Below are 57,671 nucleotides of genomic sequence, written 5' to 3'. Positions count from 1 at the left end.
GTAACGTCGCTACGGCAAAAGTGCTTAAATAATTCTGGTGAAGAGGATTTGCTTTAAGCTTCGCATGGTGCGAGTGGCAAAATTATGCTGATGCCAAGCTTGATAGAAATCGGGGTAAGGCATATTCTGGGCGCATTTCCACAAGACACTGTAGCGATTATTATTTAATTGCAGATAACCACTAACAGCTTTGACTACCTCAAAGCGATGCTGATTATTTTGTAGTATTCCCCCTAAGCTTTCTGCTGCATCGCTACGGGTGTCCTCATCCACATCTTTTGATAGCAGCAGTTGCACCAAGGTAGAAATCGCAATTTTGTTGCCAGGGTTGATTAACCCTAAGCTAAATGCTGCTTGCACTTGGGTCAAAAAATTTATATGTGGGTTTTGAGTTAACTGGACTAAAGCAGCGATTGCTATTTGACTGCCAAAGGCAATTTGACCTAACCTAACCGCAGCTTGTCCTTTTATAAAGGAACTCAAGGAATCTACTTTTGGGTTACGAATTAAGTTGGCCAAGGTAGTAATTGCCATTTTGTTGCCAATGTCAATTTGACCTAAGCTATCTGCTGCTTCCACTTGGGTCAAATCATGAATTTTTGAATTACCGATTAGATTGACCAAAGCAGTAATCGCTATTTGCTTGCCAATGTCAATTTGACCTAAGCTGAATGCTGCACGCAATTGTATCTCAGCATCAACTTTTGGGTCGTTGATTAACTGTATTAAAGTATCTATTGCTGTGTGACTACCAGGATAAATTTGATTTAAGCTATCTGCTACGAGCCATTTAGTCTCATCATCTATCTGTGAGTCGCAGATTAACTTGCTCAAGCCAATCATTGCCGTTGGGATGCCGAAGGCAATGTTCTTCAAGCTCTGTGCTGCTTGCCATTGGATAGTATAGCCAACTTCATTTGGATTACCAATTATCTCGACCAAGGTAGTAATTGCCGTTGTATTACCAGGGTCAATTAGCCCTAAACTCTCTGCTATTTCCCATTTCAAATCATCACTAAGCTGGGAGTCCCTAATTAATTTTACTAAGATATTAATTGCCATTTTCTTGTCATGGTCAATTAGCCCTAAACACTCTGCTGCTTGCCAGTGAATAGCATAATCAACTTGTAGGTTATGAATTAAATTGACCAAGGTAGTAATTGCTGTTGAGTTGTTGGGTTCAATTTGACATAAGCTATATGCTGTTTGTATTTGTGTAAAAGGATCAACTTGTGGATTATTTATTAACTTGACCAAGCCATCAATTGCTTTTGAATTGCCAGAGCCAATTTTACTCAAGCTGACTACTACTGAAAGTTTAGTATCGTCATCTATATTGATATTAGTAATTGACTCTACCAAGCCATCAATAGCTTTTGTCCGTTCTGTCTCTTGTATTGTTGCTCTAGCTTTCTCTTGAATTGGATAAATAAATGTCACCCACTTTTGCCTTTTTGATAAATAACCAAAGCCCCATTTGATAATTTGCGCTACTATTTCATCTGCTCTAGAATATTCTCTAAACTCTGCAATGCCTACAGCAGCTAAGAAGTAAGCGCGATATTCATAAAAACCTTTATCTATATCTATATCTTTTCTATTCCACTTACCACACCCATCTTTAAAGTTTACTAAAGCATCAATAAACTGTTGCTTTTGCTGTTTGATATTTTCTTCTTCTCGCCCTAACCAAAGTAATATTGTTTGCTTCCACTGCGGTTCAAAGATGCGATATTTTTTATTATTAACAGGCTTATTTTTGTGGTTACGAGGTATGAAAAAATGCCAGTCATCAATTGCCTTAGCTGCAAAGTATTCTTGAAATGAAGCATGAAAAAAAGCGTAAACAGGTTTTCTATTTGTATCTATCCCTACCTGATTTAACCAACCACGATTTAGTGCCAATCTAAACAGCGAATTTTCATCCTCAGCGTCACCCAAAAACTGAGTAACAAAATCCTGACGCAAGCGAAAACGGGTTGCTTCTTTATCTATGGCTGTTTTCGCTAATTCACCTAATTTGATATTGAGTTGCTGCTCTTGGCGATATGTTGTAGGAAATTCATCTTTTTTCCATTTGCAAAAATCATCAACAAATCGCTGATACAGTCCCGCTTGCGTCTCTGGTAACTTGCCATCTCCTGATTGCCAATTAAAACACAATAGCGTCAACCGCAGAGGATTTTTCACTAAATCCTGAATCCGTTCTTTACCTGGTTCTTTCAAAGCAGTGCATAACTGCTTCCCAGCTTCGGGAATAGCCGCAAACCATTTGTGAATAAATTTCTCTACTTGTTGTGGATAAGAAAAATCTAACGTGCGATAGATATCAAAATTATCAAGTGCATTGATGCCACCATCCCACAAATTAACCCGACAAGTTAAGACAATTCGCGCTTGAGAAATAAACCCTGATTCCCGAAATTGGCGTGAAATTTCTGTTAGCGGATTACCTGAAGCTGCGGACATTTCATCTAATCCATCTAGCAGCAACCAGACATTTTTTTGATTAAATAAAGCAACAAAATCATCTTTCTGTTGCTGAGTAGGTTCAGATTTCCCTTTTTTCCTCACAGCAGCAGTTAGCCAAGTCCCTAACAGATATTCCTCTAATTTTTGTTCTTGTAAATCTGCTAAAGATAGCCAAATAACAATCGACTGGGGAATCTCACGAGATACCCAGTTAGCAATCTGCTGTAACAGCGTTGTCTTTCCTGCGCCTGGTTCACCAATAATTGCAATTCGCCTACCCTTACTTTTCGGCGTGTTCTGCTGTTTGAGAACTTCTTTCAGAAAAGCACCATGCTCAAATGTTTTGGTGATTTCTGTCTCCTTATACAGTTCTGAACCCTGTTCTGGAGAAATTTCACCTTGAGGCTTCGGCTGTTTTTTACGCTCAACTAATCCCAGTGGTACGTAAACATCATCAACTTGCAGTGTAACGCCTTCAGTTGATGTCAAAGGGTTTGTTGTCAGCTTGCGCCGTTCTGCAATTATTTCACGACAGACTTCACGCCAGTCATCGGGAGTTAACTTTGTCCCCTCCTCCCCTGGAGACGACTTTGGTCAGTTGTAAGTATTATTCTGTTCCTTAATGTTGATTTGTTGAGCAACCATTGCACCTTTTTCTGCTTTAATTTCTTCTGCTAACTTCGCAAAGTTATTTACAACTGATGGGTGAGACTTGATTTCTGCTGCTTTATTTTTAATTTCCTTAGCAGCCTCAGACTTGTCATTATTAACTGCTGCTTCTACATCCACAACAGCTTGAGCAATTTCGGGATCTTGTGCTGCTTGTGTCAATTCTAATACTGCTTGACCATAATCTAATGGCTGCGGTTCATTACTGGTAAGAGATGGTGCTTTATTCTTTCGGCGTAGCAATTCTATCAACTTACCCGGAGCAGTCCATAAAACATCACCGATATTTTCGCCGGTTTTCTCTTGTGCTTTAGTCCAAAGTACACCAGCTACAGCAATCAAGAAACTCTCAAGTGTCATATATCAACTATAAGTAAGCTAATATATGTATTCTAGGGGTGAAATTACTTATACGCCAACTGTGATGGCGATCGCTCTTGGCGGCCGTTTAGTCAATTGTACAGAACGAGTTTACCCCTAAATTTAGGTAAGATGAAATGCGATCGCCATAACTCATCACGGGTATATCTTATCTGTATTTCTCCACGGATTCCACAGCAACATTGAGTTGTTGAGCAATATCTTCTACACTCATCCCAATTTTCAGTAACAGTGGAACGATAACTGGCAACAGTTCAGCTTCCTGTTCTTTTCGACCTTCTTCTAGGCCCTGTTTTCGACCTTCTTCTAGACCCTGTTTTCGACCCTCAGCTTTGGCTTCCTGATATACTCTCGTTTGTTCTAAAGTTATTCCTAGCATAGCTTCCACTATCTCTACTCAAAGACGAAAACTTGTAAACAGCACACATTTTGTCATAGTGAGCAAAACTTTCGCGTCTGTGGTAGAACGTTCTACCTGTATTTCTCCACAGATTCCACAGCAATATTAAATTGTTGAGCAATCTGTTCTACACTCATCCCAGTTTTTAGTAACAGTGGGACAGCAACTTTCAACAGTTCTTCTCGACCTTCTTCTCGACCTTCAGCTTTGGCTTCCTGATATACTCTTGTTTGCTCTAAAGTTATTCCTAGCATAGCTTCTACTTCCTCTCTACTCAAAGACGAAAACTTGTAAACAGCAATTGTCGTAATGATTTCGATGATTTCGGTTTTCGGCAGTGTACCTGTTTCTTCTAATTTTACCCTTTGAATTAGTTGCTTGGCTTGCTCTGCCATTTTTTCAGAGGATGCAATTGTTAACTGCATTAAGTTGATGCTGATTGGCAGAGTATCAGCAGTCCCTAACTCATCTAAATAAATGCGTTGCACTTGGTCGCTGTTTAAAAATATGCGATGAGTTCTTGTATCACTTGGCTCTAAACTCCGTGATGGAAATATTACTACACAGTACCAATCATCGTATTGAGATTGATTGCGGTACAAATAGGTCAGCGACTCGGTAAAAAAGCGATGATAAAGACTTTCATCTTTCTGAAATTGAACTTCGGCAAAAAAGATAACTCTAGATGTTGCGTTTTCTGGTGGTAAAAAAACACCATCAATGCGAAAGGCGGTTTCTTTTACTTCCACTGATTCAAATCGATAGTTTTGCGCCTGTGCGGGGTGGTTATCAATGATTTCAAATATTAAGGCTGGAAATCGTTTGAAAATTTGGTAATAAATAGAGTCACGTTTCACGAAAATATATAAATATGCTGATTATTTATGATTAATTATATCAGGTTTTGCCTACGTATTAACAAGAAATATTCATGACTTGCTAAATGAATTTATCCAGTTTCATTATGTTAAGCAATGATACTGTTTTGCTCTATCAAAACTTGAAAATTCCTCAAAAATTTTTGCTTTATGTGTTAGTAAGTATAAAATTATGCTTTGATAGCAAGACATAAATAAAGGCGATCGCCAAATTCCACTAAGAAAACAGCGATCGCCATGATCAAAACCCTTCGGGTTCCGCTTGCGGTACAGTCCTAATTTTTCTAAGGACTAAAGTCCTTACTACAAACTTGTTTTTTAGTAGTGGTTTCCGACTTTGCGGTGGTGAACGGCTGTTAGAGCTTCAGGTTTAGAAACTCGTCCGGTGTAAACTGTGCTGTATACTACCCAATGGTCGCCGCAGTCCATTCTGCTTTGCACTTCGCATTCCATGTAAGCTAAGGCATCGGTGAGGATGGGTGTACCGTTTTCGGCGGGTTGGGTTCTGACTCCTTCAAATCTGTCTGCACCAGGGGTAAATCGTTTGAGGAAGTGCCGCATGAGGATTTGATAGTTGCCTTCTTCTAAGACATTGAGGACGAAGCGATCGCCTACTTGCATTAGTGATTCAATCGCTCTATCTTTGGCGACTGCAATGGATAATCCTAATGGTTTGAAGCTGGCTTGACTCACCCACGAAGCTAGCATCGCGCTAGAGACTTCGCCTTTTTTGGCGGTAATAATATATAGTCCACCGCTAATTCTTCCCAGGGCTTTGTCTAAATCAGCACCTAGGGACTTCATGGCTTTAATGCTGCGATCGCGTGTTACCCACTGTCCTAAGTCTGTACCTGCTTCTTCACACTGTTTATAGGTGTTTTCTGTGGGTGTTTGTTTAATCCGAATCTCCGGAAAAACCGTTGTTAAACCCAAATTGCGGAATTTACTTAGTAAAGGATCGATGGGTTCATCATCGCCGCCGCCTGTTTCAAATATGCCTATGGCCTGTTTCTCTTTGGCAGAACCTAAAACTGTACTCAGTGCGGCTTGAATGCTGGCAGCACCGGCAGCAGGAGGCATCCCAATGACTAGCCCAGCGCAACGTCCGACTAGTTCGCGTAGTTCTTGTAAGTCTACGGCTGAACCCAAATCTACTACTTCTACGGCTACGCCTGTTTTGCTAATACCGTTGATTATAGTTTGGGCGAGGCGATCGCTATAGCCATATTCGGAAACGTAAAATACGCCAACGGTTGTTTCTGCTTTGCTTTGGGTTTGACTCCATTTACGGTAACGTCCAATTAGTTCTTCAACGTGATGGGACAGTAATGGCCCGTGACCGGTAGCGACCATTTTCACACTCGGTAATTCTCCCATCCGCTTCAAGGCAGATAACACTGACCGCGCATTTGGCCCCATCAAGCATTCATAATAGTAGTGAAAATCAGCTTCAATGGTTTTCAAGTCTTCGTCAAAGGTGCTATCAGAGCAGTAGTGCATTCCGAAAGCATCGCAAGTGTAAAGGATTTGGGTTTTGTGGTCGAAACTGAATATTGTGTCAGGCCAGTGTAAATTGGGGGCAATCACAAATTCCATTTCGTGACCGTTGCCTAAATCCAAGCGATCGCCATTTTTGACAATCTTCCGCTTAAATGGCCGATGTACCAAATCTTCCAGAAATTGGATTGCCACTTTAGAACCCACAATTGTAATATCTGGAGACATCTGTAACAAATCTTTGACTAAGCCACTATGGTCTGGCTCGGTGTGGCTAATAATCAAATAATCGATATCTGTAGGATTGATTAAGCCTGTGAGAGTATCAAAATATAGTTTACGGAACTTTTCATGGGAGGTATCAACTAAGGCTGTTTGCTCACCGCGTATCAGAAATGAGTTATAGGTAGTACCGTTTTGTAAACCAAACTCAATATCAAAGCGATCGCGATCCCAATCTAGAGAACGAATTGCTGTAGTATTTTCAGCAATTTCTCCAGTCTGTATGGTCAGCCGTTTTTCAGTTTTATCGGTTACTGCTACCATAACTATCTCCTTAACACAATGAGTATTTATTCCTCTAGTCCTATTGTGACACGGGTTGTTTGTTAACTTTTATTAAAAAATCTATAGATAAGTTAAAAAAATCAAAAGTGTGAAACCGTACCAACACCCAACATACACTGAGAATATATGGTTAGCCTTGGAAATTGGCAATTCCCGGCTGCATTGGGCTTTATTCACAGATGAATCCCTTGATTGTACGTGGGATACTGATTATTTACCTGAGTCAGTTATACAGATGTTGGCTCACCGTGAAACATTAAATGGCTCAGCACTGGCTAAACGCCGCGCTACGGCTAACAGCGAGAAGTTGCAAGGAGGGTCTCCCTCTGGGAAAACTTCGGTGACTCAGCACTGGCTAAACGCCGCGCTACGGCTAACAGCACTCCCTATTGTCATCGCCTCTGTAGTACCGAAGCAAACTGCATTTTGGCAAACTTACCCCAATGTTCACGTAACTACTTTAGATCAAATACCCCTCAAAAATATATATCCCACCCTGGGAATTGACCGCGCTTTGGCTTTGTGGGGTGCGGGGATGACTTGGGGTTTTCCGATGTTGGTAATTGATGCGGGAACAGCACTAACTTTTACAGGTGCAGATGCTGAACAGTGTTTAGTTGGTGGTGCGATTTTGCCGGGGGTGGGTTTACAATTGGCGAGCTTAGGTCAAAAAACTGGCCAATTACCCCAATTAAGTATAGAAGCAATTCAATCTTTACCTCAACGTTTTGCGCTAAATACACCAGAGGCAATTCAAAGCGGTGTGATTTATACTTTATTGGCTGGAATTAAAGATTTTCTTACGGATTGGTGGCAATTATTTCCGAATGGAAAAGTGGCGATAAAAGGAGGCGATCGCACTTTACTATTAAACTATCTACAAGCCTTATATCCTGAAATAGCCGCACGTTTAATAGTAGAACCAAATTTAATCTTTTGGGGAATGCAAAAAATAGTAATATAGCGGTTCTCGCTTTAGTTAAGATACAAGAACCCCACCCCTCCTTGAGGGATGCTGCGCAAATGTGGGGGCTGTCTTTAATGCAAGAATTTTGAATTGATTCATTTGCGATTCCCAAAAACAAACTCTCGAATATCTCCAGCCACAACACCAGCACAAGATTTTGGTAAATCATCAGTAGCATGAGAAATCATTTTCAATTCCACTTGAGGAATAAGTTTACTGTAAACTTCACTGCGAACTAAAGCATCAGGAGAATCTTTACTTCCTTGTAAAATCAACACCGGAACTTCTATTTTATGTAATAGACTTTGTAATAATTCCGCCGTAATTTCTGGTGCTTGTCGTTGAAATAATAATTGGCAAGCTGTAGGGTGTTTTATTATCTTTTGGCGTGTTTGCCAATCCTGTTCGATTTTCTCGTGTAGTCCAAAAATCTTAGTGATAAAACGCAGCGATCGCAGTATCTTAAAAAATAGTGGCGATCTTTTAACTAACTTCTGCATCTTTTGCCAATAAGCCTCCTGTCCTGGAATTTTCACACCCTCCGGTGCTATCAAGACTAACTTATCAACTTGCTCTGGATATTTTAGGGCGTAACTAGCCGCAATCCAACCCCCAAGGGAATGCCCTACTAAGTATACTTTTTCTAATTTCAATGCTTCCAGAAACTCAGCAATACATTCCACTTGTAAATCAATTGAGTGATGAATGTTGGGATGTTCAGACTCCCCAAACCCTAATAAATCTGGGGCAAAGCAATGGAAATCTTTAGCAAGTAACTCCATTACAGATACCCATTGGCTACTTTCATGCCAATTGCCATGTAACAAAACGATAGGAATCCCTTCCCCAGCTTCACGCCAGAATAATAGCCCTTGAGATAGCTTTCTCCGGGCGTTACGTAACAGCGTATCCATCTTGATTTAACAACCCAATATAGCGAGTTTTAGGTTTGAAATTAGATTTTTTCGCATAAATCCAAGTTGCTAATTTTAACCTAAAATTCTACATATTTTTATGCAACCCACTGGGAATTGTATTCGCAATGATTCAGAACTCAACACTCATAACTATTTTCAAGCTAGCGTTGTTAAGCCATGCAAATAGTCTCGTAGCTGGCGCGAGTGGTCATGAGACATCGGTTCTGAAGGTAGGGCATCAGGAGGGAAAGCTTGGATTTCCATGACTTCCAATTCATCCTGAATTACCATTTTCCCCTCGACCTCCGCTTCCACTACCACGCAAATTGAATGGATTCTGGGATCACGGTCTGGAGAAGAGTAAACCCCCACTAATCGCTTAATTTGTGATACTTCCAGTCCAGTTTCTTCCATTAATTCCCGGTGGACTGTACTGGGGATATCTTCTCCCCAGTCCACCATGCCCCCAGGCAATGCCCAAAGACCATCGTCGCGCCGCCGGATTAATACAATTCGTCCGTCAGGTAATATCGGGATGATACTAGTTCCTGTAATCGGATGACGGAAAATAATACCTAGTACAGTTTGTCCAATACGCCACAGACTACGTGCGGATTGGATGGGTGCCGCAAAAAGAGCAAGAACGTTCAATCTGAAAATGTTTATATTGTGTTCTTTAATCACCTGTCACCTGCATAACTTCAACTATTTAAAGAGTTGAATTTTGCTGTAAACAAATATGATTGTTGTTTAAGGGTATATTTTAACCATATTTTCCTACAATATCAACTTCACTATTGATTTGCAAACGTTTTCCTTGTATGTATCTTTCCGAGCCAAAATTATTTTTGTCTCGTCTTTTTGGAAATTAATTATCAATGAATATTTTATAATGCTGGATTAATAGCATTTGTTAAATTCTGGTTAATAAAATTTAAAAGTACATATTTAAATCAGAAAAATATTCTATAGGTATCTAATTGAATAACTAAAATTACTTGCATAGTTAGGGCAGAAGTGAGAAGTATAGGTAACTTTAAAGCAGCTTATTGAGATTGTATTTAGTACAGGGCAGTGTAAACAAACCATTCCAAATCATTGAATTTTGAATTTTGCCTTGCGGTACTAGCTTCACAAAAATAAAATATGAGTTTTATATAATTAAAAATACCTGCCATGTATAATATCTATAGCTACACTATATGAATTCACTATAGTTTTTGGAAACCATGATAATTCAAAACCCAATTTTTTTTGATTATTAAGAATGACTGGGAATTGGTATCTTCACAAAGTATATATAGTCTTACCACACACAATATATTGATTTTTGATAAATTTTGAGAATTTATTTTAATTTTTTAGTGTGAAAATTCCCTTGCATTGGGAAATATTGACATTATTCAATTAAATACGGTATCATAGTATGCTGTTTAAAGTATATACAGTTGTAAGCTAGGCTAAAATCGTATCAATAACACCAGTAGCTGATATTGTGTACCAATTGTGTACCAGATGCCTAGCCGCTCTTTTTGTTGTTTATTCATGAGGTGAACATGGCAAAGCGCCGTAACCCGAAAAAAGAAAAGGCGCTACGGAACCAGGCATACGCCAGAAAGTTTCGTAAACGGACTACAACCGGAAAAATGCAGAGAAGATTCCAACAAAGACCACCTAAGAGTGAGGAAGATGAGGGCGCAGCAACAATTGATGCTGAATAAGCTACCTTCTGAACCTGAACTTCTGTGAGTGTTTTAGTTGTGGGGGCGTACTTTTAGTACGTCCTTAATTTTTTGTGGGCATGGGGCAATTCAATGAGTGGATTTTGGATTTTAGATTAAACCCCAATCCCCAATCCCCAGCCTTTCAATGAGTGGATTTTAGATTATTCAATCCAAAATCTAAAATCCGTCTTGAAAAGTTGAGCCACTGCGTTGGAAGGGTTTCCCGGCTTGTAGCAAGTGGCGTTCCTAGGTTGGGAAACCAGCCTACAGAACTTTCCGCAAAATCTAATCTAAAATTCCTAGTCCCTAGTCCCGTTACTCAGATATTTGACTACGAGCAGCTAAAAGTGCTTTATTTACCTGATCAAAACCAGTACCGCCGTAACTGTTGCGAGCTGCTACAACGGTATGAGGAGATATGGCTGTATATATATCTGATGCAAAGGCTGGGTGCAGTTGTTGCCACTCTTCTAGGGTTAAATCTTTTAAGAGTTTACCTGCGGCAATGCTGGTTTTGACCACTTTACCGACAAGATTATAGGCTTCTCGGAAGGGAACTCCTCTTGCTGCCAAATAATCTGCGACATCGGTTGCATTAGAAAAGTCTTCTGTTACAGCTTCAGCTAGGCGTTGAGTACGAAATTCTAAGCCTTCTCGCAGCAAAATAGTCATGGCTTCCAGGCAAGCTTTAATAGTATTAACGCTATCAAATAACCCTTCTTTGTCTTCTTGCAAGTCTTTGTTATATGCCAGGGGTAATCCTTTCATAATTACCAGCATTGCTTGAAGATGACCGAATACCCTGCCGGTTTTGCCCCGCACTAATTCTGGTACATCGGGGTTTTTCTTTTGCGGCATGATACTAGAACCTGTAGCACAGCTATCTTTAAGGGTGACAAAGCGAAATTCCTCAGATGCCCAAAGAATCATTTCCTCAGATAGCCGACTGAGGTGAACCATAATCAGGCTAGCAGCACACAAAAATTCAACGGCAAAATCGCGATCGCTCACTCCATCTAAGCTGTTAGCATAAATACCATCAAAATGCAATAATTCGGCTGTGTAATGACGGTCAATGGGAAATGTCGTCCCCGCTAAAGCCCCACACCCCAAAGGTGAAATATTCACGCGGCGATAAACATCTCCTAGGCGTTCCCAGTCTCGTTGTGCCATCTGAAAGTATGCCAACAAGTGATGAGCTAAACTCAGGGGTTGGGCGCGTTGCAGGTGGGTATAACCAGGAATAAGGGTTTCTACATTCTGTTCAGCGATGTCTAGTAAAACCCGTTGAAAGTCCCGTAAATACTGCTGAATTTGTTGAATTTGGTCACGTAAATATAGCCGAGTATCTGTACCTACTTGGTCATTACGTGATCGCGCAGTGTGTAGTTTTTTTCCCACATCACCGACAATTTCTGTTAACCGCCGTTCTACAGCAAAGTGGACATCTTCCGCATCAATCCCCGGTTGAAATTGCCCTTGGCGGTATTCTTGGCGAATTTGTTCTAAACCTGCAACCAGTTGCTCTCCTTCTTGCGAGGAAATAATCCCCGTATGCGCCAACATTTGGGCATGAGCTTGAGAGCCTGTGAGGTCGTATTCTATTAATTGTATGTCAAAACTTATACTGGCATTAAAAAGAGCGATCGCTGGATGCAACGCTGATTCAAACCTCTGACTCCACGTTTGTTTTCCGGTCATAGAAATATTGAGAATTGGGGATTGGGGCATAAAAAAGTCAAAAGTCAAAAATTCCTTAATTTTGAATTTTGAATTTTGAATTAGTATTACACCCCTACTTCCTACTCCCTACTCATGTCAACCGTACTTAGTTAGGTTTCTAAAGATATAGCCAATTACCAAGCCAATTAACAATGCCCAAATTTGACCTGACTTGACAAAGTGAGTCCAAACTTTCTGCATCTGACCTACAACGTCAGGATCAGTAACATTTTGTGCCAACACAGTTAAATTAATAGGTAGATCCCAAAAATTTTGAGATATTAAATCACTTAAGTAGTTCATCTTGAGTAATTCATTAAGTTAATAATTAGGGATAGAAATTAAAGTTTAGAGATTAAGTAATTCACCCACTCCCCAGTCCCCACTCCCTAATCACTCGCTGTCATAACTCAAGATGTAGCTGATGCCATCCGTAATTTCTCGGCTGTTCGCAAAATCTGCCCCGCCAACACTGCTGCACCAAAACCGTTATCAATATTGACTACCCCCACCCCAGCAGCACAGGAATTGAGCATTGTTAATAGTGGTGCTAACCCGCCAAAACTAGCACCATAACCCACACTGGTAGGCACAGCAATCACAGGACAATTAGCTAAACCCGCAACTACACTGGGTAAAGCACCTTCCATCCCTGCGACTACAACTAATACTGATGCTGACTCCAGGAGATGGCGATTACTTAACAAACGGTGAATCCCAGCCACGCCCACATCCCAAAGACGCTGTACACGAAAACCAGAAAGTTCAGCCGTAACTGCGGCTTCTTCTGCAACGGGTAAGTCAGCAGTACCCGCAGATAGAATACCAATAACTCCCTCAAACTGTGGTTCAATGTCAGGCGGCACAATTGCACAAATTCGTGCTTGTTCGTAGTAGCGTAAACCCCGAATTTTTGGTTGCAATAGCGTATAAACTTTGGGTTCAATACGGGTAGCCATCACTACAGGATTGCGTTGGCGCATGACCTCCATAATTTGGGCAATTTGTTCTGGGGTTTTACCAGGCCCCCAAATTACTTCCGGAAAACCAGTTCTGAGATGACGGTGATGGTCTATTTTGGCAAACTCGCCCACGGGTTCATAGGCTAAGTCTTTGAGAGACTCTAAAGCCATCTCTGGGGTAACTTTGCCATTGGCAACCGCCTCTAAGAGCGATCGCAAAGTTTCAGTTTGAGTCACGGTAAATTTTAGGGGATAGGTGACAGGGGACAGGTGACAGGTGACAGCCTTACTCAACAATTTTTATTTCATAGAGATTCCAGAAAGCACCACCTAGAGCTGAGAATTTAATGCCAGAAAAGCGATCGCGTACTGCTGATAAGGCATAGGGATTTACCAAATAAATAAATGGTAAATTTTCCTGAGTTATTCTTTGTGTTTCTGCATAAATTTCTTTGCGCTTGGCTTCGTCTAACTCTCTTGCGGCTTGAATATATAATTGACCAATTTTCGTTTCCCAAGGTGATACTTCCCAACCTTCAATCGGTTTTTGTCCAACTTGGGGTTTTTGATTAAACATATGTAATCCACCTTCAGGAGACCAAACATTAGCCCCATCATTCGGTTCTAAACCACCAGTCAAACCCAATAAAGAAGCTTCCCAATCTAATGTGTTAGCCAGCTTATCTGTATAAGTATTCCATGCCAAGGGAGTGAAATCGACTTGGATACCAATTTTGCTCAAGTCTTGTTGAATTTGTGATCCCATTGCTTCACGAATTTTGTTCCCAGCATTTGTGAGCAATGTAAAGCGCACCCGATTACCTTGAGCATCTAATAATTGACCTTGGGTATTGTATTTAAACCCAGCTTTTAATAACAGTTGTTTTGCTTTTTCTAAATTGTAATCGTAGACTTTTAATCCCTCTTTTGGTGAAAGATAATAGGGACTCTGCACAGAAATTGGGGAATCTTGTGTTTGACCCAACCCACGAAAAGTATTATTAATCATGGTTTGACGGTCAATTGCATAAGCTACTGCTTGACGGAATTCAACAGTATTAAACCAACGAGATTTAATAGGATCAATTAATGGTTTACCGTTTCTTTTCCCTTTATTCAAATTGAACAGGACAAAGCTAGTACCCGTCGCTGGTCCACCATTATAAATTTTGAATTTACCTTGTTTCTCTTGTCGCTTGAGCAAGGAAAAATAATCTGGTGATACACCCACACTATCTAAACCACCAGAGCGAAATTGCAATAAAGAAGTATCTGTGGATTCTACAATTTGCCATACTATCCGTTCTATATATGGCTGTTGTTCACCTTTAGCCCCTTTGCGCCAGTAGTAAGGATTGCGGCGAAAAACTACACGTTCACTGGTGTCATAGCGTTCTAATGTATAAATACCGTTGCCTACAATTTGATTAGGCGGTGTATCAACGCCCCATTTTTGGAGAAATGTCGGCTTACCTTCTGCATCTTTTTTCTGTACCGATTCTCGCAGGGCATGGGCTGGTAAAATGGGTGCGCTTGTGGAACTCCGCAAAAATGGTGCAAATGGTTCGGGAACAGTAAATTCTACTCGACGACTATCGACTTTACTTACAGTTGGAAGCTTACGACTTTCACCAATTCTCATTACGTCTCTAATATCTGTGGGAATGGCTTCATTAAAGTAAATTTCATTGTAAGTAAATATCACATCGTCTACTGTGAGTGGTTGTCCATCAGACCATTTCAAGCCATCACGTAGAGTAAATACTATTTTCAATTTATCATCAGAAACTTGCCAGGATTCTGCTAATGCTGGCTCAACTTCACCGGTTTCATAGTTTTCGGTAATTAAGCCTTCATAGATATATCCAAAAACATTAGGAGATTCAGAACTTAGGGCAAAATTAAAAGTCTTAGGATCACTAAGAATACTGGTTACTAATTGTGGTATTTGTGCTGCTGAACTTTTAAAATTTGCTGGGTTACAAGCTGCAACTGTAACTGCTGTGAATGCAGCCAGAATTATCAGTATCCAAAAACGTTTAATTAGAGTAATGATATTACTAGTAAATGCCATAATCTTAGATTGTTAATTTAATTATTTTGCTAGGGATGCAAAATCCTTGATTGAAATTAAGTTAATCCGCAGCTAATAGCAGAACTACAGCATAAGCGCATATCCCCTCTTCTCGTCCTACGGGGCCTAATTTTTCGTTGGTGGTAGCTTTAATACCTACTTGATTAGGTTGTAATTTTAAAACATCTGCTATTTTGTCACGCATTGTTTTAATATGGGGCTTCAATTTAGGACGTTCAGCAACTACCACCGAGTCAATATTGCCTATTTGCCAGCCTTGATCCCGAATTAACTGATGGACTTGACTTAACAAAACTAAACTATCTGCCCCTGCCCATTGGGGATCAGTGGGGGGGAAATAATGGCCAATATCCCCTAAAGATAATGCCCCCAGCATAGCGTCCATAATGGCGTGAGTTAGTACATCTGCATCACTATGTCCTAATAAACCGAGTTCATGGGGAATTTGGACTCCTCCCAAAATTAAAGCGCGATCGCTCACCAGTTGATGTATATCGTAGCCATTACCAATTCGGATGTTCATAAGCAGTAGTCAGTAGTGAATGGTGATTGGGCATTGGTTGTGTTTTCCTACTCTCCCTGCCCCTCTGCTCCCCTGCCACCTTGCCTCTTCTCTTGTTGCCATTTTGAGAGCAAATCGGGACGGCGATCGCTAGTTTTTTTAATTTGTTGTTCGTAACGCCATTTTGCGATCGCGGCGTGATTTCCAGATAGTAAAACATCAGGGACTTTCCAGCCACGAAAGTTGGCAGGACGCGTATATTGGGGATAATCTAACAATCCCTCTTCAAAACTTTCGGCTGTTAAAGACTCTGTTTTCGCCACAGTCCCCGGTAAGAGACGCACCACACCATTAATCAACGCCATCGCCGGGATTTCGCCCCCGGTAAGGATGAAATCCCCCAAGGACACCTCACGGGTGACAAGATGCAGTACCCGCTCATCTACCCCTTCGTAATGCCCGCAGATTACTACTAATTGGTCATAATTGCTTGACAATTCTCGCAACAGAGGTTGATTGATGGTTTGACCTTGCGGACTCATTAAAATAATCTCGCGGCGCGGTAGAACTGGTAAAGATTCTACCGCCCTAAAAATTGGGTCTGGCTTCATCAGCATCCCTACACCACCACCATAGGGTTCGTCATCTACCTTCCGGTGCTTGTCAGTAGTGAAGTCCCTAGGATTAGCTAAATTCACCAGGGCAATTTGTTTGGCGAGGGCTTTACCTAGCAGACCAGAATTTAGCACTGAGGTAAAACAGTCAGGAAAAAGTGTAACTATATCAAAACGCACAGTAATTCGTATTCAAGAACACTAATCTTAAATTTGAATGTCTATCAAACACAAGCTGCAATTGTAGGGTAAAACTACATATAGGCTTTATCAATAGTATCTAAAAGTCTTAGAACTCTTGGTTTTTGCTAGACTCAAAAGTTTTTCTAGTTACTTAATTTATGTTTAAATGTTGTCACAACTAGATTTAAATAAATAATCTGACTAAGTTAACAACTTCCAGGATGCATCAGGCCAGCCTCAGAAAATGTGTGTAAAGACCTGCTCACCCCAAACCCAGAGGAGAAACCTAATCCCTAACGCCAGGGGTGAACACAGCCCTGAAGCACAATTAAGCCAGTCTGGAAAAAGTGGACAGGTGAAAAACAAGGCACTGGCTTTGAGGAACGGCAAAGAACACCAGAATAATAAGGCTTCTTGTGGGTCGAATGCAGTGTCCTTAGTAAAAAACAAAGTGCAGGAACTATCAGGCTCATCAACCTTGTTAAATTCACACGCCATTCGCCACAAGCCGGGAAACCTGTCCAAGGCGATGGCTTCTGAAGTTGTTGACAGGAGAAACACAATGCCGGAATTAAAAGCTAAATCGCTGGAAATGAGGACACCCCAAGCTACAAAAACCGCCGTTCTGGTAATCGGAGGCGCAGAAGATAAAGTTCATGGACGAGACATCCTGAGAACTTTTTTTGGACGTTCTGGTGCAAGTAAGGCCTATATTACAATTATTCCATCCGCTTCCCGCGAACCCGCGATTATCGGTGGTCGGTACATCCGCATTTTTGAAGAAATGGGGGCTGAAAAGGTCGAGATTTTAGACATTCGTGAACGGGAACAGTGTGAATCTTCCCATGTGAAAGAATCCCTAGAAGCCTGTAGCGGGGTATTTTTGACCGGGGGCGACCAACTGCGACTGTGTGGTGTATTGTCAGATACGCCAGCTATGGAAATTATCCGTAAGCGGGTGCGAGGCGGACAACTGACTCTAGCAGGCACAAGTGCTGGAGCAGCCGTTATGGGGCATCACATGATTGCTGGTGGTGGGAGTGGTGAAACACCAAATCGTTCCCTAGTTGATATGGCGACCGGTTTGGGATTAATTCCTGAAGTCATTGTTGACCAACACTTTCACAATCGCAATCGCATGGGTCGCCTCATTAGCGCGGTGGCGGCTCATCCCGATAGACTAGGAATTGGCATCGATGAAGATACTTGTGCTGTATTTGAACGTGATGGTTGGCTACAGGTAATGGGCAAAGGCAGTGTCACTATTGTCGATCCCACAGAACTTACCCACACCAACGAACCCCACGTTGGTGCTAATGAACCGTTAACAGTGCATAATTTACGTCTGCATATCCTCAGCTATGGCGATCGCTTTCACCTGTACCAAAGGACTGTATTGCCTGCGGTACATCGCATCTCCAGCTGACGGAATAGAGTACCTGAGGTTAGACTGAATTGATCGCCTATTATTCTTTGTCGTAGAAAAATCATTGAAATACTATGTAAGAAGAAAATACTGTTTATAACGAACAGTTTAGCGGTCAATTCCAGTAAGAAACTAGAATTTTGGTTCCGAATCTCCATCTACCTATTCCCATGAGAATCCTCAAGATCCAGACCTTACGCGGCCCAAATTACTGGAGCATTCGACGCCACAAGCTGATCGTCATGCGCCTCGACTTAGAGAACCTTGCCGAGACACCCTCAAATGAAATCCCCGGTTTTTACGAAGGATTGGTAGAGGCGCTGCCAAGTCTAGAGGGTCACTACTGCTCACCTGGCTGTCGTGGTGGCTTTCTAATGAGAGTGCGAGAAGGCACGATGATGGGTCACATTGTCGAACACGTAGCCCTAGAACTCCAGGAATTAGCAGGAATGCACGTTGGCTTCGGCCGCACCCGTGAAACCGCCACACCTGGAATCTACCAGGTAGTAATTGAGTATTTAAACGAGGAAGCGGGACGCTATGCTGGCAGAGCAGCCGTCAGGTTGTGCCAAAGCATTGTAGATCGCGGTCGATACCCCAAGGCAGAACTAGAGCAAGATATCCAAGACCTCAAAGACCTATGGCGTGATGCTTCCCTAGGCCCTTCAACCGAAGCCATTGTCAAAGAAGCGGAAAAACGTGGTATCCCCTGGATGCAACTCAGCGCACGCTTTTTGATTCAACTTGGCTACGGCGTGAATCAAAAGCGGATGCAAGCCACAATGACCCAAAGAACTGGGATCTTAGGCGTAGAATTAGCCTGCGATAAAGAAGCCACCAAACGCATCTTAGCTGCGTGTGGTGTACCAGTACCTAGGGGTACAGTCATTAATTTCTTGGATGATTTAGAAGAAGCCATTGAACAGGTTGGTAGTTATCCCATTGTGATTAAGCCCCTAGATGGCAATCATGGGCGTGGTATCACCATTGATATTAGAACCTGGGAAGAAGCGGAGGCAGCCTACGAAGCAGCCAGACAAGTTTCCAGATCAATCATTGTAGAGAGGTATTATGTTGGGCGCGACCACAGGGTACTAGTGGTAGATGGTAAGGTCGTGGCAGTCGCCGAACGTGTGCCAGCTCATGTAATTGGTAATGGCAGATCCACAATTGCCCAACTAATCGAAGAAACCAACCAAGACCCTAACCGTGGCGATGGACATGATAACGTCCTTACCAAAATAGAACTAGACCGCACCAGTTACCAGCTACTTGAAAGGCAAGGTTACACCCTCAACAGCGTGCCACCCAAAGGCACGATTTGTTATTTAAAGGCAACCGCCAATTTAAGTACAGGTGGTGTTGCAGTAGACCGTACAGATGAAATTCACCCGGAAAACATTTGGTTAGCGCAAAGGGTAGTCAAGATTATTGGCTTGGATATCGGTGGACTAGATATCGTTACCTCTGACATTAGCCGCCCCTTACGAGAACTAGATGGCGTAGTTGTGGAAGTTAACGCTGCACCTGGTTTTAGGATGCACGTAGCCCCCAGTCAAGGCATTCCCCGCAATGTTGCCGGCGCAGTTATGGATATGCTGTTCCCCAATGAACAATCCAGCCGCATTCCCATTCTCAGTGTTACAGGCACTAACGGTAAAACTACAACTACCCGCCTGCTAGCTCATATCTATAAGCAGACAGGTAAAGTAGTAGGCTATACAACTACTGATGGTACTTATATCGGGGATTACTTGGTAGAATCTGGCGATAACACAGGCCCTCAAAGCGCACAGGTCATCTTGCAAGATCCCACAGTAGAAGTAGCAGTATTAGAAACAGCTCGCGGAGGTCTTCTCCGTTCTGGCTTGGGATTTGAATCAAGCAATGTGGGTGTCGTGTTAAATGTTGCGGCCGATCATTTAGGTATAGGCGACATAGACACCATTGACCAGCTAGCCAACCTCAAGAGTGTAGTGGCAGAAGCGGTATTTCCTGATGGTTACGTGGTACTTAACGCCGACGATCGCCGCGTGGCTGCAATGGCAGAAAAAACCAAAGCCAATATTGCTTACTTCACCATGAATCCCGACTCAGAACTAGTGCGCCAGCACATCCAGAAGGGAGGAGTAGCCGCAGTTTATGAAAATAGCTACCTGTCGATTGTTAAAGGCGACTGGACACATCGCATCGAAAGGGCAGAAAATATCCCCTTAACAATGGGAGGACGTGCGCCGTTTATGATTGCCAATGCCTTAGCTGCAAGTTTGGCAGCTTTTGTGCAGAACGTATCTATTGAACAAATTCGCGCCGGGTTAAAAACCTTTCGTGCTTCGGTGAGTCAAACACCAGGACGGATGAATTTATTTAATTTAGGCAACTATCACGCCTTGATAGACTATGCCCATAACCCAGCCAGTTATGAAGCCTTGGGTTCTTTTGTCCGCAACTGGACGACAGGACAACGGATTGGCATAGTCGGTGGGCCAGGCGATCGCCGTGACGAAGATTTTGTCACATTAGGCAAACTAGCAGCCGAGATTTTTGACTACATCATTGTTAAAGAAGACGACGATACCAGGGGACGAGCAAGGGGATCAGCCGCCGATTTGATTACCAAAGGCATTACCCAAGTTAAACCAGATGCCCGTTATGAATCAATTTTGGATGAAACCCAAGCAATTAACAAAGGCTTGGATATGGCCCCGGAAAAAGGTTTAGTAGTAATTCTGCCAGAGAGTGTCACCCGTGCTATTAAACTCATCAAGCTACGCGGTGTAGTCACAGAAGAGATTCAACAACAAAATACTCACACCACCATGATCGATAACCAAAATGGGATAGCATCAAATTCTGTTATTAATACTTTGCTGTAGTTAATAGTAGAGATGTGAACAGTCGCATCTCCACTATTGACTGTTGCTGAGTTGCCAATTTGAAATTTCTATTTTTCTTCGTATTCTGGGTTGGTATCTTCGTTAGGAGTTTTTAGCTCCTCCTTAAAACCTCGTAGGGTTTTACCGAGTGCGTTTCCCAATTCGGGAATTTTCTTGGGGCCAAAAATTACAATAGCTACAACAGCGATGATAACTACTTCCGGCCATCCTAGTCCAAACATATATAGTACCTCTAAACTATGTTTAATTAACTAATTTGTATCAAGACTAATCTTTATAAACATGACTACGATGTTTTACTTTAATCACAGTCACTAATAAGATAGTATCAAGTATTTGATAAATTACTCTATAATCACCCACTCGAATACGATATAAATAGTCTTCATCCGCCAATTTTTTAACCCCGTGGGAACTTGGGTCTATGGCTAATTCTTGAATTCTTAAGTCGATGCGTTCTTTAATATCGCTGGGTAATTTCTTTAATTGTTTATTAGCACCCTCGGTAAATTCAATTTGGTAAGTCACGCTATTTCTTTTTTGTATTCATCCCAAGATATAGTACCGTGAATTCTTGCATCTGCTATTTCAACACGAGCATCTCTAATATCTTCTTCATCCTCTAGCAGTTCTAAAACTTTTTCTAGTGTGCTTTCAGATGTGATATTTAGATGCTTTTGAATTAAATTAATTAGGGCTTGCCTTGTGGTTGTGGTTTCCATTTTTATACCTATATAATATTTTTGATTTCCTACTTATTTAATGGTAAATATATCATCTAAATTGAAATAAATATTTGAAATGGACAAAAGTTTAATTGCATGAGCAAAAATTGGTTCTTGTTTAGTCTCGCTGAATAGGGATACCAAGCCAATCACTTAATTCATGGGCTAACCATTCTAGTTCTGCTTCTGATTGAATGACGGTAGTATCACCAAGTTGATATTTTTGGACTCCAGCCCAAATCTCTAATTGTGGAGATACTTGAGTTTTATCGCCGCTAGAATCTCTAGTTAAATGCTTTGGTATGTAAACTAGCTTGGTAATACTTTCTCTTGGCGAAGGTCGGGGACGATGGAATTTAAAGCCAAACAATTCATAGGTCAAGTTAATTTGTTTACTATTTAAACGTAGTTGAATATTGCCAAATAAAGTGAAGAGAAAAATATAAACCATAAAGCCGCCAGCACCCCAAAAAGGCAATGAAAATAAGGCAAAGGGGAGATTGATGGGAAAAGGGGCTGAGAGTGCGCCAATTGTCCAAAATAGAATAAAAGAATTCCAGGCGATCGCAAATAATCCTGTAAACACCATTGATGGCTGAAAACCCAAGGGAGGAATGAGAATTTCTAACGTCTCCCAATTCTTAGTCAGCCGAATTTTACTACCAGCTGGTTGAGTAATAACTAAACTATTAATATTTGTAGGTGCTTGTGACTCGTCTAAAGCTTGCAGGGCAACACTCGCTGAACTGAACCGCCGTTCTAAGTTAGGTTCAGTCATCAACTTCAACCAGCGTGTTAAACCTGGACTGAGATGAGCTACAGATTCAAACTGAATCCGAAAATCCTTTTGGGGTAAATCAGCAGGATGACTACCTGTGACTAGGTAAATTAACGTTGCACCTAAGCTATAAAGGTCAGATGAAGTAACAGTGCGTCCGCCAAATTGCTCAGGTGGCATATAGCCATAAGTGCCAACTACAGTTCTTGTACCGCCTTCTGTAGCTAAGACAGTCTGTACTGAGCCAAAATCTACCAGATAAACCTGACCAACACTATTACCAGAACGCTCCCCTAATAAAATATTGCTAGGCTTAATATCACGATGGATCACTGGGGGATGCAATCGATGTAGATATATAAGTATTTCTAAAACTGCCTTAGCTACTTGTTTAACTTCTGTTTCGTTAAACGTTCTGCCACTTTGTAAGTATTGCTCTAAAGTGAGGGCTGGGATATAACTCTGTACTAGGGCAAAACCTTTGATGTTTGGCGAATTAACCTCAAAATAGTCAACATATCTTGGAATCAAGGGATGTGACAAAGATTTGAGAGTTTCCGCCTCACGCTCAAAGAGTTTGAGATCATCCCATTCAAAATCACTGCTAAAAGCTAGCAATTTGACAACTACTAATTCACTAGTAACTAAATCCCTAGCTAGTAGCGTCCGTCGCCCGGCTTTTTTGCCTAGCTGTTGTTGAATCTCGTAGCGAGCGTTGAATGTTTCCCCAATCATATGAGTGCTGAGTGCTGAGTGCTGAGTAATGAGTGGTGAGTAATGAGTAATAAATGCTGAGTAATGAGTGGGAATCGGGGGTTGGACATTAGGTAAAAACTTTTCCCTTGTGTCTCTTGTGTCCCTTGTGTCTCTTGTGTCCCTTATCTTCCTTGTCCTAGTATAATTGTGTATTCCTATGCCCTCCCAACTTTGGCCTTATGTTACTCCTGGCATTCCTGATGAACTGTTCGAGCATTTACCAGGAATCCCCTTTAGTCAGCGAGAAATTAGGTTGTTGATAATTTCGCAGTTGCGGCTAGAACCTGATTCTATATTGTGGGATATTGGTGCGGGTACAGGAACAATTCCCGTAGAAGTGGGACTATTGTGTCCAAAGGGGCAGATTATTGCTGTAGAACGGGATGAAGAAGTTGCCAACTTAATTAAGCGTAACTGCGATCGCTTTGGGGTCAAAAATGTAGAAGTGATTGAAGGTAGTGCGCCAGAATGTTTACATGAGATCAAAGTTACTCCCCACCGTGTTTGTATTGAGGGAGGGCGAGCAATCCAAGATATTTTGCAAGCTGTGTGGAATTATTTACCATCATCCGGAAGAGTGATAGCCACAGCTGCTAATCTGGAAAGTTTATATGCGATTTCTCAGAGTTTCTCGCAGTTACAAGCCAGAAACATTGAAGTTGTGCAGTCTGCGGTTAACCGTTTAGAGAGGCGAGGCTTTTCTCAAACCTTTGCCGCAGTTGATCCCATTTTTATCCTCAGTGGTGAGAAACTAGACTAGAGATTGGGGATCGGGGATTGGGTATTGGGTATTGTATTTTTCTCCCCCTATTTCCCCTGCTTTCTTGTACTCTGTCCTCTGTCACCTGTCCCCTGTCCCCTGTCCCCCAATCCCAATATTAAATACTTCTATGCCTTGGTCTCGGATTATTAGTGGAATTGTTGCGATCGCTCTTGCTTTGGGTGCTGTCCTGTTGGGGGGTTGGTACTTTACTATCATGCTCGCTGTTGTGGTTTTTTTGGGACAACAGGAATATTTTGATTTAGTGCGAACCAGAGGTATTTTACCAGCTGCTAAAACTACTCTATTTCTGAGTCTAGTTTTGCTAGTAGTTTCTAAAATTGATGGTACTTTAGCTGATGCTGTCATGCCCATCGCTGGCACATTTATTTGTTTTTACTTGCTGTTTCAGCCAAAAATGGCCACAATCGCAGATGTTTCGGCTTCGATTATGGGGCTATTTTATGTAGGGTATTTACCTAGCTATTGGGTGCGTTTACGTACAATTGACAGCGCAGCTATCAGTAATTTACCTCTAGATGGTTATTGGCCAGGAACATGGACAGATATTTTCGGAGAGAACAATTTTGCTTCTCTACCAAAAGGGCTAACAATCACGGTGTTAACTTTCTTGTGTATTTGGGCTGCGGATATTGGCGCATACACTATCGGTAGATTTTTTGGTAAAACTCGTCTGTCTGATATCAGCCCTAAGAAAACCGTTGAAGGTGCTGTCTTTGGGATCAGTGCTAGTCTGGGTGTAGCCCTCACTGGGTCTTATTATTTACAATTACCGCAATTTTTCGTCACAGGTATTACCCTAGGTTTACTGATTGGCCTTGCTAGCCTTTTAGGCGATCTTACGGAATCCATGCTCAAGCGTGATGCTGGTGTGAAAGATTCAGGACAATTAATCCCCGGACATGGGGGGATTTTAGACCGTACTGATAGCTATATCTTCACAGCTCCTTTGGTCTACTATTTTGTCACCCTCATTTTGCCACTGCTGGGTAATTCGTAATTAAGATATACTGAAAATACTTACTTAGTTGGACTTTTTGTTACCTAATCCCCTGCTCTCTTGTCCTCTGTCACCTGTCACCTGTCACCTGTCACCTGTCACCTGTCACCTGTCACCTGTCACCTGTCACGGATTAACGTTAACTTGTCCGTGACAAACTAATTTACCGGGGATCAGAGTAAGTTCTTGAAGATTGACATCTGAGCCAAGATGAAAATTGTAATTATCGTTACTTTCTAAGAGAGTGATGACCGACGGTCGGTCGTAGACCATCGCGTCTTGTGTGACTTGAATGTGAGATAGTTGCAACTCTTGTCCACTCAGCAATTTTAAGGAGAAGCTAATTTTGAGGGGTATAGGTTCACCTGTAGATGCTAGGATTGCATTGAGTGTGAGTTGTTGATTGTCTAGAATAATCTTTTGCCACACAATAGACTTGGATTTTGGACAAAATTCTGGTAAAAGTTTAACCAGTAAATCATTTAAAGCAGTTGATAATAGTTCAGATGAGAGGGAAGCATTTAGATCCTTCTCCTCTATGATCAATTCGCCAACTACTGGTACTACGTGTAGCAGTTGCAAAGGCTGGCCTTTCAGTATTTGGCCTATGTTGATTTGAATATTCTCTGCTGCTAGTTTAATGTGGGTAATATGGAGACCTTGATATACAGAATGATTGGCCAATATGGAAACCCAAGGGATGCAGCCGGAAAGCAGCTGGCGATCGCTTGCTTTGATTTCCACTTCTAGCTGAGAGACTTGGCTAACTTGCGCCCTTAACCATAGCTTCAGTGCTGTCTTGAGGACGTTCGTAATAATGTGGATTTTGTGGAAGTGTCTGGTTTGGGGATTTGGTTCTGGCATTTAACCACTCTCATAAATGGGTATTTGCTTAGTATCAACTCAACTGAAACAAGCATTAACTGTACCATTTATGGCTACATCATACAAAATGCCAATATGATGATTATTTATTATCTAAAACATTAAATTGTTACCCGTAATTTCTACATGGAAACCAGGTTACAAAAGGTTCTTGCTGAATTGGGTGTAGCCTCACGCCGAGAAGCCGAAGAAATGATTCGGCGATCGCGGGTGCGGATCAATGGTGTATTTGCACAAATAGGACAAAAAGTTGACCCCCAAAAGGATAGGATTACAGTTGACGGTCAGCTAATATCGGCGCAGTATCGTCCACCGCTAGTTTATGTCCTACTCAACAAACCCCTAGGAGTCGTTTCCACCTGTCACGATCCCCAAGGTAGAAAGACAGTCATCGATTTATTACCTGAAAAATTACGACAGGGTACTGGTATTCATCCCGTTGGCCGCCTAGATGTATATTCTTCAGGAGCATTAATACTCACTAATGATGGAGAATTGACATTTAAGCTAACCCATCCCCGTCACAGTATTCCTAAGACCTATCAAGTTGTAGTTAAAGGTCATCCCTCGGAAGCGGTACTGGAAAAGTGGCGTAGGGGTGTGCTGTTAGACGGGAAAATTACCCGCCCAGCCGAGGTAAATTTCCTAGAAAAGCTGGCTGATAACAGTCATTTAGAAGTTGTTCTCAAGGAGGGACGAAACCGCCAAATTCGCCGTGTAGCAGAACAATTGGGCTATCCAGTAGTAAAGCTACATCGAAGCGCGATCGGTCATATTCAATTACAAACGTCAAAAGCACCCCTGGTAAAAGAAGGTCAATATCGTGTTCTCCAAGATGACGAAATTCGCTGTCTGCAAAATCAGATAAAGCACATACCTATTAAAGATTCAGCTGAGGTAAGGAGCGTAAAAAGACATGAAATGGCTAAAGAGAAAAAATAATGAGCAACCACAACTCTCTATAGAACAACAAAGAGTCGAAAAACTCACAGAAATGGGGGCGCAGTTGTGGGCTTCGCGTCAAGAAAAGGGTCTATCTTTAGAGGAAATGGTAGGATTAACTAAAATTCCTCGGCGACTTCTACAGGCGATTGAAGAAGGTAATATAGATGATTTGCCAGAACCCATCTATATTCAAGGCTTAATTAGACAATTTGCGGATGCGCTGGGTTTTAAAGGCGGGGAATTCGCCAGTCAATTTCCTGTGAATTTTCAAACTGTGAATACTCCGCAGGTGAATCCAAACCAATCAATATCGATGGGCTTATTGCGCCCCATACATCTTTATTTACTCTATATATTCCTGATTATCTCCTCTGTTAGCAGCTTGTCTCATGTATTAAATAATGCTGCCTTGAGAGCAAATGGTAGAGATCCTAAACAAAACAATCAAGAAACTCTCGTCACAACACCCCAGACTCAATCTCAACAGTCTAAAACTCTACCAGTCAGCGATCGCCTAACAGTTAACAAAGATAGTCAATCAGTCCAGATTGGCGTAACCTTACAAGCATCCTCGTGGATTCGGGTAATAGCTGATGGCAAAACCGAGTTTGAAGGAGTGTTACCAGAGGGCGCACATCGTGTTTGGAAGGCTCAAGAACAGTTGACAGTAAGAACTAATAATGCTGGTGGTGTACTGATGAGTGTGAATCAGCAAGCTGCCAAGCAAATGGGGGAATTTGGCAAGGAGGAAGAAATTAAAATTGCTGCGGTTAAACCTGAATCATGAAACCCAGAGGAAGAAGCGGGAAAATCTCCCCGACTTCCTCTTTTCCTCTTTTCCTTTATTTCCCTTGAGGGGCGCGTCCGTAGAGTTTAGTAAGATTTTTGAGGCGATCGCCTAATTCTGATCTTAAAGCTGCCGATTGATAACGCCACTGCCAATTACCCTCAGCCGTGCTGGGAAAATTCATTCGCGCTTCAGTTCCCAAACCCAAAATATCCTGCAACGGCATAATGGCTTGATTGGCGATGGAACTTAAAGCCAATCTAATTAAATCCCAGTGAATCCCTTCAGGACTGACACAACCTAAATAAAGCAACAGGTTTTCTTTTTCGTAGTCATTGGCTGCATTAAACCAGCCGACAGTTGTGTCATTGTCGTGAGTGCCGGTATAAACGACGAAATTACGCCCATAATTAAAAGGTAAAAACGGATTGCCGGGATCAGAACCAAAGGCAAAATGTAACACCTTCATACCGGGAAACTCATATTTATCCCGCAACGCCTCAACTTCTGGTGTAATGACACCCAAATCTTCAGCTAACACAGGTAATTTACCCAAGTTCTGTTTAATCACATCAAACAACTCTTCACCTGGTGCTTTCATCCACTCACCATTCATAGCTGTTTCTTCCCCTTGCGGGACAGCCCAAAAAGCTTCAAAGCCTCGGAAGTGGTCAATGCGAATCACATCTATATAATCCAGCATCGCCTCAAAGCGACCCAACCACCATTTAAAGTTTTGTTTTTGCAACTCCTCCCAGTTATAAACCGGGTTGCCCCATAATTGACCAGTTGCACTAAAGTAATCGGGTGGAACTCCCGCCATTAGTGCAGGTTGCATAGTTTCCTCATCCAAACAAAAGATATCGGGATGCGCCCACACATCAGCACTATCTTGAGCTACATAGATGGGAATATCGCCAATAATTTGAATTCCGCTCATATTGGCGTAATTTTTTAGTTCTGACCACTGGCGGAAAAATTCAAATTGGACAAACTTATAGTAAAAAATCTCAGATTTTAGCTGTTGTCTAGCCATCTCCATCATTGCTGGTTCGCGCTTCACCAGTTCCGGCTTCCAAGTATGCCAACTTGTGCCGTTGTGGGCATCCTTGAGGGACATGAAGAGAGCATAATCATCCAACCAATAAGCCTTACTATCGCAGAACCCGGCAAATTCTTTTTTTTGTAAAGGTGTGGCTTTGGCTTGAAAATTGTTGCAGGCTGTTTTTAGTAACCTAACTTTGATGGGGATAACTCGGTCGTAATCTACTTGATTAGGATCAAATTCTGGTAGATTAGCAAAGTCCTCCTCAGCTAATAAACCCTGTTCTTGTAATTGTTCTGGGTTAATCAGTAAGTGATTACCCGCCATTGCCGAATAGGAAGCATAAGGAGAATTGCCATACCCAGTAGGCCCCAAAGGTAAAACTTGCCAGTATTGCTGGTAACTTTCTCTAAGAAAATCAATAAACTTATAGGCTTCTAAGCCCAAATCCCCCATGCCAAATCGACTAGGGAAAGAGGTAGGATGCAACAAAATGCCACTGGATCTAGGAAAAGGCATATTTAACGTGAAATATAGGAGGAAGCGATCCCATCGAATTTATCACGCTGAGGTCAGCTTGGAAAGCTATCTTTTGGTTGGGATTTCAATTCAAAATTCAAAATTCAAAATGAAAGAACTCCTGGGAATGGTGCTTGGGTAGTAGAGAAGAAAAACTAATGACTATTGACTATTGATTATGACTTACAAAAATCCTGCGCCTACGGTAGATATCATTATTGAATTAATAGACAGACCTCATCGACCAATTATTTTAATTGAGCGACACAACGAGCCTTTGGGTTGGGCAATTCCTGGGGGATTTGTAGATTATGGCGAACCTGTAGAAGTGGCGGCGCGGCGGGAAGCTGAGGAAGAAATAGGGTTACAGATAGAATTAATTGAGCAATTTTTGGTGTATTCTGACCCCAAGCGTGACCCGCGTCAGCATACGATTAGCATTGTGTTTTTAGCAACCGCCACAGGAGAACCCAAAGCTGGGGATGATGCGAAGAATGTGGGGATTTTTGAGCCTTGGCGTGTACCAAGTAACTTATGTTTTGACCACGATCGCATTTTGCGGGATTATTGGCGTTATCGACATCATGGGATTCGTCCCCGATTGAGTTTTGAGTAACGCACCGCAGAGGAAATATGACTAAACAAGTTATTCGTACTGAGCAAGCACCTGCACCAGTAGGGCCTTATAATCAAGCGATCGCAGTTTCTGGTCAAATGCTATTTGTGGCTGGACAAATTCCCCTCAACCCTAGCAGTGGGGAAATTGTGGGTGCAGGGGATGTCAAACAACAAACACAACAAGTAATGGCAAATTTGCAAGCCATCTTAACAGCAGGTGGCGCAAGCTTTGCTGATGTTGTTAAGACATCGGTATTTTTAGCTGATATGAATGATTTTGCTACTGTGAATGCAGTTTATGCCCAGTATTTTGATGAAGCCACAGCTCCCGCTCGCGCTTGTGTAGAAGTATCGCGCTTACCAAAGGATGTGTTAGTCGAAATTGACTGTATCGCAGTCATACCCCAAAAATAGAGTTTAGCTTTAGATACTGGGGAATAAGTTACAGGTGTAAGAATGTAGATTAAGAGGTTGGGGGAGTTTTCGCTTTTGTCTCCTACACCCTCTACTTCTCACTCCCCATTCCCTACTTCCCATATATCATGAACATCCAACTTAAACCAGAACACGAAAAATTTATCCAAGCTCAAATTGCTAGTGGTAAATTTACAAATGCAGATGAGGTGATTGATATAGCCTTTCATTTGCTAGCAAAATTAAATTCCGAGTATGCTTTGTGGCTGGAAGATACTCGGCAAAAAGTTGATGTGGCGATCGCAGAAATTGAAAGAGGGGAAGGTTTGGATGGGGAAACTGTAGTAATGCAGATACTCGAAAGATTCCAAAAAGCCCGTGAGTCTGAGAAATGAGCCACTATATTATTGCCCCATCAGCCAGTCGTGACTTAAATGAAATTGCTGACTACTTTCTCCCTAGAAATGTGGACTTAGGGGAAAAACTATTTCAAGAATTTAGTAATAAATGCCAAAAATTAACACAATTCCCCAATATGGGGCGTAGTTATGCTCATATTAGACCAAAATTGCGTGGCTTGCCCCTAGATGGATATATAATTTTCTACCAAGTCATTGATAATGGGGTCAAAATTCTTCGAGTTGTTAGCGGTCGTCAAGATTTAGAGTCTTTATTTGTACAATCAGATGAAGATTAAAACTGTCAATGGTTGATGATTTAGGGCGGAGATTTGCCCGTAAATCTAAAAAAGTGCAACCGCAAGCCTCATAAGTTGAGAAATTAACTGGAAGTTTTTACCAAAAACTTAAAAATTTGAGCTTCTGAGCTTGGGTGTTTCTGTTTCAAGTGAAAAACTCCAAGTTCAGAGCTTTAATTTTGGTGTTTTAAGTGAGAATATTTCTATTTCAAAGGAGAACCTTTTCGTTTTAAGTGAGGATGTTTCTATTTCGTCCGAGAATGTTTTTATTTCCAGTGAAAAATGCCGTGTTCAGAACTACATAGTTGTGGGTGAAAAGCGATCGCTGGAGATAATATCGGTTATTACGTAGCTGAGGAACAAAAGCAAACTTGAATTTTCTAAACAGTCGAGTTTCTAAGTCTTTCATTTTAGTAAAGACTTAGAATTATAGCGGTTTGCAGTTGAGTCTAATACAGACCTAACCCCCAACCCCTTCCCTACAAGGGAAGGGGAGTAAAGCTCAAAGCCTCTCTCCTTGTAGGCTACGGTGTACACACATCTTTGTGCTGGGTGCAAAATGTGGTTTGATCCCCCCTAACCCCCCTTAAAAAAGGGGGGAATAGATTCAAAGTCCCCCTTTTTAAGGGGGATTTAGGGGTATCAAAACGTTGTAGGGCTAGGTTATTAGACTTGTGTGTACACGGTAGCCTTGTAGGAGAGAGGTTAGAGTGTATTGCATACAAACGAGAAGTGCTATAAATCTTTCTAAATCCGAAACGATTAACGCGTAGTTAATAGTTATTTTATCAAAGATAGAGATAAAACTTATCTACTAATGCAGCGTTATGAAGAAGTAATCCAAGATTTTAATATCGCTATAAATTTAGATTTAAACAACGATTGGTATTTATATATCCGTGCTTTAGCATATACGGCTCTTCACCAAAAAGATCAAGCACACGCTGACTTAGCACTTGCCATTAAGCTTGCTAAACAGGGTTACGAACAAGATGCTAAAAACTGGTGTAATACATTTAATTTAGCCATCTACTATTTAGCTGTTGAATATACTAACCCAGCAGAAGAGTTGTATCGTTACGCGTTATCTCATAGTGCTTCCTTAAAGAGTAAACGTGACGCAATTCAAGACCTCAACGAATTTTTGATAATTTTCCCTAATCATTTACAAGCTCAAGCTATGCGTCAGTTATTACAATCTTCCCTAGCAAATTAATAGTCATCTTGAATTATCGCGAAAAACCCTGGGCTGCTAAATATTCCTTCGCTGGTTCTAAAATCTCTTTCCTAATAATTATCTTAACTTTAGGCTCACATAAATACAACCGAAAACGGTCTACAAACAAACCATTAGCAGACTCAATTTTCTGAATCGCACTCCAAGGAATTAACAACGGTGGAGATCCAAAACTAAATAAGGGAAACACACTCAAATAAATCCCTTTAGAAGTGACACCAACATTTAAAGTGCTTTTGTAGTACACCCAACCGACAGAACCGCGTTCCATCCGAGAAAAGTTTGGTGGTTCATGGGTGCGGTAGAGTTTGGCTAGACGATTCCAGTTATGACGAAACAGAAAAATCATGACAACCATACTCACCGCGAAAAAGGCTATGTAAGGCCAATCTAGATTCTTTGACATTTGAAAATTCAGAATTATGTAAAATTCAATAAATAACTCAAGTTGGTAAAATGCGATCGCTCCAGCAATATCTTGTAATTAATCTGACACCTAACTAGATTATTGGTATGTTACTAACTGCGTGATTCATTTTTATATGTGTACACTCTATAACTATTGACTTTTATTTCTAAAACCTCTAGATTCTTTAATCGGGATAGTTGATATTAATTTGCAGTATTTTTGCAAATAGTTATTAATGGAGAGTTAGAGATGAGTGTGAGCAAAAAGGGCTTGTTGGGTGCTGGGGCGGTATTTATGGCGTTGACAGGTTTAGCCGTCAGCACTTTTGGAGTAATGCAGGCGACTACTGCTAATTCAATTTCTAATCAACCAGTACCAAACTTACTAGCACTGAAGCAAAAGCAATTAACAGTAGTTTTTCCTAGCCGTTCTGATTCTACAGACTTGCAAAGTAAAGCTAATGCTGTAGCCTCATTCTTATCCAAAGAATTGGGAATTCCTGTCAAAGCACAGATAGGTGATGATACGGCGGCGGTAGAAGCTTTGAGAGCAAATCGCGCTGATGTAGCTTTCCTCAGTAGCCGTCCAGCACTGAAAGCAGAACAATTAGCGAATGCTCGGTTATACTTAGCCGAAGTCCGCGAAAACTATTCAGGCAGATACACCTATAATTCAATATTTGTAGTTCCCAATAATAGCCCTCTAAAAAGTAAAAATACCCCTAAAGCGACCTTGGAACAATTGCGGGGTAAGAAGATGGCGTTTACGTCTCCTACCTCTGGCTCAGGGTTTATTTTCCCCGTAAGTGAGTTGGTGAAACAAGGATTTGTCCCCAACCGCGATCGCATGGATGGTTTCTTTAGCCAAATTTCTTACGGTGGTAATTACAGCAGAGCTTTACAAGCCGTTGTACGTGGTCAGGCTGATGTGGCTGTAGTATCAGAATATGCTCTCTTCCCTCCCTACATAAACGCCGAAGAAAAAAGCAAGTTACGGGTACTACACAAAATTTCTGGTGTACCTGCTCACGGTATCGCTATCGATGATGATGTCAATGCAGTCGATAGAGAAAGAATCATCAATGCTCTATTGAAGTTAAATCAGACCCAAAATAATCAATTGCTACGCAACTTATACAACTCTACAGAACTAGTTAGAGTTGATCATAATCGCCATTTAGCACCAGTGCGTGATGCTCTGACGCGTATTGGTATTGCTCCGTAATTATGTGGAATATATGTTTGTAGAGGCGCGATGAATCGCATCTCTACAAAGATTGTTAAGTGAAACTGCGTGAGGGTGAGGATGAGTGATTGTGTAATAGATTGTTACAACCTAGAGACGGCTTATGCTGCATCTCTCAATCGTCCTATCCTGAATGGGGTTAACTGCCAAATTAAGCAGGGTGAGTTTGTTGTTTTATTAGGACTCAATGGTGCTGGTAAGTCTACCTTACTGCGATCTCTGGTCGGGTTAGTACCATTAGCACAAGGTGGTATTCGTATCAATGGAATGGAGGTAATACCCCTTACATTGTCCAAAGTTCGCCGTGATGTGGGGATGTTGTTTCAAGGCGGCGGATTAATTCCCCAGTTATCAGCGATGGAAAATGTGGTGAGTGGAAGACTTGGTGTCAGAACAACTTGGCAAACTTTGTTTGGTTTTCCGAAACGCGATCGCTTATTAGCACTAGAGTTACTAGAACAATTGGGTTTAAGAGAGCTAGCCTACCAAAAAACTAGCAACCTGAGTGGGGGACAGCAACAAAGAGTGGCGATTGCTCGTGCTTTGATTCAATCACCGCAAATTCTCTTAGCTGATGAACCCATCACTGGATTAGATGTGATTGCCTGTCAGCAGGTGATGGATACTTTATCAGAACTGCATACCCAGCAAGGAATGACAATTGTGACAGTTTTGCATGATTTGGGTATAGCAGCGAAATATGCCCAGCGTGCGATCGTTTTAGATGCAGGGCGCATCGTCTATGACGGAATGTGCGATAATTTACAAGAAAAATTTGCTCAAGTTTCTCAGTGAGTAAGGGCAATCACCACAAATTGCTCGTCTGCCGATTACTTTCTCGTGAGTTTTGAGTTATTTGAGAGCGTAAACAGTTAAGTATCAACCATGAGTTACTTGTTAAATTCAAAACTCCTTCGTCGCTACCCTTGGGTGAAACCATTACTCATTTTATTAATTCTGGTGATAGTCTATGGTTGGGCGTTGCAGGGTCTGAAGGTTGATTTTGAATTGTTGCGTTCTAGTTGGCCTTACATTACCGATTTCATCTCCCGATTATTTCCCCCCGATCCCGCAGTTATTGATATAGCAGTTAAAGCATTGATTGAAACTGTGCAGATGTCTCTATGGGGAACTACCATTGGTGCAATTATTTCTGTACCTATTGCTATAGCTAGTGCCAATAATGTCGCACCTCGTTGGTTACAGTGGTTGGCGAATTTGCTGCAAAATGCCGTCCGTTCTGTCCCTTCAATTATTTTGGGCTTAATTTTTGTAGCTGCTACAGGCTTAGGCGCACCCGCAGGTACATTAGCTTTGGGAATCTATACTATCGGCTACCTAGCTAAGTTTTACCAACAAGCAATTGAAGCGGTTGATCATCGCTCCTTAGAATCTTTGCAAGTGATGGGAGCATCCAGAGTGCAAATTGCCCAGTATGGGATTTTACCGCAAGTCTTACCCCTGGGTTTAGGCTACACATTATGGATGTTTGAGTACAATATTCGTGCTGCTTCAGTGTTGGGTGTAGTCGGTGCAGGTGGTATCGGGTTTCAGTTGAAAAGTTATATTGATGGCTTCGAGTATAACAAAGCCACAACCATGATGCTGGTGCTGTTGGTGGTTGTGACGGTAATTGATAGTTTCAGTAGTCAACTGCGTCGCTACCTTGATTCTATATAGCTTAGTACAGTATTTCATTGATTCGTAGCGAACTCTCTGCCTACTTCTTTTACCCTCTGCGTTTAAATTTCCACCCGCAAAGCGGTACTTAGTTTTATCGGTTCTACTTCCAAGATTTTTAATTATTTCACTAGTAGAGACGTTGCATTGCAACGTCTCTACAAATGATCTTGGGGGTAATGGTCACACTGCTACAAATAGCAAATTATACCTATTACTAATTTTTTGCAAAAATTAAAGCCAAGTATTAAGAGAACACACTAAATACCTCTTAAAAGAATTTATCATTAAATTGCTGATACTTTAGCAAAAGCTTCATTTAAATTTGGTTGAGATATTGCTGGGTGCTGTTCTTCTCGATTATGACGAGCAAAGTGCTTATCCATTAATAATGGGACTTGATCGGCTTGAATGCGGCTGTAGCGAGTTTTATCTGGCATGACTATGTTCGGCCCAGCTTTGCAGTTTTTCATACAACCAGTTGCTTTAATAGTAACTTGGTCTTCGAGTCCGCGATCGCTCAACGCTGCTTCTAGGGCTTGGCAAAGAGTTTTACCACCACGTTTCATGCAATCAGACTTTTGACACATCAAAATTGTGGCTTTTGTCTTAGGCGGTTGTGGCTGGGTTGTTGCAGAGGTGTTACCTGTAGCGGCCATAACACGTTCAGCTTTGAATGCAACTTTACCACCTTTGCGATCGCACTTTTTTTCCCCAACTACTTGTAACCAAGTCCCTGGCTGCAAACGCAAGTCAAAAGCATACCTTAAATTTTTAGCGAGTTTAATATAATATTCACCGTCATAAGTACCTAGTAACAAGCCTTTGAGCTTATAACCATCCTTAATTACAAATTCAATAAATTTACCTTCAAGACAAAATTGTGATACTTCTTTGCTTTGACATACACTCATATTCTTTTACCCTTTTTTAACTAACTTTAAACTTGATCCATTTGGTAGAGTCGGTCACAACAGCCATTACGGGCTTTAGCAACTTCGTTTTAGAGTCGAAATTAAATCTTGGCGAGAAGCTGTGAACTGTCTAATTACACTCCAAAGCTGAATAGCAGCGACAGGAGAGCTAATTTTAACTTTCAATGGTTGGCTAGCCTCACACCAACAGGGAATATCTAGCTCTTGCAAACGTTGATAAATCTGCCAACGGTCTAGCCAATTCACTTCTACAACGTAAGTTTGCTCGATTTGTGAAAGAAATGATTTCAAGTGAATAGCCCTCAAAGTGCAAGTAAATTGCAATAAATATAGTACAGCTACTCCCCATATTTAAAATTTTTGAAGGTGCAGCCTCTTTTATTTAGAATAACCTAAGTGCAAACAATTCTCAGTTATCTTGCTAAAAAAAATAAAAATTCTGTAATAATTCTCCACTAAAACCAATAGTGACACTCGCCTAGCATAGTGATTCCAGAGAAACTGCCTAAATTTTTCCAGATTTATGTAGATACATATGAAAAGTGAAAATAATCACACTAGATAGCCAATCGGTTCTAGGGATGAGAATTTACGCCTATAAGAACCCCGCTTTCTTCAAGAAAGCGGGGTTCTGGGTTGTATAAAACATATCACTGACTAGAGATATAATCCTTTGCTTGTCTATAGATAGCTTAAATACCAAAAAATCTGAATACATCGCTTAATAGCTAAACAGCGTTAATTAAATCTTAATTAAGGTATGTATATCTATTTCAAGAAGATAATTAGCTTGGAAATTTTAGCGACAGAAAATTCCCAAATATATGCTATTGATAGAGGCGGATTTTATTTTTATGATGTTAATATGTAGGAAATAAACGGTTACAAACTTTGACTGTTTAAAAGAGAGGAGAATAATGGCTGATACGCAAACTTTATTGCAAAATTTTGGTCAAGTTTACGACAATCCAGTCTTACTAGATCGCAGCGTAACTGCTCCAGTTACTGAAGGATTAAACGTTGTTTTAGCTAGCTTTCAAGCATTGTACGTGCAGTATCAAAAGCATCATTTTGTAGTGGAAGGTGCAGAATTTTACTCACTGCATGAATTTTTTAATGACAGCTATAATCAAGTTCAAGACCACATCCATGAAATAGGTGAACGATTAAATGGATTAGGTGGTGTACCAGCAGCTACTTTCAGCAAGTTGGCAGAATTAACCTGTTTTGAGCAAGAATCTGATGGTGTCTATTCTTCTCGCAAGATGTTAGAAAATGACCTAGCAGCAGAACAGTCTATCATCAACGTTATTCGCCGCCAAGCTGCTCAAGCAGAGAGTTTGGGCGATCGTGGTACACGCTATATGTACGAAAAGATTCTGTTAAAAACTGAGGAAAGAGCTTATCATATAGCTCACTTCTTGGCTAAAGATAGCTTAACCTTGGGTTTTGTTCAACCTGCCCAGAATTAATGTTGAGATAATTTACCTCTAGTCATCTATAGACAGAAGGTAATCTTACAGGACTACGTTTTACAAGAATATGAAAAAAGGCAGAAAGTATCAATACTTTCTGCCTTTTTTATTATGGTTATTAACATGAAACAATTGCAAAATATTAGCAATATTCTATTTAATAAGTATTTGCACTTTTTGAACTGGATTTATTTTCTAGTCGCATATATCTAAAAACCTAGTTTTGATGTTAAAAAATATTAGATTAAACTAGCGATCGCTCTGACGCTAACTTTGATTATTGAGAATAATTTTGAATTAACTTAATTCCGAAATTTGCTTTAATTAGTATAAAGACAGAATAAAAATTAATCTTGACTAAAAAAGCATTCATAAATCATTATTCAAAGCCAAGAACCTCCGTTTCTTTGAGAAAAAGGGGTTCTCAAGTCTCAGAGAATGTTGGAAAAGTTTTGGGCGAATATATCCCGTAGGGAAGTCCACGCAGGTGGACTAATAGAAAATTAAGGCTTTGAAACCTACCGACCAGGTTTCAAAGCCAAGCCACTGCTTTGGGCGGACTTCCCGACTTATAGCAAGTGGCTCGCAATTTATCATCGCCTGTAATCTATTAGGGGGATTAAAGGGATGCAAAAAGATTGTAGATTGGGTTGATGGAAGGAAACCCCACACTGCGCTAACCCTGGCAGTATTGGGGAGCATCCCGGTTTACCCTCCTGTGTCACCGAACCTAGAAAACTTAATAATAAACAACACTAGTAGAGAGAAAGAACCTTAAAATAATCAGGACTTTGTATTCTCGTACTCCAACCCAACGACTATGCCCCGCCGTCAAGACATCCAGAAGATACTGTTATTAGGATCTGGCCCAATTGTGATTGGCCAAGCCTGTGAATTCGACTATTCTGGCACTCAAGCCTGTAAAGCATTGCGAGAAGAAGGTTATGAAGTGGTGTTGGTCAACTCCAACCCAGCTACAATCATGACCGACCCGGAAACAGCCGATCGCACTTACATTGAACCTCTAACACCAGAAATAGTCGCAAAAGTCATCGAGAAAGAACGTCCAGATGCTCTACTACCAACGATGGGTGGACAAACAGCCCTCAACATAGCTGTCACCCTGGCGAAAAATGGTGTGTTAGATCAATATAATGTTGAATTAATTGGCGCGAAGTTAGAGGCGATTGAAAAAGCCGAAGACCGGAAATTATTCAACGAAGCAATGGCAAAGATTGGGGTGAGTGTTTGTCCCAGTGGTACAGCCTCATCCTTAGAAGAATCAAAAGCGATCGCGCGTAAAATCGGCACTTACCCTTTAATTATTCGTCCAGCTTTTACAATGGGTGGTACGGGTGGCGGTATCGCCTACAACCAAGAAGAATTTGAGGAAATGGCACAAGTCGGGATTGATGCGAGTCCCGTTTCCCAAATTCTCATTGACCAGTCCCTCCTCGGCTGGAAAGAATATGAATTGGAAGTGATGCGCGACCTTGCAGATAACGTTGTGATTATCTGTTCCATCGAAAATATCGACCCGATGGGGATTCACACAGGCGATTCCATCACCGTTGCACCAGCCCAAACCCTCACCGATAAAGAATATCAACGGCTGCGGGACATGGCGATTAAAATCATCCGTGAAATTGGCGTAGAAACTGGCGGTTCTAATATCCAATTTGCCGTTAACCCAGTGGATGGGGATGTCGTCGTCATTGAAATGAACCCCCGCGTTTCTCGCAGTTCCGCCTTGTCTTCCAAAGCTACTGGTTTTCCCATCGCGAAGATGGCGGCCAAGTTGGCTGTCGGTTACACCTTGGATGAAATTAAAAACGACATCACCAAGAAAACCCCAGCTTCCTTTGAACCAACTATTGATTACGTTGTTACCAAAGTCCCCCGCTTCGCCTTTGAAAAATTCCCCGGTTCAGAACCCGTCCTGACCACCCAAATGAAATCTGTCGGGGAAGCAATGGCTATTGGGCGGACTTTTAACGAATCCTTCCAAAAAGCCCTGCGTTCTCTCGAAACCGGCCGCGCGGGTTGGGGTTGTGACAAAGCAGAAAAATTGCCCAGTGGCGAACAAATTCGCGCCCAGTTACGCACACCCAACCCCGATCGCATTTTTGCAGTGCGCCATGCTTTGCAATTGGGGATTAGCAGTGAAGAAATCTACGAACTTACTGGGATTGACCCTTGGTTCTTAGATAAAATGCAGCAACTTTTAGAGGTGGAAAAATTCCTTAAACGCACACCTCTAAAACAGTTGACAAAGGAGCAAATGTATGAAATTAAACGCGACGGATATAGCGATCGCCAAATTGCCTTTGCTACCAAAACCACCGAAGATGAAGTTCGCACCTACCGCAAACAATTAGGTATCACACCCGTTTACAAAACTGTCGATACCTGCGCAGCTGAGTTTGAAGCCTTTACACCTTATTACTACTCAACCTACGAAGAAGAAGACGAGGTTATCCCAGCCACCAAGCCCAAAGTGATGATTTTGGGAGGCGGCCCCAACCGCATCGGCCAAGGAATTGAGTTTGACTATTGTTGTTGTCACGCCGCCTATGCCTTGAAGGGTGCAGGCTATGAGACGATTATGGTCAACTCAAACCCAGAGACAGTATCCACCGATTACGATACTAGCGATCGCCTCTACTTTGAACCATTAACGAAAGAAGATGTACTTAACATCATCGAAGCTGAAAATCCTGTCGGGATCATCGTTCAGTTTGGTGGACAAACACCACTAAAACTAGCTTTACCATTGCAAGAATATTTGCAACAGCTAGAGACGGCGGAAATTTCCCCATCCTCAGTCACCAAAATTTGGGGAACATCACCCGATTCTATTGACAGGGCTGAAAACCGGGAACGATTTGAGAAGATTCTCAAACAGTTAAATATTGCTCAACCGCCAAATGGAATTGCGCGGAGTTATGAAGACGCGCTCATTGTGGCTAAACGCATTGGCTACCCGGTGGTAGTACGTCCTAGTTACGTGTTGGGTGGTAGGGCGATGGAAATCGTCTACTCTGATACAGAATTGGAACGTTATATGACCTTTGCGGTACAGGTCGAGCCAGAACATCCAATTTTAATTGATAAGTTTTTGGAAAACGCCATTGAAGTTGATGTAGATGCGATCGCCGATCACACCGGACGAGTAGTGATTGGTGGCATCATGGAACACATTGAGCAAGCGGGTATCCACTCAGGAGACTCAGCTTGTTCTCTGCCTTCAATCTCCCTCCCACCAGCCGTTCTCAATCAAATCCGCACTTGGACGGTAGAACTAGCACAAGCCTTGTCTGTAATTGGATTGATGAATATTCAGTTTGCCGTCATTGGTGCTAGTAGTTATTCGCCCCAAGTATATATTCTGGAAGCTAACCCCCGTGCTTCTCGGACAGTTCCCTTTGTCTCAAAAGCAACAGGTGTACCCTTAGCGAAGTTAGCATCCTTAATTATGTCGGGGAAAACCTTAGAAGAACTGAATTTCACCCAAGAAGTCATCCCCAAGCACATTGCAGTCAAAGAAGCCGTGTTACCCTTTAATAAATTCCCTGGAACTGATACAATATTAGGCCCAGAGATGCGCTCCACTGGTGAGGTAATGGGCATAGATAGCGATTTTGGTCGCGCCTTTGCCAAAGCAGAATTAGGTGCTGGAGAGCGTTTACCACTAACGGGAACTGTGTTTGTCTCCATGAGCGATCGCGATAAATCCGCCGCCGTTCCTGTCGTGAAAGAATTTATTGATTTAGGCTTCCAGGTGATGGCTACCTCTGGTACACGCCAAGTCTTAAAGGAGCATGGTGTGGATGTCGAGTTAGTGCTGAAACTGCATGAAGGTCGTCCCCACGTCATCGATGCCATCAAAAATCAGAAAATCCAACTGATTATTAACACTCCTTCTGGAGAAGAAGCCCAAACCGATGCTAGATTAATCCGCCGCACAGGTTTAGCCTACAAAATCCCCATCATCACCACTATCGCCGGGGCTAAAGCTACCGTTGCGGCAATCCGTTCCATGCAAAATACGACTTTAGACGTAAAAGTCATTCAAGACTACTGCTCAAATCTGTAGCTAGGGGTATAGGGGTGTAGGGGAGGGAGATTTTACCCATACCCCAGTCCCCAATCCCCAGTACCCATATGGAATCTACACAAAGCAGTATTTACAAGGAAAATTAAGTAATTATTATAGAAAAATAATTATGGTTTTCATTGAGATATTTTAACAAATATGAGGAAGTGATCATTCTCTGCGGAAACTTCACCAACCAGTAAGAGTCAAAGGAATTCAGTGCATTTAGTTGCTTAAGGAGAATAACTGGTGTGCAAGACCTAAAACAGACAATATCACGAACATTTATTAATTATGAGTGGGATGTGTATTTGCATTTAGTGTACTATTCTAATAGTACATAGTACACTGAGATGGATTGATTTACTAAATCTTCATGACTTCAAAAATTTATGATTACTCAGTACACCAAAGCCTCTCATAAATGTTACAATTGTTAACAAATATTTAGATACAAAAAACTTCGTCTCGCTACCTTTTATCTAACCCTAGATACTTGTGCAGCCTAGGAAATAACTGTAATTTCTAGCAGTTAAAGACCTACTTAGATTGATATAACAGCCGAGATTCATCGGTTGTATAAATTTCAACAGATAACAAACAGCCCAGCTTGACTGGGTAGCACAGGCAAAGAGCATCTATCAGTTGATGACCCTACCAACAAGTCCAACATTACCAAAGAGTAGCGCCATGAAGACCGCTCAGACAGCCACAGACCTCGTGCGGACTTACCTGCGTGAGATTGGCCGTGTACCACTCTTAACCCACGAGGAAGAAATTTTTTATGGTAAACAGGTACAGCGTTCATCCACATTGCAGGAGGTGCGTGAGGAACTGTTCAATAAGTTAGGTTATGAGCCGAGCTTAGAAGAGTGGGCAAAAGCGGCAGAGTTAGACACGGCACAATTAAACGAAGTCATCGCAGAAGGCGAAATTGCTAAACGCAAAATGGTGGAAGCTAATTTGCGGCTTGTGGTATCCGTTGCCAAAAAGTACATTAAACGCAATGTCGATTTACTGGACTTAATCCAAGAAGGCAGTATTGGGATGCAACGGGGTGTAGAAAAATTTGACCCCACTAAAGGTTATAGATTTTCTACCTATGCCTATTGGTGGATTCGCCAAGCTATCACCCGTGCGATCGCAGAAAAAGCGCGTACTATCCGCCTACCAATTCACATCACCGAGAAGCTTAACAAAATTAAAAAAGCGCAACGCCACCTATCTCAAAGATTAGGACGCGCTCCCACCGCATCTGAGCTAGCCAGTGAATTAGAATTAACACCTAAGCAGGTACGAGAATACCTAGAAAAAGCACGCTTACCCTTATCTTTAGACTTGCGCTTAGGAGATAACTACGACACTGAATTAGGAGAAATGCTAGAAGACCCCGGTGCTTCTCCAGAAGATTTTGTCATGCAATCCTCCCTATCTTACGACCTAGATCGCCTCATGGAGCAACTTACCCCTCAACAAAGAGAGGTGATTAAACTCCGTTTTGGATTAATGGATGGACAGGCTTTAACTTTGGCAAGAATAGGTGAAATTCTCAACATTAGCCGCGAACGAGTACGGCAAATTGAAAGAGAAGCTTTAACTAAACTACGTAAGTCTAAAGCCTGTATGGATGAATATTTGGCAAGTTAGTCATTAGTGATTAGTCATTAGCTCGCAGGGTGCGCTTCGCTGTAATAAAATGCAGCCAAGCGCACCCTACATCTTTGCTTGTTTCGGCAAAAGTGTTAATTTTCACTATTGTTAGTGATCTTGCACTGTAACAGACTATACTTCTAATGAATATTAACCATTTGACTTAATTAAGGCGAGAAAATCCCCTCTTTAATGTACGGTTACACCCACTCCTGATGACAAATTAACTTGTTACATTATTTGACAGGAACACTAAATGGCTTGTGAAGTCAAGTTAAATAAAAGACCTCAGCCTAGTAAAGTCACTAACACCACATTCAACAGTGGTAGTACAGGAGGTACAAAGTGAGTAACCCATCTAACCGAGTTTCAGAATTTTTCGACAGTGAATCAGAAACAAGCAATCTACTCTGGCAGTATGTTAAGTCATTAAACCCAGAAACAGTAAACCAGCTATCAAAACCAGCCTCTCCTGAAGTTTTTCAAGTGATGGAGCGTAATATAGTAGGACTGTTGGGCAACCTACCTTCTGAACACTTTGACATTACCATTACTACCAATCGGGAAAGTCTAGGACGGATGTTAGCATCTGCAATGATTAGTGGTTATTTTTTACGAAATGCCGAGCAAAGAATGAACTTTGAAAAAGTAATGCACGGAACTGAAAGTAATAATCACGAAGTTGAATAGCAATTTCATGTTGTCAAGCCGCAGTTCAACAGTAAAATTACCAGCACAAAATACTGAAGAGCAGTTTTATGCGGAATCCCCACAAACTCCTGTCCCATCAAACAAGCGTTAGCGAAATTTGGCAGCAATATCTTGAACGCTAACGCTACTTGTCTCTGATGATATTTATACGAAATAAACGACACAATTAAACGTGTAGATCAGCTAAAAGCAGTTTATATTTTTAAATGAGTAAAAACTCGGTAGATACTAAAAAATCTGCCGAGTTTTGTTATTTGTCAATAGTTAGTAGTCAATAGTCATGAACAAAACCACGACTCTACCACCACACAAAATTATTGGTGTTGCCGTAATTTGGAATGATCAGCAGCAAATTTTAATTGATCGTCGTCGTCAAGAAGGCTCAATGGGTGGTTTATGGGAGTTTCCCGGTGGTAAAATCGAGTTTGGCGAAACTGTGGAAGAATGTATTAAAAGAGAAATTTACGAAGAACTGGGAATAGTAATTGAGGTAGGAGAGCATCTGATTACTATTGACCATACTTATACTCATTTACGTGTCACCTTAACAGTACATCACTGTCACCTGCTTTCAGGTGTTCCTCAACCTCTAGAGTGTGATGAAGTGCTTTGGGTGAATTTAGACGAGTTGGAACAGTTTACTTTTCCCCAAGCAAATACTCAGATTATTGCTGCATTGAAAGAGAGTGGTGAGTGCTGTTAGCGGTAGCGCGGCGTTTAGCCGGTGCTGAGTATTGAGTAGTGAGTGGGTGGGCATTGTATTTTTCTCCCCCTGCTCCCCTTGCTTTCTTTTCCCCAGTCCCCAGTTTTTGAATTTTGAATTTTGAATTTTGAATTGATTTGTCCCCATTACCGTAACAATGTATTAACTGAATCAGGTTGAGTCACTGAATTTTCTACAATATTCGCAGAGACTGTGATCAAGGGTGTAAGCAAATCAATGCCTAAAAGTGTTGCCGATATAATGAGTCCTGAGCCAATTGTTGTCCGGCCAGCTACTCCGCTTCCAGAAGCAATCCAAATCCTGGCAGAACGACGCATCAGCGGCCTACCTGTTGTCGATGATGTCGGTAAATTGTTGGGTATTATCTCAGAAACTGACTTGATGTGGCAAGAAACTGGTGTAACACCTCCGGCATATATCATGTTTTTGGATAGTGTAATTTATTTAAAAAATCCTGCTGTCTACGAACGCGATCTGCATAAAGCTTTAGGACAAACCGTTGGGGAAGTGATGAGCAAAAATCCTGTTACTATCACTCCCGATCAAACTGTAAAACAAGCAGCACAACTAATGCACGATCGCAATGTTCATCGCTTACCTGTAATAGATAACACAGATAAAGTCATTGGGATTATTACTCGTGGTGACATTGTGCGGGCGATGGCTGCTAGTCAAGATTAGTTATGAGTCACTAGTCATTAGTCATTAGCTAGTTATTTTTATACTGGACTATTGACTTTTTTAAACCACTTTTAAAAATTAGGATAATTAAATGAGTATAACTCCTGAGTCTGTGAGACAATTGCTCAGTTCTGAAGATTTGGGCGATCGCTTACGTGCTGTGAATCAAATCCGTGAACTTGAACCTACTACTGCGTTTGAACTCGTGCAAATTGCTATTGGTGATAGTAATTCCCGCGTTCGCTATTCAGCAGTGAGTCAGTTCGATACTCTCGGAACTCAGGACTTAGACTTATCGTTGGATTTATTGCGTGCTTTATTAAGTGATCCAGAAGCTGATGTACAAGCCGCAGCCGCAGATTGCTTGGGTGCGTTGAAATTACACGCTGCTTTTGAAGATTTGCAGCAACTTTATCACACAACCCCTGAGTGGCTAGTACAATTCAGTATTATTGCTGCTCTGGGAGAATTGGGAGATCCGCGATCATTTGAATTACTGAAGGAAGCTCTTTCTTCTGATGTGGAACTAGTCCAAACTGCGGCAATTAGTTCGATGGGTGAGTTGGGAGATTTACAAGCAGTTCCTTTGTTAGCTTCTTACGCTACCAACCCTGATTGGCAGATGCGTTATAGAGTTGTACAGGCTTTGACTCGGTTAGGTGGTGCAGAGGCTAAGTCTATTTTAGAAACTCTAACAAATGATCAAGTAGAAGCGATCGCCACTGAAGCTAAAAAATCATTGGATTCAGTTCAATAATACTTTCAGAACTTACGCAAGATTCAACTGAAAAGCTTGTTCTTGCGTAGCGTTCAAACTCTTATATTTTTTTAGTTTTCATCTGACGACGGCGCACCAAGGTAAGCCCCGCAACTGCACCTAAGCCAATGATGGTTGTAGGTTCAGGTATTGGTATTGGTCCACAACAGAAAGAAGCAGTAGCAAACACTTTAAAATCAGGGCCGTTAAAGCTACTCTCAGATATTAATTTCAACCCGCTCAATACTACGTCAGAACCTAATCCTAAATCTGCATAGCTAACTCCCCAAGATCCTACAGGTTGTGCGCCTGGAACTTCTGTGGTATCCATGCTGTAGCCAGCAGCAGTCCACTTGCCACGAGTGATTTTATAGCTACTACCAACTAGATTGCCGTTAATGTCGATCGCTTGTAACTGGATATCACTGTTTAGTCCACGCTCAAAAAAGAAGAAGCTGTCTAATCCACGGCTATCTGCTATGACGGGAGCTTCAAAGAATACATCAATATCAAACCTACTAGTGGGTGTGTCTTCAGAATCAACGATATTGTTTAAGTTGTAGTTACCTAAGTATGCCGCAATTTCTGCTCCTGTTGGATCTTCATTTGGGGCAAAACCAAGAGGATTAGTAGCCAGTTCACCTCTATCAGTACTGGCTGCACCACTATTTGGAACAGAAGTTTTTGGTGTATTGAAATTTATTCTCGCGTCATTGACTAACAGAAGGTTTGTGAAGGGAAGAAGGGTCTGTCCACCCTGTTGAATAGATGTCAAGAAAATATCTTCTTGGGGATTAGCAGGATTTGGCGTAAAGTTGGTTATGAAACTAGCAGCTTTAGCAGTGCTAGACATAGCTAAAGCTGCACTCAAAGCCACTACAGCAGAGGTGAGTATATTTTGAACTTTCATTGGTTCGTTACCAAAAATTTTAATTTTAGCTATTTAGTCTGAAAATAAACGTTTAAACCCTTACGGTATCTGATGTTTAAAAATTGAGCTAGATTTTTTTTAACCAGAATAATAAAAGAGCGTTACTTTCATTACAGAGTCTATCACCTCAAAATTACTTAAGTAATAGGTATTTATTGAAAATTATGTAAACCAAGCTGGAAATTATATGTTTTTTTACATAAGTTTCCCTATTTTGACTGAGTGATCGTAACTTCAAGGGTTTAAGACCCTCTCTTTCAAAGCTCAAAATACCACAGACTAGAAGTCTGAGGCTATACAAACTAAGTCTGCTGACCTAGGCTAATTGGTTTTTTCTGTATTTAGCCCACCCATGTTTATGGGCGTTGTTTGTGTACCCCGAAGCTTTAACTTGAGGGCGAATAGAACTTGTATGTAAAAGGTAGAGAGGGATTTTTGATAATCTACCGAACTCACATTAATTTTGTATTTTGAATTTGGAACAGGAATTACGCATCAAAACATCAATAGTCAGACCACTTCTTGCAAGAGTTTCTTCATACAGGTATAAAATAAGGTTTTTTAACGAAAGATATCATAAACTAGTTGTATTATATGTAGCAGAGAAAATTAACAACTCTCCGTAATACCATCTTCTTTAAAAAGATTTGTTATGGCTTAACTGCATATTTATTCTTAAATTAAGTGCTTATACCATAAATTTTATATTGCGTGGATGTCCCCTGGTTTTTATCAATCTTTAAGAACAAACTTAATAAAAGCTTAATTTTGTTTTTTTTTGATTGTAAAAACTAGTTTTTTACATAGGTGGAAGGGTGCAGATTCCCCCATTTTATAGCTATGTAAGGAAGGATATTTATGCCTATTGATAATGCAGGTAACACATTAAATACTGCCAAAAAGATAACTCTTACCACCAATATTCAGACTTTCAGTGACTGGGTGGGTTCGTCAGATATCGATGATTTCTATAGTTTGAGTCTAGCTGGACGGAGTAGTCTAAATGTTCTTGTTGATGATTTGAATGCTAATGTAAATGCACAGATCATTAAAGATGCCAACAGCAATGGTTTGATTGATAGTGGTGAAATTATCACTGGTTCTTATCAGGGTGGACATAGAAGTGAATTAATTAAGCATACTTTAAATGCTGGCAATTATTTCATTAGAGTCTATTCTCAAAGTGGTGATACTAACTACAATCTGAAAATCTTTGAAAATTTTGCCCCAACTTCACTAGAGTTTAATCTCAATAGCACTAGTCTTAATACAACGGACAACCTCAGTATCAACAATGCTTGGGTATCGGATAAAAACGGTGTTAGCGATATCTCAAAGGTAGATTTTCGTATTCAAAGAGCAGATGGAACATGGCTAAATGTGGCTGATGCTACTGTATTTACCGCCGATTCTAGCAATGCAAGTAAGGCAAATTTCAGCTACAGTTTGTCCCTGAAAGACTTGAATTTGGCGGCTGGTAACTATACTCTTCAGGGGAAAGCTTACGATCAGACTGGTGCTGTAAGCAATACAGTCAAGCAGACATTTACCGTAACGACCACAGCACCAATAACAACATCGACCACAGCACCAACGACAACATCGACCACAGCACCGACAACAACATCGACTCTGGTTCAAGATTGGTTCAGTCAAAATCTACTCGACCAACAAATCATTACATTGGTACGTTCCTTAGCATCTGATGGCGATTTAAGTCGTCAGGATATGCTGAATATCTTTAGAAATGCTCAAGATAATTCTGCTATTGATGTTAAGGAGGTAAAAGACCTCAAGACTTTGTTAGGTGCAAGCACACCTTTCACTATGCAAGATTCTGTGAAATGGCTATCGACACAGGTTGCTAATGGTGCGACTGTAGACATGGCTGCTAGTAACTTTGAGTCAAATTTAGTTGGTCGTTGGTTTTTAGGAACAATAGCACCCACACCTGTCTTTAATGGCACAAATCTCACTTATACTGTGCCAACAGGTAGTTTGTTTGGAAGTTCTGGCGAAGCGCGAATTGGTGATATTGACCAAGGAAAGTTAGGAAATTGCACATTTTTAGCCGCTTTGGGTGCAACCTTTGGTCGCCAGTTTAATGATGCAGGCAACACTTCTAGTTCTCTGATTAATAGCATGATCACAGATAATGGTGATAACACATACACCATGCGCTTTTACTCTAACGGTGCAGCAGAATATGTGACAGTTGATCGTCGGATTGCTACAAGTATCGCTGCTAAGAGAAATAATGGCGTTCTTTGGGTGGCTTTAGTAGAAAAAGCTTATGCTCAATGGCTGGAATCGAGAACTAGTCAACCTGGTTATAATGTGATTGGTAATGGAACAAATCTTTTTGCTCCTCTTCAATTTGTGACAGGACGGTCAACCACTAACTATAGTATCAGCAAAGTTAGTTTTTCGACTCTAGAAACAGCTTTAGCAAATGGTCAGGCTCTAACAGCCGCCAGAGTGGGTGGTGATAGCAAATATATTGCAAGTAACCATGCTTATTCACTGACAAATACTTACATCGACACTAGTGGTCAGCAACGGGTTGTAGTGCGAAATCCTTGGGGTGTAGATGGTAAGACTCTCAATGGTACTAACGACGGTTTTATTGACTTATCTTTTGCAGAATTCACTCAGTCTTTTAATTATGGAATTAGTGTTGCTTAAGAAAGCTGTGCGATCGTTGTAGGAGTTGCACTCGCGCTGTATATCCAACAAATACAAAACCCGCTTGCGCGGGTTTGAAACTTACTCAATATTTCTGTTTAGTAAACAGATTTTATCTCTGCGGTTAACTATAATGCAACCCTATTTTGAACCAAAAAAGTTATGCACTGAGAAAATGTGAATAGATTATTGGCTAAAACAAGATTTTACACAGAGCTTTTTTTCATCTGACGACGACGCACCAAAGCCAGCCCAGCTACTGCACCTAAACCAATCATAGTGGTAGGCTCAGGTACTGTGTTAGTCTCTTGAAAACCTGCATTAGCAAACACTTTGAAATCAGGGCCGTTAAAACCGCTGTCAGATATTAATTTCAGACCGCTCAATACTACGTTAGAACCCAATCCTAAATTTGCATAGCTAACTCCATAAGATCCTACAGGTTGTGCGCCTGGAACTTCTGTGGTGTCAATGCTATAGCCAGCATCAGTCCACAGGCCACGAGTAATTTTATAGCTATTACCTACTAGATTTCCGTTAGCGTCAATCCCTCGCACTTCGATGTCGCTATTTAGACCGCGCTCATAAAAGAAGAAGCTGTCTAATCCACGGCTATCTGAGGCAACGGAAGCTTCAAAGAATACATCAATATCAAACCTACTAGCGGGTGTGTCTTCAGAATCGACGATATTGTTTAGGTTGTAGTTACCTAAGTACGCGGCAATTTCTCCTGCTGTGGGATCTTCATTTGGCGCAAAACCAGGATTAGTAGCATTCTCCCCTCTATCAGTGCTGGCTGCACCACTATTAAGGACAAGAGTTTTTGGTGTGTTGAAATTTATCGTGGCGTTATTGACTAACAGAAGGTTTGTTAAGGGAAGAAGGGTCACTCCATCCTGCTCAATAGAATCCAAGATAACGTCTCCTAGGGGAGGATTAGAAGCTGGGTTAAGATTAGTAGTGAAACTAGCAGCTTGAGCATTGCTAGAAACACCTAAGACAGCACTGAGAACGAGGCCGGTAGAGATGAATATATTTTTAACTTTCATTTGGTTTTCCTGTGGTTCTTGAGTGTTAGTGAAATTACTAGTTTTGTTTGTACTCTCAATACAAAGTCTAGCACCTAAAAATTACTTAAGTAATGCGTATTTATTGAAAATTACGTAAACTATGCTGCAAATTTTGTGTTTTTTACATAAAGACATTTTTCTACTTCCCAGTATAAATTCTTCTGCTCATAAAAACGTCTTTTAGAAACGAGTGAAACTGCTGATACTGCAATGATTCAAGTTTTGTTGTCTAAATATTTACGTTGAGTTTATAAACAATCTATCTATTAGGAGATGACTTTATTAATTTATTGTCGACTGTTAAGCGTTAGCCGCTAACGTGAAAAAATCTGCTTTCTTATTGTGTGACAGTTTAACAACTGTCTTGAAAAAAACAGGGAAGAAGACATATGTATTTGTGCGAAATTGAATTGATTGTCATTATTTTTATTTGAGAGTACCGAATCAGTTACATCTCATTTTCTACCGCATCCTAGTTCTGTCATTGAAAATTATTCGATAACAAAAGTAAATCAGAATCAATGTTTTAGATTCAGTCTAGTTACCGAAGACTTGCGGCCAGGTTGTGACTAGGAAAACTACGAAAGCTGCGATCGCTAATAATCCTTGAATCAAATTACCGACGACTGTGCCAACAACAATACCTATACCTGCTTTAATCGCTAATCCCAGTTGACGACAGTAAATATACTCAGCAATAATTGCTCCCAATAACGGGCCAAATAAAATACCTAACAATGGGCCACCTACGGGTAAAGTTGGTAGCAATCCGAAAAATCCAAGTATAAAACCCACAAATGCGCCAATTTGTCCCCACTTGCTAGCACCTGCTTGTTTTGCACCTATATAACCTGCTAAAAAATCAACTCCAATACTTAAAATCAACACAATCCCTGTCACAATCAAAGGTATTTGGATAGATACAAAGGAATGACTGACTATTCCCCAAATAATAATGGCTACTAAAATTAAACTAGTTCCAGGAATGGCGGGAACTACAGCACCAATAATACCTACAATCATTAAAGCAACTAGTAGCCAGTAGATTATTTGCATAATTAGTAATCGTGTGAGAAGTTGGATTTCTGAATTGTAAAATTATTTTTACATATTAAATATGAGCATTATCGCCGGACATTTTACTATTTACCCAGAGAGGACGCAGTAGTTAGACGACGATAATGCTCATTAAGACAGGCTATGTAGTAAATCTAAAAGTATTTTTGGTAATATTCCTCTACTGCACCTACAGCTTTTAGTAATGGCGCATCTAACGGCTCAATCCAATCAGATACCTCACGAGCTAAACCAAGAGTTGATTTTCCTCCTGATGGTTCAAGCTGACCAATGACTATCTTAGTTTTTACAGATTGCAGAACACTGATCACATTATTTAAACGCTGTGAGTGTTCAGACTCATGACGCATCTGTTCAGCAATTTCAACTGATTGGTCAATCAGTTTGACAAATTTTTCTGTTTGAGTTTCCATGAATTTTACGGACAATTGAACTCTTCCACTTTGATATTTTTGCCTTCAGACCACTTGATATTGGGATCTTTGGAATCTTGAATAAAGGTTTGTTGACCGCCACCTGGATAGCATGAAGCGGGTGTTTGAGGAGCAACAATGCCTTGATAAACTGTTGTTCCTGCTGGTACAGTTACTTTTAGTCTGATGGTGGCTTGATTACCCCATGCTTGATTAAGAGCTAAATTTCTGATTACATCTACATTTTTCTTGTATTTACCAGTTGTTAAATACCTACCATATTTATTATCATTGCTACTATAGTAGCGATAAAAAGTTTGAGGTTGCTTGAGTGTGACTGCCTCACATTTAGAATCCAGGAAAGTGACGGCTATTTCGGATGGTAGAGGACAAGAAGCGGCTACTTCTTGAGCAACGACTTGTGTCGAATTGAAAATAAGATTGGGGCTGACTACCAATAAGTTACTGATCACACCTAAGCCAATACTGACTGATACTGATGGAAATTTCATGCAACCTCTTGCTTTCAAGACTTTGTAAATTTCTTGCCTAGTATCACACTTGTTCTTTATGTTGCTTTTGATTTTAAGTATTATTTAATTTTGCACAATTGTTAAAGCTAAATGCTTTGTTAAGCTTCAGAAATTTGCTCTCTTACCCAAGTGCGAAAAGCACTCTTTGCTGCTAGTTGCCCCATTTTTTTGCTTTCTTGGATAAATCGGGGAATAGCCCTCACCAATACTGGGGCAAAAATAGGACTAAGCTCAACTTCTGAGTATTGATTTTCTAAAAGAGTATAAATCCGCAATACAGTGCCGTTATATCTCCAAAACTCAGGAATACCCATTGCAGCATAGAGAGATAATTTATCTATTTTGGGACGGGAGTAATCTACTTCTAACACTAAGTCTGGAGGTGGGTCTTGATCTAAATCAATGTTTTCTTTATCCCTAACCAAAAATTCATTTTGAATATAATAACTACTATCTGGTTCTCCTCCTTTTTCTAAGTCGTCTCGTGTTAGAGTTAGTGAGCCTGTCGTTTTGACTTCTAAACCAAATTCCTCACAAAGCACAAGAATTAACCCTTCAATCAGGCGATTAGAGTTCTCATGTGGCATTAGTGGGGTCATGATTTCTACTATTCCATTGTCGTAAGCAAGTAGTGAGTTTCTTTCGTTACCCATATCTGTTAACATTGCTTTAAACGTTTGCCAGCTAATGTTTTTCAGCAATGTTCTTGTTTCTGAAAGTGGTGCTGTTGTTACCATAGCAATTACTCCTTTGGGAAATTCAAAATTCAAAATCTTTGAGAGTTACTGCTAATTTATCAGCAATTCCAGCTATCCAATTTTCATCTTGTTTTGTGTAACTTCTGGGTGCATTTGCTCCTAAAATCAATACACCTTCATTGCCAATTGGTTGACAAATTACCCCTTGGGTGTTTTCTGGCAAATAATCAAATTCTATTCTTCCGGGGTAGACGTATAAAGCTACTAGATACACAGGCTGTTGCTTTTCTAAAACCCGTTTAACAATTGTGCCTGGAACTACTTCTGATTTATTTCCCAGAATGCCGCGACGTAATAAAACTTTGCCTTGGTAGAAAACTACTAGCGATCGCGTTACCGTATTAGTTAACAATAAATGTGATGCCCAGGCTAGTTCTGTTTTCACGGCTTCTGGTAAATCATCTGCTAACACAAAACCTTCTTCACCAATCAGTTCTACAGCATCAGGCGATCGCGGCTGGACTTGTTGCCAAATTAAACCAGTTAAAATCAGCACAGCACTCAAAATTACACCCAACACATCACCACGCGCTTGGGAATTGGTAATTTCTGGTGTCAATAAACGGTTAATCAGCAAAAGCACAGAGCCTAACCCACCGACTACCAAGGGTAAGCGTCGCAAAACTCGATTAGGATCAGATTTAGTCATTGGTCATTAATCAATAGTAGAGACGCGATTAATCGCGTCTGTACAATAGCCATGAGTATTAGTAGTGAAACTAAAACTATTGGCTTTTGTACACTTTATTCTTCTCCGGGTTCAATTATCCGTTGAAACAGATAGCCAGTACCTCGTGCTGTGAGAATCAATTCGGGGTTACTGGGGTCATCTTCTAATTTCGCGCGTAAGCGGGAAATATGTACATCGACCACACGGGTATCTACGTGACGTTCTGGTGTATATCCCCAAACCTCTTGCAGAATTTCAGAACGGGAAAAGGCTTCTCCAGAACGGCTGACTAGCAATTCTAAGAGGCTGAATTCCATACCTGTCAATCTGATGCGCTCATCGCCTTTGTAGACTTGACGCTTGTTGGTATCAATTTTGATATTCCCAACATGAATCACTCCCGAACTGGGAATACCAGACGCGCCGGTTTTATCTACTCGTCGTAGCACTGAGCGAATCCGTGCTTCTAGCTCTTTAGGAGAGAATGGTTTAACTACGTAGTCATCAGCACCCAATTCTAACCCGGTGATGCGATCGGCTACGTCACCCAAGGCTGTTAACATAATAATAGGTACGTCTGATTCTTTACGTAACTCTTGACAGACACCATAACCATCTAGTTTTGGCATCATCACATCCAAAACTACCAAGTCAGGATCAGACTTACGAAAAGTTTCTAATGCTTCTTCTCCATCGCCTGCTGTGACTACATCGTAGCCGATCATTGAGAGGCGCGTTTCCAAAATCCGGCGAATGCTGGCTTCATCGTCTACTACCAGAATTTTTTCTTTATGACTTTCCAAGTTTCTCAACGCTCCTTAACTAAAATTTCTCATGATTAATTTTTAATACCATAATATTAAGATATCATTCCCTCAATTGATTTGGAAAAAGCTGCAAATCCTTCTATTAATGGGATTTTTAATTAGACCAGAAATTAAGGAAAAATTAACATATTTAATAATATTTAATATTTAAGAATGGCAAAGCCTAAAACTTTTTACATTTGTAACGAATGTGGAGCAGAATCTCCCCAGTGGTTTGGTAAGTGTGCAGCTTGTGGTACTTACAACTCCCTAGAAGAACAGATTAGCATTCAATCTTCAGTAGATATACCCAGTGGGGGAGTAAGTGCTTGGCACGCAGCACAAGGCCATGGGAAAACTGGTAATAAGCCAAAACCAGCAAAACCAAGAGCTTCCTTAACCTTTGATCAAATTAGCGATCGCCAACTCACCCGTTGGGAGTCTGGTTATGAAGAATTGGATCGGGTGCTTGGTGGTGGAATAGTACCTGGTTCGATGGTGCTAATTGGTGGCGATCCGGGTATTGGTAAATCTACTTTGCTATTACAAGTATCCAATAAATTGGCTCAGAGATACCGTATCCTCTATGTTTCTGGGGAAGAATCAGGACAACAAGTTAAGTTAAGAGCTTCTCGCTTAGGAGTCACAAACCTGCTCAATGTTGTTAGTGATGAAAATTCCGAAGAAGAAACAGCAGCAACATCGCCAGCAGTATCACCAGAAGGTATAGGTGCAGATTTATACGTCTTGCCAGAAACAGACTTAGAGGAAATTTTGAAAGAAGTAGATTCTCTCAAACCAAATGTAACCGTAATTGACAGTATTCAAACTGTATTCTTCCCGGCTTTAACCTCAGCACCTGGTTCAGTAGCGCAAGTCAGGGAATGTACGGCGGCGTTGATGAAAGTGGCAAAACACGAAGACATCACAATGTTAATAGTGGGACACGTCACCAAAGAAGGGGCGATCGCTGGGCCGAAAGTTTTAGAACACTTAGTAGATACGGTACTGTATTTTGAAGGCGATCGCTTTGCCTCCCATAGATTATTAAGAACAGTCAAAAACCGCTTCGGTGCAACCCATGAAATCGGCATCTTTGAAATGGTAGAACATGGGCTACAACAAGTCCTCAACCCCAGTGAGTTATTTTTAGGCAACCGTGACGATCCCTCACCGGGTACAGCTATTGTTGTGGCGTGCGAAGGGACGCGCCCCATTGTCGTAGAATTGCAAGCCTTAGTTAGCCCCACCAGTTACCCCTCACCGCGTCGGGCTGGTACAGGTATAGATTATAACCGCTTAGTGCAGATTCTCGCCGTTTTAGAAAAGCGCGTTGGGATACCCATGTCGAAACTAGATTCTTACGTTGCGTCTGCTGGGGGTTTAAATGTCGGAGAACCAGCCGTAGATTTAGGTATTGCCATTGCGATCGTCGCCAGTTTCCGCGATCGCATCGTTGATCCAGGTACAGTATTAATTGGTGAAGTCGGCTTAGGCGGACAAGTGCGAGCCGTTTCTCAGATGGAACTGAGGTTAAAAGAAGCCGCTAAACTAGGATTTAAACGAGCGATTATTCCTAAAGGTCAAAAATTCCCCGACTTTGACATCGAAGTTTTACAAGTCTCCAAAGTCATAGATGCAATTATTGCCGCCATTCCCCATCAAGAACTGACAGACGAAGATTTAGATCCAGACGAAGACGAATAGAAATAGGTGACAGGTTACAGAAGTATGAAGAAATAATTTTTTCTTTCCTCTACACCCCCAGACCCCTAATAAATATGACAGCCATCATCACCCCCAACTACCAAATCACTTGGGAAAAGCTACCCGATGATTACAAGCTACCAGACGATCCAGTGGACAACATCAACCAACCATTTCTCGCCGCAGCACTCACCCAAAGCCTGGAACTAGCGGGAAAACTGCCACTCAACGCCCTGACACCTACAAATTATGGTATTTGCGCCACATTAAATGGTAAAACTGTCGTTAAAGCCCCAGATTGGGCATATATTCCCAACATCAAAGTCAGTAGAGAAGAAGTAACCCGCAGTTATACCCCTCAATTAGAGGGAGACATCCCCGTAATTGTCATAGAATTTTTGTCTGATACAGATGGGAGCGAATATTCTAGTAAACCCACTTACCCCCCTGGTAAATGGTTTTTTTACGAGTGTGTCTTAAAAGTACCTAATTACGCTATTTTTGAATCCAATAAGTAGCTAAACAAAATTAATTACATAGTTTGTACCAAACTCTCGAAGAATCTTTTCTATAGATGCTACAAAAGTTTGCCAATTTG

Annotated in this window: 53 protein-coding genes and 2 pseudogenes; 25 read left to right on the top strand and 30 right to left on the bottom strand. The window is 41.2% G+C overall.

Translation table 11 applies throughout. The features are described 5' to 3' along the window. Positions 1 to 24: 24 nt before the first annotated feature. The 5 genes and pseudogenes from VB693_RS01210 to VB693_RS01190 form a co-directional block, all read right to left on the bottom strand. Entirely contained in the window at positions 25 to 2,961 is a 2,937-nt protein-coding gene (locus VB693_RS01210; protein ID WP_323264707.1) for an NACHT domain-containing protein, read from the bottom strand. A 105-nt stretch (positions 2,962 to 3,066) separates the two neighbouring features. Next, positions 3,067 to 3,501, bottom strand: coding sequence for a hypothetical protein (locus VB693_RS01205; RefSeq protein ID WP_323264706.1), 435 nt, complete (start codon positions 3,499 to 3,501; stop codon positions 3,067 to 3,069). Between the two features lie 169 nt (positions 3,502 to 3,670). Then, positions 3,671 to 3,944: pseudogene (locus VB693_RS01200) on the bottom strand (hypothetical protein); the annotation flags it as partial. Positions 3,945 to 3,993: 49 nt separating this feature from the next. Beyond that, complete coding sequence (locus VB693_RS01195) at positions 3,994 to 4,779, bottom strand: Rpn family recombination-promoting nuclease/putative transposase (RefSeq protein ID WP_237988870.1); 786 nt, start codon at positions 4,777 to 4,779, stop codon at positions 3,994 to 3,996. Positions 4,780 to 5,118: 339 nt separating this feature from the next. Continuing rightward, positions 5,119 to 6,843, bottom strand: coding sequence for a diflavin flavoprotein (locus tag VB693_RS01190; RefSeq protein WP_323264704.1), 1,725 nt, complete (start codon positions 6,841 to 6,843; stop codon positions 5,119 to 5,121). A 109-nt stretch (positions 6,844 to 6,952) separates the two neighbouring features. Here VB693_RS01190 and VB693_RS01185 point away from each other — a divergent pair, with 109 nt between their 5' ends. Then, positions 6,953 to 7,828 carry a pantothenate kinase gene (locus tag VB693_RS01185; RefSeq protein WP_323264703.1) on the top strand — a complete coding sequence of 292 codons (876 nt, stop codon included), beginning with the start codon at positions 6,953 to 6,955 and terminating at the stop codon, positions 7,826 to 7,828. 98 nt (positions 7,829 to 7,926) lie between these two features. On the opposite strand, the gene VB693_RS01180 is transcribed toward VB693_RS01185, so the two are convergent. From VB693_RS01180 to trmD, 8 genes are all read right to left on the bottom strand, one after another. Beyond that, on the bottom strand, positions 7,927 to 8,745 hold the full coding sequence (locus VB693_RS01180; RefSeq protein WP_323264702.1) for an alpha/beta hydrolase: 819 nt from the start codon (positions 8,743 to 8,745) through the stop codon (positions 7,927 to 7,929). 159 nt (positions 8,746 to 8,904) lie between these two features. Next, the gene (locus VB693_RS01175; protein ID WP_323264701.1) at positions 8,905 to 9,399 is read right to left on the bottom strand and encodes an NUDIX hydrolase; all 495 of its coding nucleotides are present in this window, start codon (positions 9,397 to 9,399) and stop codon (positions 8,905 to 8,907) included. A gap of 1,388 nt (positions 9,400 to 10,787) precedes the next feature. Further along, complete coding sequence (gene argH / locus VB693_RS01170; RefSeq protein WP_323264820.1) at positions 10,788 to 12,173, bottom strand: argininosuccinate lyase; 1,386 nt, start codon at positions 12,171 to 12,173, stop codon at positions 10,788 to 10,790. A gap of 117 nt (positions 12,174 to 12,290) precedes the next feature. Further along, positions 12,291 to 12,497 carry a hypothetical protein gene (locus tag VB693_RS01165; protein ID WP_323264700.1) on the bottom strand — a complete coding sequence of 69 codons (207 nt, stop codon included), beginning with the start codon at positions 12,495 to 12,497 and terminating at the stop codon, positions 12,291 to 12,293. A 107-nt stretch (positions 12,498 to 12,604) separates the two neighbouring features. Further along, positions 12,605 to 13,393, bottom strand: coding sequence for a nickel pincer cofactor biosynthesis protein LarB (gene larB / locus VB693_RS01160; protein ID WP_323264699.1), 789 nt, complete (start codon positions 13,391 to 13,393; stop codon positions 12,605 to 12,607). A 49-nt stretch (positions 13,394 to 13,442) separates the two neighbouring features. Continuing rightward, the gene (locus VB693_RS01155) at positions 13,443 to 15,230 is read right to left on the bottom strand and encodes an ABC transporter substrate-binding protein (protein ID WP_323264698.1); all 1,788 of its coding nucleotides are present in this window, start codon (positions 15,228 to 15,230) and stop codon (positions 13,443 to 13,445) included. 61 nt (positions 15,231 to 15,291) lie between these two features. Further along, positions 15,292 to 15,774 (bottom strand): 2-C-methyl-D-erythritol 2,4-cyclodiphosphate synthase, encoded by a 483-nt coding sequence (gene ispF, locus VB693_RS01150; RefSeq protein ID WP_190709651.1) that lies wholly within the window; start codon positions 15,772 to 15,774, stop codon positions 15,292 to 15,294. 47 nt (positions 15,775 to 15,821) lie between these two features. Continuing rightward, positions 15,822 to 16,547, bottom strand: coding sequence for a tRNA (guanosine(37)-N1)-methyltransferase TrmD (gene trmD, locus VB693_RS01145; RefSeq protein WP_190709653.1), 726 nt, complete (start codon positions 16,545 to 16,547; stop codon positions 15,822 to 15,824). A 565-nt stretch (positions 16,548 to 17,112) separates the two neighbouring features. On the opposite strand from trmD, the gene VB693_RS01140 reads away from it, so the two are divergent. Together VB693_RS01140 and cphA are read left to right on the top strand one after the other, a co-directional pair. Beyond that, a complete protein-coding gene (locus tag VB693_RS01140) occupies positions 17,113 to 17,976 on the top strand; it encodes a cyanophycinase (RefSeq protein WP_190709687.1) in 864 nt (287 codons plus the stop codon). A gap of 170 nt (positions 17,977 to 18,146) precedes the next feature. After that, positions 18,147 to 20,852 (top strand): cyanophycin synthetase, encoded by a 2,706-nt coding sequence (cphA, locus tag VB693_RS01135; RefSeq protein WP_323264819.1) that lies wholly within the window; start codon positions 18,147 to 18,149, stop codon positions 20,850 to 20,852. Positions 20,853 to 20,920: 68 nt separating this feature from the next. Here the strand turns inward: cphA and tatA are convergent, their stop codons facing one another. The 4 genes from tatA to VB693_RS01115 all read right to left on the bottom strand — a co-directional run bounded on the left by tatA (position 20,921) and on the right by VB693_RS01115 (position 23,111). Further along, complete coding sequence (gene tatA, locus VB693_RS01130) at positions 20,921 to 21,094, bottom strand: twin-arginine translocase TatA/TatE family subunit (RefSeq protein WP_190709655.1); 174 nt, start codon at positions 21,092 to 21,094, stop codon at positions 20,921 to 20,923. Between the two features lie 46 nt (positions 21,095 to 21,140). Then, the gene (locus VB693_RS01125) at positions 21,141 to 21,401 is read right to left on the bottom strand and encodes a type II toxin-antitoxin system RelE/ParE family toxin (protein ID WP_323264697.1); all 261 of its coding nucleotides are present in this window, start codon (positions 21,399 to 21,401) and stop codon (positions 21,141 to 21,143) included. After that, positions 21,398 to 21,595 (bottom strand): hypothetical protein, encoded by a 198-nt coding sequence (locus tag VB693_RS01120; protein ID WP_190709659.1) that lies wholly within the window; start codon positions 21,593 to 21,595, stop codon positions 21,398 to 21,400. The genes VB693_RS01125 and VB693_RS01120 overlap by 4 nt, the downstream gene beginning before the upstream one ends. A 121-nt stretch (positions 21,596 to 21,716) precedes the next feature. Then, positions 21,717 to 23,111 carry a serine/threonine-protein kinase gene (locus VB693_RS01115; protein ID WP_323264696.1) on the bottom strand — a complete coding sequence of 465 codons (1,395 nt, stop codon included), beginning with the start codon at positions 23,109 to 23,111 and terminating at the stop codon, positions 21,717 to 21,719. Positions 23,112 to 23,289: 178 nt separating this feature from the next. Between VB693_RS01115 and cbiT the strand changes: the two genes are divergently transcribed. Both cbiT and VB693_RS01105 read left to right on the top strand, forming a co-directional pair. Continuing rightward, complete coding sequence (cbiT, locus tag VB693_RS01110) at positions 23,290 to 23,892, top strand: precorrin-6Y C5,15-methyltransferase subunit CbiT (protein WP_323264695.1); 603 nt, start codon at positions 23,290 to 23,292, stop codon at positions 23,890 to 23,892. Between the two features lie 130 nt (positions 23,893 to 24,022). Continuing rightward, positions 24,023 to 24,913 (top strand): phosphatidate cytidylyltransferase, encoded by an 891-nt coding sequence (locus VB693_RS01105; protein WP_323264694.1) that lies wholly within the window; start codon positions 24,023 to 24,025, stop codon positions 24,911 to 24,913. Positions 24,914 to 25,039: 126 nt separating this feature from the next. On the opposite strand, the gene VB693_RS01100 is transcribed toward VB693_RS01105, so the two are convergent. Next, positions 25,040 to 25,777 carry a DUF2993 domain-containing protein gene (locus VB693_RS01100; RefSeq protein ID WP_323264693.1) on the bottom strand — a complete coding sequence of 246 codons (738 nt, stop codon included), beginning with the start codon at positions 25,775 to 25,777 and terminating at the stop codon, positions 25,040 to 25,042. A gap of 147 nt (positions 25,778 to 25,924) precedes the next feature. Between VB693_RS01100 and VB693_RS01095 the strand changes: the two genes are divergently transcribed. Both VB693_RS01095 and VB693_RS01090 read left to right on the top strand, forming a co-directional pair. Beyond that, positions 25,925 to 26,740, top strand: coding sequence for a pseudouridine synthase (locus VB693_RS01095; protein WP_323264692.1), 816 nt, complete (start codon positions 25,925 to 25,927; stop codon positions 26,738 to 26,740). Beyond that, entirely contained in the window at positions 26,715 to 27,530 is an 816-nt protein-coding gene (locus VB693_RS01090) for a helix-turn-helix domain-containing protein (RefSeq protein WP_323264691.1), read from the top strand. The genes VB693_RS01095 and VB693_RS01090 overlap by 26 nt, the downstream gene beginning before the upstream one ends. A 55-nt stretch (positions 27,531 to 27,585) precedes the next feature. Here VB693_RS01090 and malQ read toward each other — a convergent pair whose 3' ends face one another. After that, positions 27,586 to 29,094, bottom strand: coding sequence for a 4-alpha-glucanotransferase (gene malQ / locus VB693_RS01085; protein WP_323264690.1), 1,509 nt, complete (start codon positions 29,092 to 29,094; stop codon positions 27,586 to 27,588). Between the two features lie 178 nt (positions 29,095 to 29,272). Here malQ and VB693_RS01080 point away from each other — a divergent pair, with 178 nt between their 5' ends. From VB693_RS01080 to VB693_RS01060, 5 genes are all read left to right on the top strand, one after another. Beyond that, on the top strand, positions 29,273 to 29,710 hold the full coding sequence (locus VB693_RS01080) for an NUDIX hydrolase (protein WP_323264689.1): 438 nt from the start codon (positions 29,273 to 29,275) through the stop codon (positions 29,708 to 29,710). Between the two features lie 17 nt (positions 29,711 to 29,727). Next, positions 29,728 to 30,126 carry a RidA family protein gene (locus VB693_RS01075; protein WP_323264688.1) on the top strand — a complete coding sequence of 133 codons (399 nt, stop codon included), beginning with the start codon at positions 29,728 to 29,730 and terminating at the stop codon, positions 30,124 to 30,126. A 128-nt stretch (positions 30,127 to 30,254) separates the two neighbouring features. Continuing rightward, positions 30,255 to 30,521 (top strand): ribbon-helix-helix domain-containing protein, encoded by a 267-nt coding sequence (locus tag VB693_RS01070; protein WP_323264687.1) that lies wholly within the window; start codon positions 30,255 to 30,257, stop codon positions 30,519 to 30,521. Then, entirely contained in the window at positions 30,518 to 30,823 is a 306-nt protein-coding gene (locus tag VB693_RS01065; RefSeq protein WP_323264686.1) for a type II toxin-antitoxin system RelE/ParE family toxin, read from the top strand. The genes VB693_RS01070 and VB693_RS01065 overlap by 4 nt, the downstream gene beginning before the upstream one ends. A gap of 817 nt (positions 30,824 to 31,640) precedes the next feature. Beyond that, positions 31,641 to 32,039, top strand: a complete 399-nt coding sequence (locus VB693_RS01060; RefSeq protein ID WP_323264685.1) for a hypothetical protein — start codon at positions 31,641 to 31,643, stop codon at positions 32,037 to 32,039. Between the two features lie 13 nt (positions 32,040 to 32,052). Here VB693_RS01060 and VB693_RS01055 read toward each other — a convergent pair whose 3' ends face one another. Continuing rightward, complete coding sequence (locus VB693_RS01055; protein WP_323264684.1) at positions 32,053 to 32,466, bottom strand: hypothetical protein; 414 nt, start codon at positions 32,464 to 32,466, stop codon at positions 32,053 to 32,055. 252 nt (positions 32,467 to 32,718) lie between these two features. Between VB693_RS01055 and VB693_RS01050 the strand changes: the two genes are divergently transcribed. The 3 genes from VB693_RS01050 (at position 32,719) to phnE (ending at position 35,394) form a co-directional block, all read left to right on the top strand. Next, on the top strand, positions 32,719 to 33,693 hold the full coding sequence (locus tag VB693_RS01050) for a phosphate/phosphite/phosphonate ABC transporter substrate-binding protein (RefSeq protein ID WP_323264683.1): 975 nt from the start codon (positions 32,719 to 32,721) through the stop codon (positions 33,691 to 33,693). Between the two features lie 81 nt (positions 33,694 to 33,774). Continuing rightward, positions 33,775 to 34,509, top strand: a complete 735-nt coding sequence (locus tag VB693_RS01045; protein WP_323264682.1) for a phosphonate ABC transporter ATP-binding protein — start codon at positions 33,775 to 33,777, stop codon at positions 34,507 to 34,509. A 90-nt stretch (positions 34,510 to 34,599) separates the two neighbouring features. Then, positions 34,600 to 35,394 (top strand): phosphonate ABC transporter, permease protein PhnE, encoded by a 795-nt coding sequence (phnE, locus tag VB693_RS01040; RefSeq protein WP_323264681.1) that lies wholly within the window; start codon positions 34,600 to 34,602, stop codon positions 35,392 to 35,394. A gap of 287 nt (positions 35,395 to 35,681) precedes the next feature. On the opposite strand, the gene VB693_RS01035 is transcribed toward phnE, so the two are convergent. Continuing rightward, complete coding sequence (locus VB693_RS01035; protein WP_323264680.1) at positions 35,682 to 36,308, bottom strand: (2Fe-2S) ferredoxin domain-containing protein; 627 nt, start codon at positions 36,306 to 36,308, stop codon at positions 35,682 to 35,684. 75 nt (positions 36,309 to 36,383) lie between these two features. Continuing rightward, on the bottom strand, positions 36,384 to 36,620 hold the full coding sequence (locus VB693_RS01030; RefSeq protein ID WP_323264679.1) for an Asr1405/Asl0597 family protein: 237 nt from the start codon (positions 36,618 to 36,620) through the stop codon (positions 36,384 to 36,386). 626 nt (positions 36,621 to 37,246) lie between these two features. On the opposite strand from VB693_RS01030, the gene VB693_RS01025 reads away from it, so the two are divergent. From VB693_RS01025 to nblB, 7 genes are all read left to right on the top strand, one after another. Beyond that, positions 37,247 to 37,801, top strand: coding sequence for a Dps family protein (locus tag VB693_RS01025; RefSeq protein WP_323264678.1), 555 nt, complete (start codon positions 37,247 to 37,249; stop codon positions 37,799 to 37,801). Between the two features lie 823 nt (positions 37,802 to 38,624). Continuing rightward, on the top strand, positions 38,625 to 41,900 hold the full coding sequence (gene carB, locus VB693_RS01020; RefSeq protein WP_323264677.1) for a carbamoyl-phosphate synthase large subunit: 3,276 nt from the start codon (positions 38,625 to 38,627) through the stop codon (positions 41,898 to 41,900). Positions 41,901 to 42,590: 690 nt separating this feature from the next. Further along, positions 42,591 to 43,547, top strand: a complete 957-nt coding sequence (locus tag VB693_RS01015; protein ID WP_190705237.1) for an RNA polymerase sigma factor, RpoD/SigA family — start codon at positions 42,591 to 42,593, stop codon at positions 43,545 to 43,547. Positions 43,548 to 43,895: 348 nt separating this feature from the next. Then, on the top strand, positions 43,896 to 44,240 hold the full coding sequence (locus tag VB693_RS01010; protein WP_190705234.1) for a DUF760 domain-containing protein: 345 nt from the start codon (positions 43,896 to 43,898) through the stop codon (positions 44,238 to 44,240). 301 nt (positions 44,241 to 44,541) lie between these two features. Then, positions 44,542 to 44,964: an 8-oxo-dGTP diphosphatase MutT gene (gene mutT, locus VB693_RS01005; RefSeq protein ID WP_323264676.1), complete on the top strand. Its 423-nt coding sequence runs from the start codon at positions 44,542 to 44,544 to the stop codon at positions 44,962 to 44,964. Between the two features lie 237 nt (positions 44,965 to 45,201). Then, on the top strand, positions 45,202 to 45,666 hold the full coding sequence (locus VB693_RS01000) for a CBS domain-containing protein (RefSeq protein WP_190705228.1): 465 nt from the start codon (positions 45,202 to 45,204) through the stop codon (positions 45,664 to 45,666). A gap of 91 nt (positions 45,667 to 45,757) precedes the next feature. Beyond that, entirely contained in the window at positions 45,758 to 46,423 is a 666-nt protein-coding gene (gene nblB, locus VB693_RS00995) for a phycobilisome degradation protein NblB (protein WP_323264675.1), read from the top strand. Between the two features lie 61 nt (positions 46,424 to 46,484). Here the strand turns inward: nblB and VB693_RS00990 are convergent, their stop codons facing one another. Then, a complete protein-coding gene (locus VB693_RS00990) occupies positions 46,485 to 47,333 on the bottom strand; it encodes an exosortase-dependent surface protein XDP2 (protein ID WP_323264674.1) in 849 nt (282 codons plus the stop codon). 879 nt (positions 47,334 to 48,212) lie between these two features. On the opposite strand from VB693_RS00990, the gene VB693_RS00985 reads away from it, so the two are divergent. Then, positions 48,213 to 50,039 (top strand): C2 family cysteine protease, encoded by a 1,827-nt coding sequence (locus tag VB693_RS00985; RefSeq protein WP_323264673.1) that lies wholly within the window; start codon positions 48,213 to 48,215, stop codon positions 50,037 to 50,039. A gap of 206 nt (positions 50,040 to 50,245) precedes the next feature. Here the strand turns inward: VB693_RS00985 and VB693_RS00980 are convergent, their stop codons facing one another. The 7 genes from VB693_RS00980 to rpaB form a co-directional block, all read right to left on the bottom strand. After that, positions 50,246 to 51,088: an exosortase-dependent surface protein XDP2 gene (locus VB693_RS00980; RefSeq protein WP_323264672.1), complete on the bottom strand. Its 843-nt coding sequence runs from the start codon at positions 51,086 to 51,088 to the stop codon at positions 50,246 to 50,248. Between the two features lie 558 nt (positions 51,089 to 51,646). Next, positions 51,647 to 52,165 carry a DUF456 domain-containing protein gene (locus VB693_RS00975; protein ID WP_190705214.1) on the bottom strand — a complete coding sequence of 173 codons (519 nt, stop codon included), beginning with the start codon at positions 52,163 to 52,165 and terminating at the stop codon, positions 51,647 to 51,649. A gap of 155 nt (positions 52,166 to 52,320) precedes the next feature. Beyond that, complete coding sequence (locus VB693_RS00970; protein ID WP_323264671.1) at positions 52,321 to 52,599, bottom strand: hypothetical protein; 279 nt, start codon at positions 52,597 to 52,599, stop codon at positions 52,321 to 52,323. 5 nt (positions 52,600 to 52,604) lie between these two features. Continuing rightward, the gene (locus VB693_RS00965) at positions 52,605 to 53,111 is read right to left on the bottom strand and encodes a hypothetical protein (protein WP_323264670.1); all 507 of its coding nucleotides are present in this window, start codon (positions 53,109 to 53,111) and stop codon (positions 52,605 to 52,607) included. Positions 53,112 to 53,230: 119 nt separating this feature from the next. Next, positions 53,231 to 53,869: a Uma2 family endonuclease gene (locus VB693_RS00960; protein ID WP_323264669.1), complete on the bottom strand. Its 639-nt coding sequence runs from the start codon at positions 53,867 to 53,869 to the stop codon at positions 53,231 to 53,233. Positions 53,870 to 53,891: 22 nt separating this feature from the next. Continuing rightward, positions 53,892 to 54,539 (bottom strand): cofactor assembly of complex C subunit B, encoded by a 648-nt coding sequence (locus tag VB693_RS00955; RefSeq protein ID WP_323264668.1) that lies wholly within the window; start codon positions 54,537 to 54,539, stop codon positions 53,892 to 53,894. A gap of 95 nt (positions 54,540 to 54,634) precedes the next feature. Beyond that, on the bottom strand, positions 54,635 to 55,363 hold the full coding sequence (gene rpaB, locus VB693_RS00950) for a response regulator transcription factor RpaB (protein WP_011318678.1): 729 nt from the start codon (positions 55,361 to 55,363) through the stop codon (positions 54,635 to 54,637). A 177-nt stretch (positions 55,364 to 55,540) separates the two neighbouring features. On the opposite strand from rpaB, the gene radA reads away from it, so the two are divergent. Together radA and VB693_RS00940 are read left to right on the top strand one after the other, a co-directional pair. After that, positions 55,541 to 57,073, top strand: coding sequence for a DNA repair protein RadA (radA, locus tag VB693_RS00945; RefSeq protein WP_323264667.1), 1,533 nt, complete (start codon positions 55,541 to 55,543; stop codon positions 57,071 to 57,073). Positions 57,074 to 57,147: 74 nt separating this feature from the next. Beyond that, positions 57,148 to 57,579, top strand: a pseudogene (locus VB693_RS00940) (Uma2 family endonuclease); the annotation flags it as partial. Between the last annotated feature and the right edge of the window lie 92 nt (positions 57,580 to 57,671).

Source organism: Anabaena sp. UHCC 0399 (assembly GCF_034931465.1).
In the GTDB taxonomy this organism is placed as follows: domain Bacteria; phylum Cyanobacteriota; class Cyanobacteriia; order Cyanobacteriales; family Nostocaceae; genus Trichormus; species Trichormus minutissimus.
The sequence above is the reverse complement of the archived record's forward strand: the minus strand, read 5'-3'. Positions and strand labels throughout refer to the sequence as shown.

Bases quoted from the DNA above. Each gene is read 5' to 3' on its own strand.
- tatA (WP_190709655.1), bottom strand. From the start codon at position 21,094: ATGTTTGGACTAGGATGGCCGGAAGTAGTTATCATCGCTGTTGTAGCT.
- mutT (WP_323264676.1), top strand. From the start codon at position 44,542: ATGAACAAAACCACGACTCTACCACCACACAAAATTATTGGTGTTGCC.
- VB693_RS01015 (WP_190705237.1), top strand. From the start codon at position 42,591: ATGAAGACCGCTCAGACAGCCACAGACCTCGTGCGGACTTACCTGCGT.
- VB693_RS00990 (WP_323264674.1), bottom strand. From the start codon at position 47,333: ATGAAAGTTCAAAATATACTCACCTCTGCTGTAGTGGCTTTGAGTGCA.
- VB693_RS01065 (WP_323264686.1), top strand. From the start codon at position 30,518: ATGAGCCACTATATTATTGCCCCATCAGCCAGTCGTGACTTAAATGAA.
- VB693_RS01025 (WP_323264678.1), top strand. From the start codon at position 37,247: ATGGCTGATACGCAAACTTTATTGCAAAATTTTGGTCAAGTTTACGAC.
- VB693_RS00965 (WP_323264670.1), bottom strand. From the start codon at position 53,111: ATGAAATTTCCATCAGTATCAGTCAGTATTGGCTTAGGTGTGATCAGT.
- nblB (WP_323264675.1), top strand. From the start codon at position 45,758: ATGAGTATAACTCCTGAGTCTGTGAGACAATTGCTCAGTTCTGAAGAT.
- VB693_RS01090 (WP_323264691.1), top strand. From the start codon at position 26,715: ATGAAATGGCTAAAGAGAAAAAATAATGAGCAACCACAACTCTCTATA.
- cphA (WP_323264819.1), top strand. From the start codon at position 18,147: ATGAGAATCCTCAAGATCCAGACCTTACGCGGCCCAAATTACTGGAGC.
- VB693_RS01080 (WP_323264689.1), top strand. From the start codon at position 29,273: ATGACTTACAAAAATCCTGCGCCTACGGTAGATATCATTATTGAATTA.
- VB693_RS00970 (WP_323264671.1), bottom strand. From the start codon at position 52,599: ATGGAAACTCAAACAGAAAAATTTGTCAAACTGATTGACCAATCAGTT.
- radA (WP_323264667.1), top strand. From the start codon at position 55,541: ATGGCAAAGCCTAAAACTTTTTACATTTGTAACGAATGTGGAGCAGAA.
- VB693_RS00985 (WP_323264673.1), top strand. From the start codon at position 48,213: ATGCCTATTGATAATGCAGGTAACACATTAAATACTGCCAAAAAGATA.
- VB693_RS01095 (WP_323264692.1), top strand. From the start codon at position 25,925: ATGGAAACCAGGTTACAAAAGGTTCTTGCTGAATTGGGTGTAGCCTCA.
- phnE (WP_323264681.1), top strand. From the start codon at position 34,600: ATGAGTTACTTGTTAAATTCAAAACTCCTTCGTCGCTACCCTTGGGTG.
- VB693_RS01100 (WP_323264693.1), bottom strand. From the start codon at position 25,777: ATGCCAGAACCAAATCCCCAAACCAGACACTTCCACAAAATCCACATT.
- VB693_RS01000 (WP_190705228.1), top strand. From the start codon at position 45,202: ATGCCTAAAAGTGTTGCCGATATAATGAGTCCTGAGCCAATTGTTGTC.
- VB693_RS01190 (WP_323264704.1), bottom strand. From the start codon at position 6,843: ATGGTAGCAGTAACCGATAAAACTGAAAAACGGCTGACCATACAGACT.
- VB693_RS01120 (WP_190709659.1), bottom strand. From the start codon at position 21,595: ATGGAAACCACAACCACAAGGCAAGCCCTAATTAATTTAATTCAAAAG.
- VB693_RS01205 (WP_323264706.1), bottom strand. From the start codon at position 3,501: ATGACACTTGAGAGTTTCTTGATTGCTGTAGCTGGTGTACTTTGGACT.
- VB693_RS01050 (WP_323264683.1), top strand. From the start codon at position 32,719: ATGAGTGTGAGCAAAAAGGGCTTGTTGGGTGCTGGGGCGGTATTTATG.
- carB (WP_323264677.1), top strand. From the start codon at position 38,625: ATGCCCCGCCGTCAAGACATCCAGAAGATACTGTTATTAGGATCTGGC.
- argH (WP_323264820.1), bottom strand. From the start codon at position 12,173: ATGACCGGAAAACAAACGTGGAGTCAGAGGTTTGAATCAGCGTTGCAT.
- malQ (WP_323264690.1), bottom strand. From the start codon at position 29,094: ATGCCTTTTCCTAGATCCAGTGGCATTTTGTTGCATCCTACCTCTTTC.
- ispF (WP_190709651.1), bottom strand. From the start codon at position 15,774: ATGAACATCCGAATTGGTAATGGCTACGATATACATCAACTGGTGAGC.
- VB693_RS01140 (WP_190709687.1), top strand. From the start codon at position 17,113: ATGCCGGAATTAAAAGCTAAATCGCTGGAAATGAGGACACCCCAAGCT.
- VB693_RS01105 (WP_323264694.1), top strand. From the start codon at position 24,023: ATGCCTTGGTCTCGGATTATTAGTGGAATTGTTGCGATCGCTCTTGCT.
- VB693_RS01075 (WP_323264688.1), top strand. From the start codon at position 29,728: ATGACTAAACAAGTTATTCGTACTGAGCAAGCACCTGCACCAGTAGGG.
- VB693_RS01045 (WP_323264682.1), top strand. From the start codon at position 33,775: ATGAGTGATTGTGTAATAGATTGTTACAACCTAGAGACGGCTTATGCT.
- VB693_RS01180 (WP_323264702.1), bottom strand. From the start codon at position 8,745: ATGGATACGCTGTTACGTAACGCCCGGAGAAAGCTATCTCAAGGGCTA.
- VB693_RS01070 (WP_323264687.1), top strand. From the start codon at position 30,255: ATGAACATCCAACTTAAACCAGAACACGAAAAATTTATCCAAGCTCAA.
- VB693_RS01115 (WP_323264696.1), bottom strand. From the start codon at position 23,111: ATGATTGGGGAAACATTCAACGCTCGCTACGAGATTCAACAACAGCTA.
- VB693_RS01060 (WP_323264685.1), top strand. From the start codon at position 31,641: ATGCAGCGTTATGAAGAAGTAATCCAAGATTTTAATATCGCTATAAAT.
- VB693_RS00980 (WP_323264672.1), bottom strand. From the start codon at position 51,088: ATGAAAGTTAAAAATATATTCATCTCTACCGGCCTCGTTCTCAGTGCT.
- VB693_RS01155 (WP_323264698.1), bottom strand. From the start codon at position 15,230: ATGGCATTTACTAGTAATATCATTACTCTAATTAAACGTTTTTGGATA.
- VB693_RS00975 (WP_190705214.1), bottom strand. From the start codon at position 52,165: ATGCAAATAATCTACTGGCTACTAGTTGCTTTAATGATTGTAGGTATT.
- VB693_RS01165 (WP_323264700.1), bottom strand. From the start codon at position 12,497: ATGAACTACTTAAGTGATTTAATATCTCAAAATTTTTGGGATCTACCT.
- cbiT (WP_323264695.1), top strand. From the start codon at position 23,290: ATGCCCTCCCAACTTTGGCCTTATGTTACTCCTGGCATTCCTGATGAA.
- VB693_RS01055 (WP_323264684.1), bottom strand. From the start codon at position 32,466: ATGTCAAAGAATCTAGATTGGCCTTACATAGCCTTTTTCGCGGTGAGT.
- VB693_RS00960 (WP_323264669.1), bottom strand. From the start codon at position 53,869: ATGGTAACAACAGCACCACTTTCAGAAACAAGAACATTGCTGAAAAAC.
- VB693_RS01035 (WP_323264680.1), bottom strand. From the start codon at position 36,308: ATGAGTGTATGTCAAAGCAAAGAAGTATCACAATTTTGTCTTGAAGGT.
- VB693_RS00955 (WP_323264668.1), bottom strand. From the start codon at position 54,539: ATGACTAAATCTGATCCTAATCGAGTTTTGCGACGCTTACCCTTGGTA.